Here is a 57,671-nt window from a genome sequence, read left to right on the forward strand (position 1 = left end):
CGCGGCGCACGGGATCGAAGGCGCTGAGGGTAACGGCGTCCGGGGTGTCATCTATGATGAGGTCCACCCCGGTGGCGCTCTCCAGGGCCCGGATATTGCGTCCCTCTCGACCGATGATGCGGCCCTTCATCTCGTCGTTCGGAAGCGCCACCGCCGAAACCGTAGTCTCGGCCGTCTGCTCGGCGGCGATCCTTTGAATGGCGAGAGCGATGATCTTTTTCGCCTCGCGGTCGGCGTTGCGGCGGGCGGTTTCACGAATGTCGCGAATGCGGTTGGCCGCATCGGCCTGCGCCTCGTCAACCAGCCGCTGCACGAGCTCGGCCTTGGCTTCCTGGGCGGAAAGCCCCGCCAGCTGCTCGAGGCGACGGCGCTCGTCGGCCAGCAGCCGATCCAGCTCCTGCTCGCGCGAGGAGAGAGCTTCCTGCCGGCGGCCGACGTCAGCGGTGCGCGCGGATGCCTCCTTTTCGCGTTGCTCGAGGAGGTCGTACTTGCGGTTCAGAACCGTCTCACGCTCCTGAACGCGATGCTCTTCGGCCTCTATCTCTTCGCGGCGCTTGCGGGCTTCGAGCTCCCAATCCTCGCGGAGACGGATGAGCTCTTCCTTTCCGCTGAGGACTGCGCTCTTGCGCAGCGATTCGGATTCGCGCGCCGCTTCGTCGAGAACGCGTTTCGCGGTCTCTTCAGCAGTTGATTTCGCCTGTAACTGCCGGGCCAGCTCGGATTTGGTGCCCGCCCGACGCCCAACAAAGAAAAAAACCGCGGAGGCTAGAGCAATGATTCCAGAGCCAACCGCGGCAATCCATGCCGTTTCAGTCATTTACCAGATCTATGCAGAGCCCGCGGCATGGCCACAGGCGGCCCCAAGCGCGCCGGAAAGTCGTCGCGTATCTGGGGGTAAACTAACTCTTACGCTTGGCCGGGGGGAGCCAGGGTCTGATTTCGTCGCTGAGAGCGTTCATATCCGCGGCGAGGGCCTCGCATTGCTCGCGCACCTCGAACAGCTCGCCAGCGATGCGGAGGGCGGCAAGAATAGTGGCCTTGTGGCTTTCGATCCGCGCACCGGACTCCATCGTCTCGGTAATGAGTTGATCAACGTACGCGGCGACGGCGCGGGTGTGTTCGGGGGAGGTCTCGGTGCGGAGCGTGTACTCGCCGCCCAGAATGGTGACCGTCACCACATTCTTGCGGGCGGTCACGTTGCGGCTCCCTCATGCTGCTGCCGGAGGAAGCGGACGCGATCGAGAACCTGGCGGGTTCGGGCGCGCGCCGATTCGAGGCGCTTTTTCAGCTCGGCGTTTTCCATCTCCAGTTTTTCCACGCGCTCGGGGCTGATGCGCATGCCGCCCGCGGACGGATCGATCGCCTTGACTCTCGCCTCCGCCTGAAGCGCGCGGCGACGGAAGCTCGCCAGCTCATCGCCAAGATGGCGAACGAGCTGCTGAAGCTCGTCGAAGGCAAGCGTGTCAGGACGTTCGCTGTCTGATGCCAAGTGTACTCTCGAGTGTTCCCAGGATTTTTGCCGTGCGGCCCTGAATCTCCCTGTCGCGTAGTGTGCGCTCCGGATGCCGGAAGGTCAATCGCCAGGCAAGACTGCGCGTCCCCGCCTCGACTCCGGCACCGCGGAATTCGTCGAATACATCGAGCGATTCGAGCAGATCGCCGGCCGAGCCCCGAATGGCCTCCGCCACCAGTGCCGAGGTGATTTCGTCCGGTACGAGCAGCGCGAGGTCAACCTCGATGGCCGGCATGTTGGCGATGGCGGTGTACCGCTTTTCCGAGGCGCCCGTTGCAGTAGCGGGGAGATCGATCTCCACGCCGAACACGGGAGTGGCCCAGACTGGTGCGTCGAGCACGAGGCGGGATACGGTGCCGACCGTGGTTCCATCGGCAGATACAGTCCACAACGCGTCTCCGACGGAGGGAGAACACTGAATGGCGGCGTCAGGATAGGCCACGCCGGCTATCGCTTCGGCAAGTCCTTTCGCGTCCCATTCATCGTAGTGAGGAGGACGTGGCTCGGTGAAATGCGCCGGCCGGCGGTCGCCCGTGACAACGGCTGCGGCGTGAGTTCGCTCTACCGGCGCGCCGGACGCTGCTTCACGCTCAGTCGTGAACACAGTCCCGATCTCGAACAGGCGAATGTTGCGCTGCATGTGGGCGAAGTTGTATTCGGCTCGTCGCGCAAGCGAATCGAGAACGCTCGCCCGCAGGTACGCCTCGTCCTCGGCGAGCGGGTTCCGGACGCGATGCGATTCGGGCCCTTCGCGGACGAACGGCATTGGCCGGGTCTCCAGCAGACCGGCGGCGATGAGCTCCGACCGGACGCGCCGCGAGACAAGCTCGAGCGGCGCATCGGGGACCGTGCCCGGGCGGAACGGCCTGATCTCCGACGAGAACGCGTCGTACCCGTGCAGACGCGCAATCTCCTCGATCAGCTCGATCTCCCCCGTGACGTCCGCGCGGAAGCTCGGAGGCGTCACGACCATCTCGTCGCGCTCGCGCGTCACCGCGAAGCCGACACTCTCGAGGAAACGCTCGATGCCGTCCGCCGGAATTTCCTCGCCGAGCACGCGGGCGACTCGCGATGGACGCAAGTGGATTGATTGTGGCGTCTCGCGCGGCTGAATCGAATCCGTCGGCGTTCCCTCCAGTACTCCGCCCGCCACGCGGGTTATCAGCTCGGCAGCATACTTCACGAGATCGGGAATCGCCTCCCTGTCCACGCCGCGCTCGAAACGGTAGCTGGCGTCGGTAGATACACCGAGCTTCCGTCGCGTCGCGCGGATGCGGCGGGGATCGAAGGCGGCGACCTCGAGCAGGATGTCTCTCGTGTCGGCGCTGACTTCACTTCCCTTCCCGCCGATGACGCCGGCGATTGCCTGTGCGTGTGCGGCATCTGCGATGACGGTCATGTTATCGTCGAGCTCGCGTTCGACGCCGTCGAGCGTCACGAGCCGCTCTCCTTTCGTCGCGCGGCGCACAACGACCTTGCCGCCACCGAGCTTCGCGAGATCGAACGCGTGCATCGGCTGGCCGAAGCCGTGGAGCATGTAGTTCGTCACGTCCACGACGTTGCTGATGGATCTTGCGCCGATCGCTTCGACGCGCGAGGCAAGCCATTCGGGGCTCGGTCCGACCTGCACTCCGCGAATGGTCGCAGTCATGTAGCGCGGCGCACCTTCGGTGTCTGCGACCGTGACAGTGACCGAGGGAGTCGTGGTCGGCGGAACCGCGTGAGTAAGCACGGCGGGCGGATAATGCGGGTGATGCAGTTCCGCGCCCGTAGCGGCCGCGATCTCGCGCGCGAGTCCGTGATGCGAGAGCAGATCGGGACGATTGGGCAGCACGTCCACGACGAGGCGTGTATCGCCGGCCGGCATGACGTCGAGGAACCGCGCACCGGGCTCGGCCTGCACATCGAGCGCGAGAATGCCCTCGTGGTCAGTGCCCAGCCCGAGCTCGCGCGCCGAGCAGAGCATTCCCTCCGACACCTCGCCGCGAATCTTCCGTTTCTCAATCCTGAGACCGCCGGGCAGTACCGCCCCCACCGGCGCGAATGGATAAAGAGTGCCCGCTTTCACGTTTGGTGCGCCGCACACAACGTCGTGCAGCACTCCGTCGCCCGCGTCCACTTTCGTCACCCAGAGATGTTCGGAGTTGGGGTGTCTTGCCGCCTCGACCACGCGTCCGACGACGATGCCGGCGAGGTCCTGACGCAAGGCGATGACATCCTCGACCGTGGCGCACCGCGCGGTAAGCAGATCGCGCAGCTCGATGGGTGAGAGATTGCAATCCACGAAGTCGCGGAGCCAGCGATACGAAACGTTCATTCCGCGAACTGCTCCAGGAAGCGCATGTCCGAATCGTAGAGCAGTCGGATGTCCGGCAGTCCGTACCGCTGCATCGCGATGCGTCCGGGACCCATGCCGAACGCCCACCCGATGTACTTCTCGGCGTCAACTCCGGCGGCAATGAGAACGTCGGGATGCACCATGCCGGAGCCAAGGATCTCCATCCAGCCCGTGTTCTTGCAGCCGGCGCATCCGCTGCCGTGACACAGCTGGCACTCGACGTCCATCTCCGCCGACGGCTCGGTGAACGGGAAGAAGCTCGGGCGGAAACGCGTGCGCGTCTTTCCGAAGAAGCGATTCGCGAAGTGAGTGAGCGTCGCCTTCAGATCCACGAAGCTGATGTCTTCGTCCACCGCCAGTCCTTCGAGCTGCGCGAACATTGGCGCGTGCGACGCGTCGAAGAAGTCGCGGCGATAGACGTTGCCTGGCGCGAGTATGCGAATGGGCGGCGGATAGTTCTGCAGCGTGCGGACCTGAACGGGCGACGTGTGCGTACGGAGAAGCACGTCGTCGCCGAGGTAGAGCGTGTCGTGCATGTCCATCGCCGGATGATCGCCCGGGAAGTTGAGCGCACCGAAGTTGTACCACTCCGTCTCGGCTTCGGGGCCGAGCGCGATGGTGAAGCCCAGCTCGCGGAAGATCTCTTCGATCTCCTCGATGACGACGGTGACCGGATGACGACCGCCCTTCCACCGGCGGCGGGCGGGCATCGTGAGATCGGTAGGCGAAGCGTCGCCCGTGCTGGTCGAGACGGCGGCGACTCGCGCCGCGAGGGCATCGTCGATCGTCACCTTGACGCGATTGACCGCGGCGCCGGCGGCCTTGCGATCCTCGGGAGCGAGCGCCGGAAGCTCCTTCATGAGCACGCCAAGCTCTCCGCTCTTTCTGCCAAGCAGATGATTGCGCGCGGCTTCCAGCTCCGCGGCGGAGGTCGCTCCGGAGATCAGCGCTGCAGCGCGGGCATCCAGCGCTTCAGCGGCTTGTACGAACTGGTCGAGCGTCACGTGGCGTGTGCGGCGTGTGCGGCCGTGATGTGATGAAATGACAAAGGGCGGCCCCGGAACGTCTTGCCAGGTTCCCGGACCGCCCTCGAAGCCGAATCAGGGATCAGGCTGCCGACGAGAGGGCAGCGCGTGCTTTCTCGGCGAGCGCGCCGAAAGCGGCCGCATCGTGGATCGCCAGATCCGAAAGGATCTTCCGGTCTATCTCGATGCCGGCCTGCTTGAGGCCGTTCATGAAAACACTGTAGCTCATGTCGTGCTGGCGCGCGCCGGCATTGATGCGGACGATCCAGAGCTTTCGGAAATCGCGCTTCTTGTTCTTGCGATCGCGGTACGCATACTTCCAGCCGCGCTCCACGTTCTCCTTTGCGGCCTTCCAAAGCTTGCTCCGGGCGCCGAATGCACCACGGGCAGCCTTCATCACCTGCTTCTTGCGCTTCAGGCGCACTACGTTCGATCTGACGCGAGGCATTGTGTGTCTCCCTTATGCCTGCAAGAGGCGCTTGAGTTTCTTCTCTTCGCCGCGCACCGAGATGGTGGTTGACTGACGGAGGCGGCGCTTCCGCTTCGAGGTTTTCTTCGTGAGGATGTGGCTCTTGAACGCCTTGAGGCGTTTCACCTTTCCCGAGCCCGTGATCGAGAAGCGCTTTCTCGCTCCCCGATGGCTTTTCATCTTCGGCATTTGCTTTCTCTATTGGTTGTAGTGACGGTGTCCGGGGCGCCTACTTCGGCGCGAGGATCATCGTCATGAACTTTCCTTCGAACTTCGGCTCCGTCTCGACCTTCGCGACGTCCGCGAGCTCCTGAGCGACCCGATTCACGACTACGCGTCCCAGCTCGGGATGCGCGATCTGACGTCCGCGAAACATCAGCGTCACCTTCACCTTGTTGCCTTCGCCCAGAAACTCGCGCGCGTGGCGCGTCTTGGTGGCAAAGTCGTGCTCCTCGATTCCAGGACGGAACTTCACTTCCTTGAGATGGATCACGTGCTGCTTTTTCTTCGCCTGCCTGGCCATCTTGGCCTGCTCGAACTTGAACTTCCCGTAGTCCATGATGCGTACGACGGGCGGACGGGCAAGCGGCGCTACTTCGACCAGATCCAACCCCTGTTCCACCGCGGCGGCTAGTGCGGTCTCGACGTCCATGATTCCGAGCTGCGCGCCGTCGGCTGCGATAACGCGGAGCGGGCTGATGCGAATCTGCCTGTTCACGCGCACGCGTTTTGTCGTGTCCTGAATACTCGCTACCTCAATGAAAGAATTAGGCTCGAGAAACGAAAAGCGCGGACCCTTGAAAGAGCCCGCGCGCAGACGGAGCCAAATGGACCTTCGGCGCCGAGTGGCTTGAACTCCTGCAGCACGCCTCGCTCGAAGACGAGGGCCAGAGGGTGAGGCAGCCCGCCCGGGCCGCCCGCTTGTCGTTTTGTAACTGGCTAAGGATAAACGAGTTGGCCCCTGCGTGCAAGCGCGGTCAGGCAGGTTCGGTCAGGCAGGTTCGGGCTTGAGCCGGTAACTCTTGCCATCGTGCTCGACCCGACCCCACGGGATCGTCGCGTCGTGCTCGAATATCAACAGCCAGTTCTCCTCCTCCGCCTGCCGGAGAATCCTCCTCTTGGTTTCCAGCGTCACGAGCGGCTCGACGTCGTAGCCCATGATCCACGGAAGCGGCAGGTGGGCATGGGTCGGAAGCATGTCCCCAAGATAGAACGCGCGCTCGCCTTCGGACTCGATCATGACACTCTGATGATATGGAGTGTGGCCGGGAGTCGGAACGACGCGGATCCCCTTCACTATCTCCTTTTCCCTGCTTACGAACTCGAACCGGTGCGCCTTGACCACGGGAATGAAATTGCGCTCGAAATAACTCGCCGCCGTGCGCTCGTTGGTATGAGTCGCGTAATCGTACTCGCCGCGCTTCACTATGTATCGCGCTCTCGGAAAGGACACGGCAACCTCGCCGTGCTCATCGAGATACGTGTTGCCGCCGGCGTGATCGAAATGCAGGTGCGTGTTGATCACGATCCCCACGTCCGCCGCAGCGACGCCCAGCTGCGCGAGCCCGTCTTCCAGCGACGTGCGGCCATTGCCCCCTTCGTTCTCGATTCCGTAGATGTCCTTGAATTTCTGGTCTTCCTTGTTGCCGGCGCCGGTATCCATGAGAACAAGACCCGACGCGTGCTCGACAAGCAGGCATCGCATCCCGAGCTGGATACGGTTGCGCTCGTCGGCGGAAACGCGTCTTTCCCAGAGCGGCTTGGGGACGACGCCGAACATTGCACCTCCGTCGAGGCGTTGACCTCCGGCTTGAATCGCGTGCACCGTCAGGCCGCCAATCTTTCGAGTCCGCACGAGCGGCAGTGGCTTCATGCGGTCGTGTCCCGGTTCACAGGCGACGGGAATGCACTTCTCCGCTTCTTCTTCGCCCGGGGGGAGCGCGCGCCGAGCAGAAGATCGAGGTCTTCCCACGTCGTGCATCCGCGCTGAGCGGCGTCGTCAAGCAGCCGGATCAGGCAGTGGGCCGTGGCGAGAGCATCACCGGCAGCGCGGTGCCGGCCGGCGATCTCGACGCCGTAGTAATTCGCCACGTAGTCGAGCGATCTCCGTGGAAGATGTGGCAAAAGGCGTCGCGCGAGGCGCACGGTGCATAGCCGGCGTCCGAACAGCTGCGTGCCCGATGCGCGGTTGATTTCGTGGGAGACGAACTTCCAGTCGAACGCGGCGTTGTGCGCGACGAAGACATTTCCCGCCAGCGCCTGCATGACTTCCGGCGCGATGACGGAAAACGTCGGCGCGTCCTTCACCATTTCCCAGCTGATATTCGTCAGCTGCGTGATGAACCGGGGAATGGATCGCTCCGGATTCACGAGCGTCTCGAACATTTCCTTCACTTCCCCGTCGCGGACGATGACCGCGGCAATCTCGGTGATGCGATCGGCGGGTGGGCGTCCGCCCGTCGTCTCGACATCCACGACGGCATACGACAGCCCGGCGAGCGGCTGAGCCGGGAGTCGCAGCGTCGTCAGCGTCCACCTGCCGAGCGGATCGCACACGAACTCCGGACGTCCCGCGAACATCGCCTGAGCCATGTGCTCGGCGACGATCCGCGGTGCCGCCGGAAGATTGCAGATGTGACCGATGAGATCCACGACGTCCGCCGGCCCCTTCTCGAGGTACTTCGCGGCGCGGTCCGTCAGCAGGGTCGGCTCGGGCCGGCTCCGAATGCCTCCATACGTCATGTCCACGGGTCGTCCCTTACGATCGGGCAGGTCATGCAGCGAGCACCGCCACCGCCACGCACGAGCTCGCCGCCGTCGAATGTGATAACGGCCCGCTCGTTGTCCGCGATCTGTTCGCTCCCGTCGAGAAACGCCCCGGCGGACACGATCGTGAATCCTGTTTTCTGCATCTCTCGAAGCGTCGCCTCGTTCCTCGAATACGACAGCACAAGTCCGGGACGCAAGGCGACGAAGTTGCAGCCCGATGACCACTGCTCGCGCTCCTGCGTTATCCGCCGGTCGCCACCGCAAAGTATGGGCTCCATGGGAATTCCGCACGCCTCGAGCGCGTGGAAGATGCCGGGCATTTCCTTCATTGACCCCGTCGTCTTCTTCCAGTGGAGAATTGACAGCCGCTCGGGCCCCATGAAATGTGGCGGATGAACGACGCAGAGGTCGCGGTCCACCTGCGTGAAGATCATGTCGAGATGGATCGCCGTCTGCTCCTTCGGCATGATCACGACGATCACGTCGGTGATCGCGGTGTGCTCGAACAGGACGCTGACGAGGTTATCAATCGCCGCCGGACTCGAGCGGTCGCTGAACCCGATCATGAGCGTGTCGCGCCGGAGCGGGTGGACGTCTCCGCCCTCCAGCGTGTGATTCATCCGGTGCTCCCGCGAGCCGTCGTAGAGAATGCCGGCGTTCGCCACGCGCGGGTTGAAGCGGAAGATCGCCTTCATGATGAGCTCTTCGGTCCACCGGACGCCGTAGCGCATGGAGCCGATCATCATGTGATCGTTGATTCCCATCGCCACGTCGCGCGTGAAGAACAGGTTCGGCAGCGGTGGCAGCATGTAGCCCGTCTCGTTGAGGGCGCGAGTGAGTTGTCCCGGCATCTCCTGCTTCCCTTCTATGAGAGTGCGCACCAGGTCCCGGGGCTCCATATCCTCCAGCTCGCGGGACAACGGTTCCGACGAAATAATGTCGAGCGTGTCCCTGATGAGCCGCTGCTTTGTGGTCTCGTCGCTCAGCACTTCCGCGAGCAGGTCCCGCACGTGGTGGACGCGACAGAACCTCTCGAGGATGGCGACGAACCGCCCGTGCTCGCGACGGGCCTGCGCCAGGTCCACGATGTCGTCGTAGAGGTAGTCGGCGCGGGTCGAGGGGGTTACGGCGAGCAACTCGTTTCCGGGCGAGTGCACCAGAACCTCCCGGAGCCAGCCGATCTCTGAGCTTACATGTACTGCCATCGCATCCAACTTAACGGTGAAGCGGACAGTCGGTCTTCCTGTTGCCGGTAAAGACATGGCTGCCTAACTTGTGAACTAATTCACAAGCATAGCCGCCAGTGAGACGGATCGCCGAATCAACTGTTCGCAGACTTTCAATTTACCTCAGCTTCCTCGAAGAGATCGAGGCGCGGGGTGTCCCGACGACCTCCAGCGGCGACCTGGCGAAACTGGGCGGCACAACCTCCGCACAGGTGCGGAAGGACCTCTCCTTCTTCGGGTCGTTCGGCAAGCGGGGACTCGGATATTCGGTGCCCGAGCTGTCTTCCCGCCTCCGCGAAATCCTCGGACTTGGCCGCCAGTGGCGGGTGTGCATCGTCGGAGCGGGAAAGATCGGTGCGGCCCTGGCGAGGTACGCAGGATTCGCCCAGCGCGGGTTCCTCGTTACCGGTCTGTATGACAGCGATCCGGCGAAGATAGGGCACAAATCACGCGGAATCACGGTCAGAAGCACCGCCGATCTGGAGCGCGACATCGAATCGGGGCGATACGACATCGCGGTCCTCACTGTCCCCGCCGAGAGCGCGCAGCCCATCGTGGATCGCGTGGTGAAGGCCGGTATCAAGGCGATCCTGAGCTTCGCGCCTGCGCAGATCACGGCTCCTCCCGACGTCGAGCTCCGGACGGTGAACATGGCGATGGAGCTCGAAGGCCTCACCTTCGCTCTGACCAACCGGCTCAACGAGCGTTGAACCTCTACGAGCGGGCCGCGTTGCTCGCCCGCATGAGTGCGGCCAACTGGTCGGGCGACAGAGTCTCGGGACGCGAGCGCGGATCTATGGCTAGATGATCCAGCACGGACGCGGACTGCTCGGCAGTGAGCTGGCCGGCCGAGCGTAACCCATTCACGATCTGTTTTCTGCGCATGCCGAACAGCGCCTGCACGAATGCGCGGAAAGGCGCCACCTCGTCTGAAGAGATGATCGGATCGGAGCGCGGTGTCACGCGAATGATCGCCGAACTGACCCGTGGAGGCGGCCTGAAGGCGCCGGGGGGAACGTCCCGCAGAATCTCGGCGTTGGACAACGCTTGCACGTTTACGGACAGTGCACCGTAGGATCGCGAGCCGGGCGGTGACACGATCCTGTCCGCGACCTCACGCTGGACGAGGAAAACAGCGTGGCGCGGAAAAGGCGGCTTGAGCACGTGGAAGAGGATCGGGGTCGTGATGTAATACGGGACGTTGCCCGCAACGACGAACGGTCCATCCACGAGCGACGCGATGTCCACTTCCAGAACATCATTCTCGATGATCGTCACTCGCGGATTGTCCGCGTAGCGCTCGCGCAGTGCCGCACTGAGAGCACGGTCTATCTCGATGGCGATGAGTGGATCGGGTCGCGCCGCAAGCAGGTCGGTGAGCGCTCCTCTGCCTGGCCCGATCTCCACCACGGTGTCGCCGGGCGCTGGCTGAATCGCGCTCGCGATTGCCTCGAGCGCGGACCGGTCAGCGAGAAAATGCTGTCCGAATTTCCTGAGAACCGGTGGACCGGCGCGCCGTTCGCGCACTGTCAGCTGCGCAGAACGAGAAGCGTCAGGTCGTCCGGGCTCGGAACATCTCCGCTGTGCCTGTGCAGCAGATCGAAGACGGCCGCGACTATTTCCCCCGGCGCCTTCGAACGATTGCCGAGAATGACGTCGAGCACCGCCGACTCCCCGAGACGCGCGCCGGCGGCGTTTCTCGAGTCCACGATTCCATCGGTGAAGAGAACAAGCAGGTCCTTCCCCTTCTGCCACGGCACCGATTGCGCGCCGGGCGCCTCATCGCTCAGTCCGAGCGGAGGGCCATCCGCCGCAAGCCGCCGCACCGCGCCCTCGGGACCGATTACGAATGCGTGAGGATGTCCGGTGTTGGCGTAATGCAGCGTACCCGATCCATGCTCCAGAACGCCGAAGAAAACCGAGATGTACATCTCCGTACTGGAGAGCTCCTCGCGTAACGTGCCGAGCAGCATCGCCAGCATCTCGCCGGGATCGCGGGCGCTCTGCGCATGAATCGCCGAGGCGCTCATGGCAAGAGCCATTATCAGCGCTGCGCGATAGCCGTGGCCCGAGACGTCACCGATCATCACTCCGGTACGGTTTTGCGGCATCCGGAAGAGATGATAGAAGTCTCCTCCCACGCTCTCGGCGGGAACGACGCGGGCCGCTACTTCGGCCTCGGGAGAAACGATACCGGGTTTCGGAAGCAGCTTCATCTGCAGGTCGTGCGCCAGATACATCTCCTGCTGGAGACGCTGCTGCTCGAGGGAGGCGCGGACGAGACGGGCGTTCTGAATCGCCGTGCCGATCTGCGTCGCGATCGCGGCGACGAGCTTCTGATCGCCGGCGCTGTATGGTTGGCGCGATCTACGGTCAGAAAGGTTTACCACACCGAGCGGCTCGCCTCCGGCCGGAGTCGTCCACATGATGGGAACCGAGAGCATCTCTCCGCGGCGATAGGGTCTCTCGGCCTCGCATTCCATGACGCCCGCTTCGACCGTGAGGGGATGGTGCGTGCGGAAAACGCGCGCCGACACGCAGTCGGGATCGTCCACGCGGATCGGAGGGGCGGTGTGCGCGTCGGTTCCGATGGCGGCGACGACGTGCAGCATTTCTGTCCCCGGCTCGTGCACGAGTATCGAGGCGTGTCGCGCGCCGACGGTCTCGGAAATCTCGGTGAGTATCGTCGAGGCCGCTTCCTCGAGTGTGACGGTGCGCCCGAGGATCTCACCGATTGTATAGAGGAGGTTGATCTCCTCGTACCGTTCGGTGAGCTCGAGGGCGGCGTGCTCCACTTCCTGCGCGCCGCGAAGAATCTGCGCGACTACCGGAAGCAGCAGACGGAGGTGGCTGTCTCCCGCGGGTGTCGCTGGATCGCAGTTGGTTATGCCGAGCCAGGTCCTCTTCACGCCCGGCACCGCGGCGACGACCATCGTGCCGTCTCCCACGGTCATCGGCACAGATGAGCCTGCACCGGGAAACGCATCGGGAGTCGGAAGCCGCGGGCTCGAGCGCGCCACGAGGGCGGGGCGCTCGGCGGCAGTGTCACGGGCGCTCCAGACGGCGGCATCACACCGCGTCGCTTCGCGGAACGCGATGAGCACCGCCTCGAGCTCTTTCATTCCCGGCGCAGTGTCAGTCTTACGACGTTGCCATCGGACTGGAATCGCTCGACGCGGTCCATGAGCGCATGCATCAGGAAGAGCCCCCGCCCGTCTTCGTGATAGATGTTCTCGGGCGCAGTGGGGTCAGGGCGCGGGGCGCCCAGATCGAACCCGGGCCCTTCGTCCATGATGTCGAACACGAGCGCGTCATCACTGACGACCGCGCGCACGCGGACGTGCTTGTTGGCGCCGTCTCCGTTTCCGCGAAGAATCGCGTTCGAGATCGCCTCGCCGAGTGCAATCCTCACGTTGAACGAGCACTTGTCGGCGGGCACGTGGAACTCGCGACACTTTCGTGTCGCGAGCTCGACGACCCCTTCTATGTACCTGACGTCGCTTGGAATCTCGATATCGAGCGCGACGTGGGTCTTGCCCATCAGAAAGTCTCGAGCGCGCGCTCCCGCGTGTCGGAAATCTGAAAGAGCGTGTCGAGCTTGGTCAGCTCGAAAAGGGTCTGGAGGTCATCGTTCAGATCGGCGAGGCGGAGCTCTCCGCCCTGTTCCCTGATCTTCTTCGAGAGCGAGACCAGTACGCCGAGTCCGGAGCTGTCTATGTAGCCGGTCTGGCTGAAATCAATGAGAAACTTTTTCTCGCCCTTCTCGAGCTCGTCGAGCACCTTCTGCTTGAGCTCCTGGCGATTGCCCACGATCAACTGGCCTTCGACGTCCACTACGACTATCTCACCCTGCTTACTGATTGCGAAACTCATGCTTGTCTCCGAATGTGGTCAGAAGCGGCCCGGCCACCGACTTGAGCGCCGTTATCGCGGCGACGTTAATAATGTCGTCCGGCTGTGCCCCGCGCGAGAGATCGGCGGCCGGCCTCGCGAGTCCCTGCAGCACCGGTCCGATCGCGCTCGCTCCGCCGAGACGCTGAACGAGCTTGTAGGCAATGTTGCCCGCGTCGAGTGATGGAAACACGAGCACGTTGGCATCGCCCCGGATGCGGCTCCCAGGTGCCTTCCGGGTCGCCACCGATGGGACCAGTGCGGCATCACCTTGCAATTCTCCGTCCACGGCGAGGCTGGGGTCACGCGACCGTATCAGCTCGAGGGCCTCGCGCATGAGATCCACGCTTGGACCCGACCCGCTACCGGCTGTACTGAACGAGAGCAGCGCCACACGCGGCTCGTCGCCGACGATGCGCCGCCGGTCGGCGGCGGCGGCCAGCGCGATGTCGGCGATCTGTTCGGCGGTAGGGTACGGGACGACAGCGCAATCGGTGAACGTCAGAACTTCGCTGGACGCCTCCCACTTGATGCCCGCTACCATGTAGAAGGAGCTGGAGACCGTCCGGAGGCCGGGCTGCACGCCGATGATGCGGAGAGCTGCGTGCAGCACTTCGGCGGTGGTATACGATGCGCCCGCGACACATCCGTCGAAGTCGCCCGAAGCCACGAGGCGGTCGGCGAACTCCAGCGGAGACGAGGAATCCGATTCGATCGTCGCCGCGCCCGTCTGTCGCGCCGCGGCATACGTATCGGGGCGCGCCGGGTCGAGAACGAGGACCGGCCGAACGACGCCGCTGCTCGCGAGTGACGCGACGGCAGCCAAGACCCGTTCGTCATGTGGTTCCGGAAATACGATCGCGCATTCGAGCGCGGACGCGCGCGCTCGAATGCTGTCGATGAACGCGCTCATCCTCCGGATTTCAATTCGGCGTATTTGTTTCTCAGCGCGGCGGCGACAGCAGGATGCACGAGGCCCTCCAGGTTCCCGCCGTACTGCGCAATTTCGCGGATGATGCTCGAGCTGATGTATGTGGTCTCGACCGACGGGACCATGAACACGGTCTCCAGGCCGGGCGAAAGGTTGCGGTTCATCAGCGCCATCTGGAATTCGTATTCGAAGTCGCTCACCGCGCGAAGGCCGCGGATGATCAGCGATGCGCCGACCTCCCGCGCGAAGTCCACGAGCAGCCCCTGGAACTGCCGCACGTCCACGCAAGGATCGCTTCCCGACGCCAGGCGGATCAGCGCCATGCGCTCGTCGGGACTGAACAACGGCTTCTTCGAGCTGTTGTTCGCAACCGCCACGACCAGCTTGTCCACGAACTCGCAGCTGCGGCGGATGAGATCCTCGTGACCGCGGGTGATCGGGTCGAAGCTTCCGGCATAGATGGCGATTGTGCCCACGCTACTCCTCGCTGCGATAGAATGTGATGGCGCTCGAACCGTACCGCCTCGTGTCGGTGGCTCCAGGGAGCTTTTCCCGCGAATCATGCTCGATACTGAGTATCCGCGCGAATGGCCGCGCGAGCCAGACCTCGGCGAGCCGGGCGGCGAACCCTCCCGTGTAAGGAGGATCAGCAACCGCGAGATCGTATTCGTATGAACCCAGACCTTCCGCGAAGCGAACCGCATCGGCGCGACGGATGACCGACGCATCTCCCGCGTCGAGAAGATCGAGATTCTTCTGGAGCACCCTGATGGTGCGTAAATCCTTCTCCACGAAGTCGGCGGACGCGGCGCCTCGCGACAGTGTCTCGAGCCCGAGCGCGCCTGACCCGGCGAAGAGATCCACCACCCGGCTTCCAGGAATGTCGCGCTCCAGAATGCTCATCCACGCTTCGCGAACGCGGTCGAGTGTCGGACGTACGGCGAGGCCCGGGGGCGCTTCTATTCTCCTGCCCCGCCAGCGACCCGCGACGATGCGCATCGTCAGCCGTCTGTCGCGGGACGAGGGCAGATGTCGGCAATCCGCGCCTGGAGCCGGCTCTCGCCTCTGTACTCGTCGCGCTCGAGGCGGAACGCGATGTCCACCGGCGTCGTCGTGTTGAACTCCGCGACCCGATGAGCGAATCCCCATCCGATTGCCTCGAGCTCGCCCGCGCCCGTATAGAGGCGAAGCTTGAGGCCGTCGCGGCCGACGAGCTTGGGCGGTGCGGCGAGGCTCACTCCGCGCGCCACCAGCACCGGTGTTGGATTGCCGACGCCAAACGGCTCAAAATGACGCAGCATGCGCTCGAGCTCGTCGTCGGCGCGATCGATCGCGACCTCGAGATCAATCTTTACTTCGGGCACCAGATCCTCCGGGCGGAGCATGCTCGCCGCGACGTCGTTGAACCGGCGCGCGAACTCCGCGACCCGGTCACGCGCGATCGTCACGCCAGCGGCAGCGCGGTGCCCGCCATATCGAATCAGGAGGTCACCGCACTTGCCGAGCGCGGCGTGGAGATCGATCGCGGGAATTCCGCGGCCCGACCCCTTCCCTGTCTCACCGTCGAGCGCGATGAGAATCACCGGACGACCGAACTCCTCGACGAGCCGCGATGCGACGATTCCGATGACACCGGGGTGCCACCCGTCACGAGCGAGCGCGATGCCGAACGTGGTCGCGGGATCGAGCTCCATCGCCATCTCACGCGCCTCCTCGAGCGTCGCGCGATCCAGCTCCTGCCGCCGCGCGTTGAGCTCCTCGAGCTCGCGCGCGATAGTGTTCGCCTCATGCACGTCGGACGTCAGCAGGAGCTCGACGCCGCGCATCGCGCTGCCGATTCGTCCGGCCGCGTTGAGACGCGGGGCGAGTATGAAGCCGACGCGTCCCGCGGTGATCGGCTTTCCATCGAGTCCCGATGCGCGAAGCATTGCCCCCAACCCGACGTTGCCGGTATCGGCAAGCATGCGCAGACCATACCGCACGAGAATCCTGTTCTCACCGCGAAGTGGCGCAACATCGGCGACCGTCGCGAGCGCGACGAGATCGAGCATGCGCCAGATGAAGGCGTCGTTGCGACCGAGATGCTTCGCCAGCCCAAGCGAGAGCTTGAATGCGACACCGACAGCCGCGAGATCCTTGTCGGGATACTCGCATCCCTCCTGCCGCGGATTGAGGACCGCGAGACACTCGGGAAGCGCCTTGCCGGGGAGATGGTGATCGGTGACGATGACGTCTATCCCGGCGGCGCACAGGTTGGCGACCGGCTCCGCGGCGCTCGTCCCGCAATCACACGTGAGGACGACATCGGCCTTCTCGTCGATCGCTGCGCGAACGCCCGCCGGTCCGAGGTCGTATCCGTCCTCGATGCGTCGCGGAATGAACGGAACGACGTTGGCGCCGAACTCCCGCAGCACGCGCGTCATGAGGGTGGTGGAGCAGATGCCGTCCACGTCGTAATCGCCGTGCACGAGAACCGTCTCTCCCGATGCCGCCGCTCGCGCGAGGCGCTCGATGGCCTTCTCCGCGCCCTTCATTGACAGCGTGTCATGGAGCTGATCCAGCCGCGGACGCAGAAAGCGCCGAGCCGATTCGTCGTCCGCGTGACCCCGGATGAGAAGGAGGTTGGCCACCTGCTCGGAGACCTGGAGACTCGACGAAAGCGCGGCAACGGCTTCCGGGTCGGGCTCCCGTGAGAGGACCCAGCGCGCACGCGCTCTTCGCGAAGGCACGGTACCGGCTGAGGGCACAGGCGTGGTCACGCTCGCATCCCCGTCATGTTGCCGCGGCTCAACCGGTCGCCGAGCGATAGAGAAGAACGCCGCACGCTTCACAGACGTCTATCGGTCCGTTCACGGCCATGTGGTTTCTGCGTTGCATCGGGATCGCCGTGTCGCAGTTGCCGCACGACTCGCCGCGAAGCGCGTAGAGCGCCTGGACGCGGCGCGTCCTGATACGGTCGTATTTCCCCAGAAGCGGGCGCGGAACGACGGCCGTCTTTCCTTCGCGAGCCGCGCGCACCGTCAATAATGATGCGTCAATCTCCGATTTCTCCTTCTCGATCTCTTCGCGCGCCATCGCCTGCTCGGCTTCGATCCCGGCGAGATCCGCGTCGCCGGCTTCGACGGTCGCGCGAAGCTCAGTCAGGCGTCGCGAGAGCGCCTGAAGCTCACTCTCGTCCTCGGCGATGATGCGCCGCGCCGATTCCACCTGCGCCATGGCCGCAGTGGCTTCCTTCAACCGCTTCACGGCGTCGAGCTGCGCCAGGTTCTTCTCCTGCATCTGCTTGTGCTGCGCGACCTTCCCCTGAAGCTCGCGCTGGCGTTTCTCTTCCGCCTCAACCGCCGCGCGCGATCGGCTCACCGCCGTCGCTGCCGCTTCACGCCTCTTGTCCAGCGCCGCCATGCGCGGCTCCAGGTTGCGTCTACGATTCTCCAGCTCGAGGATTCGTGCGTCATCCTCCTGCAGCGCCAGCAGTGCTTCAACTTCACTTTGCATGACGATCTCTCCGGTTCAGCGTGTCCTTCCGCGGCGGAATGCCTTGAATGTCATCTTTCCTGATGCCCTCATCTGTACAACAAGCTTTTGGCGCTCTCCCTGCAGAAGCTCCTTCTCTTCTTCATTCGCCAGCGGGAGCAGCCGGTCTATCTCCAGCAACCTGTCTTCCATGTCCCTCACATGCAGCCGTGTGATGGAATCGTCCATCGTCTTCTGCGCGTCCATCAGGCTCCCTCCGGCGCCGAGCAGCTCCTCGGCCTCCTCGAGCGCCTCGGGATCGAGAGACGCAGCGAGCTCCTCGAGTGCGGTGTCCTCACCTGCCTCGAGCAGCGCCACAAATACGGCGCGATAACGCGGATCGTGAAACGAGTCGGGACCGATCCGCTCGGCGATACTCTCCACTCTCGACCTCTGCTGCAGCATCGCTCGGACCAGTTCGCGCTCGGCCGAGCTTCCGGCATCGCGACGCGGATGGCGCTGGTCGCCGTTGCGACCGCGAATCGCGGGTCTCTGCACGGGCGCGGACTGGGGTCTCGAGGGCTCGCCGGATTCGTGGCTCTCCCCCGATGCCCCCCGTGGGCCGAGCTCGCGCAGAAGGATCTCGCGATCCACTCCGGTCACCTCGCTCGCTCGACCGATATACAGATCACGCATAATTTCGTCGGCAGTCGCGCGGATCGTTGGCAGCAGACGGTCGAGCGCGCGACGCTTCTTCTGCAGCTCTCCGAACCACCCGGCGCGATCGAGGATCTGGATTTTCCGCTCGAACACGTCGATCGCCGACGACAGCTGCGATTCCAGGCCCGCAGCGCCGTGCGCACGCGTGTACGTGTCAGGATCGTCACCGGGAGGCATGGTCACGACTCTCACCGAGAATCCCTGCCTCAGCAGCTCGTCCCCCGCGCGAAACGTCGCCTTGAGCCCCGCCGCATCGCTGTCATACAGAAGAAAGACATTGCGCGTGTATTTTCGCAGCAATCCAACCTGAGTCTCGGTAAGTGCCGTACCAAGGGGCGCCACGACCTCCTCGATTCCCGCGGACATGACGCGAAGAGCATCGAAGTAGCCTTCGACCACCAGTGCGCGATCGGCGCGCCGAATGGCGTTGCGCGATCGGTTGAGCCCGTACAGAAGCTTACCCTTCGTGAACACGGGTGATTCACGCGAGTTGAGATACTTTGGCTCACCCGGACCGAGAAGCCGGCCGCCGAAACCGACGTTCCGGCCCTGGACGTCGAGGATCGGAAACATGAGCCGGTTCCTGAATCGGGGACGCGGCTCGGCGTCCTGATCGGCGGTGACGAGCAACCCGCCGTCGAGCATGCGAGCGTCGTCGAAGCCGAGCGCGTTCATGTACGTCCGCATGAGGCCGATCTCCCGGGGCGCGAAGCCGAGGCCGAACTCTTCGCCAGCCGCGCGTGATACATCGCGCTCGGCGAGATACTCACGCGCCTGAGCACCGACACTTTCCTCCCATAGCACCTTCTGAAAGTAGGCGGCGGCGGTCGCCTGCAGCTCCCACAGCGGCTCGCGGGGATCCGGTCCTTCGCGGCGAGTCCTGGTGTCATGAACTTCTATTCCCGCCTTCTCGCCCACCATCTTCACGGCTTCCGGCCATTCCACGCCGAGCCGCTTGGTGAGGAACTTGAACACGTCGCCGCTCTCGCCGCAGACGAAACAGTGATAGAGCCGCTTGGCCGGGACTACGGAAAAATTGCGGCGCGTGCCCTGGTGGAAAGGACATGGACCGCGAAAATCGGAGCCCGTCCGCTTGAGCGGCACGTACTCGCCGATGATGGCGACGATGTCCGCCGCCTCTCTCACCTGCTCGATCACTTCGTCGGGAATCACGCCAGCTCGGCCACGGTCACGCCCGCGCCTCCCTCGTTCCAGGCGCCAAGACGAAAGCTGGCGACGCGCGATTCCTTCCGCAGCATCTCCGAAACGCGCTCGCGAAGGGCGCCAGTTCCCTTGCCATGAATGATGCGGATGGACTTGAGATCGGCGCGAACGGCGGAATCTACCGCCTGCATCAGCAGGTCCTCGATCTCACCCGCTCGTAACCCGCGGAGATCTATCTCGCTCTTCGCCTCGACCTCCGGAATGTCGCCGCGAATCGCCACCTGAACGCGCTCACCGCCTGGCGGCCTGTTCGCCGGCGCGAGTGCTCTGCTCGGGACTGTCATCTTTACCGAGCCGAACGCAACGACTGCCTCTCCCTCGCGCAGCTCGATGACCCGCGCGGTGCGTCCACCGAGCGTGGAGACGGATACGTAGTCGCCTTCGCGAATCGGACCTCCCGGGACGGCTCCATCCACCGTCTCCGACGCAGGCTCTTCTTCCAGCGCCGCGAGGGCGCGGCCTTCCGCCGCCGCGAGCTCTTCCATTCTACGGCGCGCTTCTCTCGCTGCTTCCTCAGCGGCTGCCGCCGAGGATTCCTTCAGCTCGCGAATCGTTCGATCCACTTCGGACCTCGCGTCGAGCAACAGCCGCCTCGCCTCGCGGCGCGCCTCGCGCTCCGCGTTCTTTTCCCGCTCACGAACCGCGGCCTCCCGTTCGGCCACCCGCTTCGCGCGCGATCTTGCATCCACCGACATCTCCGCGGCTTCCTTCTCCCGTTCAGCCAGCCTCTGTTCGCGCGATTCAAGCTCCGCGAGAAGAGCGTTGATGTCGCGTTCTCCGGTTGGCAGCCTCGATTCCGCATTCTGCAGTACATCTTCGGGCAGCGACAGGCGGCGCGCAATGCTGAGGCCGTAGGAGCGCCCGGGGATTCCCTTGATGAGGCGATAGGTCGGCGCCAGCGCGACGGAGTCGAACTGCAGCGACGCGTTGACGACGCCGTCCACCTCGGCCGCAAGCTCCTTGAGCGCGCCAAGGTGAGTTGTCGCGACGGAGAGACTGCCGCGACGCGTCAACGCCTCGAGGATCGCGCCGCCGAGCGCCGCACCTTCCACCGGGTCGGTCCCCGAACCCAGCTCGTCGATCAGGACGAGAGAATTCTGCGTTGCCGACCGCAGCACCTCGACGAGGTTCCTGAGATGCGCACTGAACGTCGAAAGGCTCGAGCTGATGGACTGTTCATCTCCAACGTCTGCGTACACGTCGTCGAAGATGGCGAGCCGCGATTCATTGCCCATGGGGACCGGAATCCCTGACTGCGCCATCGCCGCGAACAATCCGAGTGACTTGAGGAGCACGGTCTTGCCGCCGGTGTTCGGACCGGAGATGAGAAGCGTCCGCTCCCGCGGTTCCAGAGTGAGATCGAACGGCACCACCGTGATGCCCTGCGCGACGAGAAGCGGATGCCGTCCGCCGAGGATCGCGAAGCCCGCCCCCGGATCGTTGAACTCGATCATGCCGCACCCGAGCCTGTCGGCGAATCGCGCGCGGGCGTAGAGCGAGTCGAGCACGAGCATGGCGTCGAATGCGACGATCAGCGCATCACGAAGAGGGCGGATCAACTCGCTCAGCTCGGCGAGGATGCGGTCTATCTCGCGGCGCTCCCCGGCCTCCAGCTCTCTGATGCGGTTCCCGGCCTCGACGGCAGCGGGCGGCTCGACGAAGAGTGTGCCGCCGGTGCTCGAGGTGTCGTGGACGATTCCGCCTACGACTGAGCGCGCCTCGCGGCGGATGGGGATCACGAAGCGCCCGTTCCTGACGCTCACCGACATGTCGGGTACCTGGAACCGCGACTCGAGCTTCGCCACGACTCGTTCGAGCATTCGCACGATCTCGCCCTCTGCGCCGCGCAGCTCGCGGCGAATACGCCGAAGGGCAGGCGACGCATCATCCCGTATGACGCCGTCGTCGTCTATCGCGGTCTCGAGCGCCTTCTCCTCTGCCCGCGCGATGATGTGGGCATCTATCTCAGGGCTGAGCATCGCGAGGGAGACTGCGGCAATGCGGTCATCCCGGAAGCTCTCCGAGGAAAGCCGAGAGGCGCGCAGGAAATTGCGCACCGCCAGCAGATCCCCGATCGCCAGCGAAGCCCCTTCGACGCGCAGGCGCGACAGCGGGCGGCGAATGTCGTGGACCTGCTGGGGATGCCAGCCGGCGTCGCCTTCGGCGAGGCTTCGCATGGCGGAGACGCGCGCGTGCTCGCGCTCGATCCATGCCCGATCGGCGGTCGGGCGGGATTCGCGCACGCGCTCCGCGCCCAGCGACGAGCCGGCGAACCCTGCCACGAGATCGAGGGCGGGTCCGAATTCGAGAACTCCCAGTGCGTGCTGATTCATGAATGCAAAAACCCGAACTCGCGAATGTCGTCGCCAGTTCGGGTCGTGTACCACCGGTGCCGCTTTCTCACCCCTGCTTGCCGAGCTCCTCGCGTGCGATCGCGTTGATCGTTCCGCCTTCCGCCCGTCCCTTGAACTGAGGGAGGACCTTGCCCATCACGGCGCCGATGTTACCCGCGCCAGCCGCTATCGCCGCCTGAACCGCGGCCCTCAGCTCATCGTCGCTCACCGCGGGAGGAAGATACTTCTCGAGAGCCGAGGCTTCCGCTCTCTCTTTGTCAGCGAGGTCGCCGCGGCCGGCCTTATCATACATCTCGACCGACTCGCGACGCTTTTTTATTGCCTTCCGCAACACGTCCACCACGTCCGAGTCCGCGGGGTCCTTCCGCATCTCGATGCGGCGGTTCTTGACCTCCGACAGGACCGTCCCGAGGAGCAGCGTGGCCGGCTTGTCCTGCGCTTTTCGCGAGGCATTCAGGTCACCCTGCAACCGCGCGAAAAGCTCGGACATGTCAGACCCGCCGAGTCCGACGGTTCTTGCGCATCGCCGTATTCAGCTTGCGCTTACGGCGCTCGCTCGGCTTCTCGTAATGACGATGCTTGCGAAGATCGGAAAGAATGCCCGCCTTCTCGCACTTCTTCTTGAAGCGCTTAAGCGCGCGCTCAAAGTTCTCGTCGTCATGAATTATGACTTCCGACAAATTCTACTTCCCCCCTTCGTGGCGTTTGCGGCGCCTGTGTAGGTACAGACTATAAAAATTAGTCGGCTGGCAAAGAGCGAGCAAGTAAAGCGCCCTCGCGGAGAAAGTATCCCGGGCAGTCGTGCCCGTCGTTTCATCCCGGAGGCCAGGCCATACGGCGCCCGCCAATGACGTGAAGGTGGAGATGGTCCACTGACTGCCCGCCGTCGGCGTTCGTGTTCGCAACCGTACGATAGCCGCCCTCGGAGATGCCTTCCTGCCGCGCGATCAGCGCGGCGAACGCCATCAGCTTCCCGAGGAGCGCTTCGTCATCGGTCGCATCAAGCGAGTCCACATGGCGCCGCGGGACTACGATAACGTGAACCGGAGCGACAGGGTTGATGTCCCGGAAGGCGATCGCATCATCGGTCTCGGAGACAATGGCAGCCGGTATGTCACCGCTGACGATCCGGCAGAACAGACAGTTGTCCGACATTCAGGAAGCCTCCCCGGTGTGTTGAGCCATTGGATCGCGCGCTCCCGTTCCGTTGCCCAGCCGCGCGCGAACGATCGCCAGCGCGGCGATGCCCGCTGTCTCGAACCGCAGCGTCGCACCGACGAGGGATGCGGGCTGGAATCCGGCCGCCACCATCTCGTCGCGCTCGCGCGCATCGAGACCGCCTTCCGGGCCGATCGCGATGACGACCGGTCCGTCGAGCGGGATGCCGATAAGCGGCGTATCGGCCAATGCATCGAGCAGGATCCGGACGCCCTCGGGTGCCGCCGCGATGGCCCGCCCGACGGGAGCCGAGGGATGAATCTGCGGCAACCATCCTCCGCCCGATTGGGTAAGCGCCGCGACCATCCTGCCTCGCAGCCGCGACTGGAATGCGGGACCATCGCCAGCCGGACCGACACTGCGCGAGCGGCGCCACATCACAGGACGCCATGTCGTCGCGCAGAGCTCGGTGGATTTCTCGGCGAGATAGAGCATCCGGTCTCTGTCCGCGACTGGAACCATCAGATGAACCGGAGGCAGATCGGCAATCTGCCACACGTCCGTGACATCCACCGTGAGCGACCGCTTGGCGACGCGGGCCAGAACTCCGCTCGCCGCGTTGCCATGCCCGTCGCGCAGCGCCACCGGCTCGCCCGCTCCGATCCGGAGAACGCGCACATGCTGCGCCGCTTCGTCGTTGAGGGAGACCGTCGTCCCCACAACGAACGCGTCGTGCGAAAAAAATGTTACAGCGCTCGCTCGATCAGAACGCTCCACCATCCCTCCTCGGTGTCTTCGGCAACAATCTCGAATCCTTCGCTGGCGATCGCGTCCACCATCATCGGCCTCTCGTCCACGAGAATCCCGGAGAGGATCGCGTGTCCGCCCGCGACCAGAGAATCGCGTATCAGCGGCAGCAGCTCGAGAAGAATGGACGAGATAATGTTGGCCAGCACCAGCCCGACAGGGGAGACGAGCGGCAGAAGCACCGCCGCGTCGCCCTCCAGCACGCGCACGCTTTCGGCCGCACTGTTGGCTGCGACGTTCTCCTCGGCGTTGCCGATTGCATCCGGATCCAGCTCGATGGCCGCAATCCGCTTCGCTCCGAGCTTCGCCGCACAAATGGAGAGAACGGCGCTTCCCGCGCCGAGATCAGCGACGACGTCGGGCATTCGCGGCAGACGCTGCATCAGGCGCACTACTCCGCGAGTCGTAGCATGCTCTCCGGTGCCGAACGCCATCGCCGGATCGATCACTACCTCGAGTCCGCCGCGCGACTCGCCGGCGAGCCAAGGTGGCGCGATCGTAATGTCGCCGAGCTGATGCGCGCCAACCGACGCGCGCCATGCGCTCCAATCCATTGCCGGAGCGGGACCGGTCGTGACGCGAGCGGCGGGATCGCGCTCATGAACCACGGCCTCGATCGCCGACGCGGAAGTGCCGGGCGGAAAATGGGTGACGATCGCCGCGCCGTCTTCCTGTACCCCGAGCGACCCGGCCGCGAACAGCGCGTCCACCACCGCCTGCGGATCGGCCGACGGCTCCACACGAACGGCGAGCCAGGGTCTGTCCTCGCGCTCGGCCAGCGAGTCGCTCACGCGGCGCGCGACTCGCTGCTCAGCCGCATCACGCGCCGAGCGATTCCTTGACCTTCGACCAGAATCCCTTCGACCGGCGCTGCGCGGGCGCGACCTGGATCTCGCCCAACCGCTTGATGATGGATTCCTCTTCCGGCGTGAGCTCCTCGGGAGTGTAGAGCTGGAGACGGACATGCAGATCGCCGACGCCGGATGCATTAACACGCGGGAGACCGCGTCCACGCAGATGAAACGCCTGCCCGCTCTCGGTGCGCGGAGGCACGGTCAGCGTGATGCTCCCGCTGACCGTGGGGACTTCCACGTCCGCTCCATGCACGAGCTGCGGATACGTGACGAGTACCTCGGAGTACAGGTCCTCCCCGTCGCGCTCGAACCGGGGATCCTCCTCGACCTCGAAGACGACGAGGATGTCGCCGCGGCCACCACCTCTCGGCCCGACGTTGCCGACGCCCCGCATGGTCATGTACTGACCCGTGGCGACGCCCGGAGGAACCTTCACGACGATGCTCTCTTCCTGTCGCACACGGCCCTCGCCACGGCACTTCCGGCAGGGTGACGTGATGATCGTCCCCTCACCCGCGCATGTCGGGCAGGGCGTGACGCTGATCACCTGGCCAAAGAACGACTTCTGCGCGCGCCGAACTTCGCCGGCCCCTGCGCAGGTGGTGCAGCGATTGGCGCTCGTGCCGGGCTCAGCGCCCGTGCCTTCACACTTGTCGCAGGTGGCGAGCAGCTTGACCGTGACGGTTTTTTCGACTCCGGTCTCCACTTCCGACAGGTGAAGCGGCATGGTGATCCGTATGTCGGAGCCGGTGCGAGGACCCGTCCCGCCGCTTCTTGCGCCGCCGCCGAACAGGTCGCCAAACCCCGTCATGCCGCCGAGGTCGCGCATGAAGATGTTGAGCGCTTCGGCAAGATCCACGTGGTGGAAGCCGCCGGCGCCGCCGCGAAGCCCCGCCTCACCGTAGCGATCGTACGCCGAGCGCTTGGTCGAATCGCGCAGGACGTCGTACGCCTCGGTGATTTCCTTGAATTTTTCTTCCGCCTCCCGCGAGCCATTGTTGCGGTCGGGGTGAAACGTCATCGCGAGCTTGCGATACGCTTTCTTTATCTCGTCATCCGAAGCGGTCCGGGGAACACCAAGGGTGTTGTAGAAATCGGCCATCTTGTGTTGTGCTATTCCAGTAGGTCAGTGAGGAGTCGCGAGGTGTGCGTCACGAGCGAGATCACCTTGTCGTATGGCATTCGCGTCGGACCGATCACACCGATGACTCCGGCCACCGCGCCCGAGCGATACTGCGCGGTCACGATGGTGAAATTCTCGAGCTTCGGATCGCGGTGCTCGTTTCCGATACTTATGGTAATGCCGGGCATGTCGCTGCGCTGCCTCAGCAGATCCGCCAGATGCTCGTGCGTCTCGGTGAGCGCGACGAGCTTCCGCATGTTGTCCACGGTCGCGAACTCGGGCTGCCCAGCGAGCAGCGAAGGCTGGCCGAGCATCACCGTGTCATCCCGCTGGATCGCGGAATCGAACAGCTGCTCGCCCTCCTCGATGAACACGTTGAGCAGCTCGGCGGCATCGGGCGTCGGCCCGGAGTCGCGGAGCCGCTCGCTGACCGTCGTCCGGATCTCGCGAAGCGTGAGACCGCCGATCCGGTCGTTGAGAACACGCGTGACTTCAGCAATGGCGGAGTCGGCGATCTCGCCCCGTGCCTCGACGAAGATCGTCCGCATGGCCCCGCCGGTCAACGTCAGCGCCACGAGCAGGCGCTCCGTCGAGAGCCGTACGAGATCGAGACGCTCCAGCACGCTGTTGTCGAAGCGCGGTCCAAGCGCGACGCCAAGCTCCTGCGCGATAACGCCGAGACTCTGCGCGGCGCGGCGCAGGATCGCGTCGACGGCAGATCCGCCGGTGGATATCTGCGTGCTGAGCTGCTGTTGCTCCCGAAGAGGAATGGTCGGCACCGGGTGCAGCGAATCCACGTAGATGCGGTAGGCGACGTCGGTGGGAACACGTCCCGCGGAAGTATGAGGATGAAAGAGCAGACCCTTGTCCTCGAGGTGGCTCATCGTGTTCCGGATGGTCGCCGGCGAGACGCCAAGTCCGAACCGGCGCGCGATGGCGCTCGAGCCGGCGGGCTGGGCGGTCTCTACATACGACAGGATGACCGCCTCGAGTACCCGACGTTCTCTCTCGGTCAGCTCGGGGAACGGCATGACTCCAAACGTATCGAGATTTTCAAAGACCTGTCAACCCGGCGGCGAGCGAGTCGAGGCGAAGCCAGCCCTCGGGGGTGAGAACGACCGTGCCCTCATTGATTCTCGCCCAGCCGGCATCGCTCCAACGGCGCGCATGCTCGAGCTCGGCGGTGGAAGTGGCCAGTCCACCAGTCGTGCGCAACCCGAGATATACTCGTTCGGCGTCACGGCTCTCGGGACCCAGGTGCTCGGAGCCACCAACAGGGCTGCGTCCGTCGCGGAGCCGCGCGACCCATTCGGCGTAAGGCGCAACGTTCCAGCTTCGCGTCGCTCCATCGAATGAATGAGCGGACGGGCCGACACCCAGATAGTGCGCGCCTGACCAGTATGCCGAGTTGTGTCGCGACTCCTTTCCGGGTCGCGCGAAATTGGACACCTCGTAGTGCGTGAAGCCGGCCGCGGTCGCCATTTGGTCGGCGAGGAGGAACTCATCGGCGTACAGATCTTCCGACGCCTGGCGCACGGCTCCGCGCGCTTCCCAACGGGCGAGCGGAGTATGGCTCTCGACGGTCAACCCGTAGAGCGAGATATGGTCGGGCTCGAGCTCCAGCACCGATTCGAGGTCGGCGCGCCAGGACCGTCGGAGATGACCGGGGAGCGCGAAGATAAGGTCCACCGACACATTCCGGACTCCGCCCTCCCGAAGCGCACCGACCGCGGCGCGCCCCTGCTCTGCGTCGTGCGTCCGATGCATCCATTTGAGCGCCGTATCATCGAAGCTCTGGACGCCGAGTGATACGCGATTGATTCCCGCGGCGACCCAGGCGGCCGCGTCACCGGCAGCCACATCATCCGGATTGGCTTCGAGAGTCACCTCGGCATCAGCCTGGAGCGTGAATCGCTCACGGATCTGACTCAGCAGCCGCGCGACGCCCTCGGGCCCGAGGCGCGATGGCGTTCCGCCTCCCAGATATACCGTATCGAGCGTGGCCCCTTGAGACAGGGCGTGGTGCCGCCCCAGCTCCGCACGAATGCCATCGAGGAATTCATCAACCGGCACCGTGCGCCGAACGGCGATGGCGAAATCGCAGTACGAGCAGCGCCGGACGCAAAAAGGGACGTGGACGTAGAGGTGGCGGGGCGTCACGTCTCAATATACCCCCCAGAGGCCGACTATCTCCGCCTTACTTCGCCGCTCACGAGACATTCGACCATTCCGCGCAGCTCGAGCGAAGTCACCGCAGCGAGGCACTCGCGCGCGGGAAGTGCGGCACGCGCGGCCAACTCGTCCATCCCGACAACGCCGCCGCCGAGGGCAGACCATACGCGAGCATCGGCCTCGGGGAGCTGGATGGGCTCGGGCTGGGCGGCCGGCGCAGCGCCGACCAGCGCCAAGGCGTCGGCAACGGAGGCGATGACAATCGCTCCGTCGCGGATGAGCTGATTGGTGCCGTCGCTCTGGGGGGAATCGATCTGTCCCGGCACCGCGGCCACCGGCCGCCCGAGCTCGAGAGCATGGTTGGCGGTGTTGAGCGCCCCGCTCTTGTGGCCGGCCTCGATCACGATCGTGACTGTACCGAGGGCGGCGATGATTCGGTTGCGCCTGGGGAACGCGCCCTTGTGTGCCCGCGCTCCCGGCCCGTTTTCCGAAACGAGGAGACCCGATTCGCCGATCACGCGGTGCAGCTCCCGATGGCCAGCGGGATACGGTACGTCCACTCCCGTGCCAAGCACCGCGACCGTCTTTCCACGAGTCTCCAGAGCGGTTCGATGGACGACAGAATCGATCCCGCGGGCCATCCCGCTGACGACCGCGATGCCGGCGCGCACCATTGCGGCGGAGATTGCGCGGGCGGTTCGAACCCCGTATGGCGTGGGCTCGCGGGTGCCGACGATGGAGACCAGGGGGCGCTCCAGGATGGAGACGTCGCCGATCGTGAAAAGCTGCGCCGGCGGTTCCACGAGGTCCGACAACGAGACTGGATAGCCCGCCGATCCGCACCCATACATCACTTTAGGTACCAGCGGTTAAGGCAATGATAGTTCGTCTTTTGCAACTTCCGCCATAATGCTTTGCTTCATCCGAAGCAGCTCCCTCCACCACGCGGCGAGAAGGCCGTCCAGCCCGGTTCTGCCCGCCGCACTCACGGCGAACATCGCGAAGGCATTCTCAGTCTCGATCGGAGGAAGGTAGTCCTCGCCGAACAGATCCATCTTGGTGAACACGACGCAGTGAGGGCGTCGCGCCAGCTCCTGGGAATGCGCGGCGACCTCGTGCCGGAGCTGGTCGTATTCGGCCTGCCAGTCCATCGCATCGATCGGGATGAGGAAGGCGAGAATCCGGGTTCGCTCGATATGCCGCAGGAATTGCAGGCCCAGCCCTTTCCCTTCGTGGGCCCCTTCGATGATGCCGGGAATGTCCGCCACGACGAAGGTCCGGTGGTCGGTGAGCTGAACGACGCCGAGGTTCGGTGTCAGGGTCGTGAAGGGATAATTGGCGATTTTCGGTCGTGCCGCCGAGATGACCGACAGCAGCGTGGACTTGCCGGCATTCGGCTGGCCGACGAGGCCGACATCCGCGATGAGCTTCAGCTCGAGCTCGAGTGTGCGGGCCTCACCCTCCTCCCCCGGCTGCCATTCCCGGGGTGATTGATGCGTGGCGGTCGCGAAGAAGGTGTTGCCCTTCCCGCCGCGCCCGCCCTTGGCGATAATCGCTTCCTGCCCATCCTCGAGAATATCGACGAGAATCTCACCGGACTGAGCGTCGCGGATGATCGTGCCCGGAGGCACCGGAAGCACGACATCGGCGCCCGAGTGTCCGGTCTTGTTCGACCCCATCCCATGCTCGCCGCGCTCGGCCGCCCAGCGATCGCGATACGTGTAGTCGAGGAGAGTCGCAAGATTACTGTCTCCCCGGACGATGATGTCTCCGCCCCGGCCACCATCTCCACCGTCGGGCCCGCCCATGGGAACGCGATGCTCGCGCCGGAAGGACGTGCATCCCGATCCCCCGGTACCAGCTTCGACCTTCACGATCACGCTATCAACGAACATTCCCACTCTCCAGTTGCGGTGGAGGATGCCGCCTCGCCGCGACATGCGACAGGAGTGCGTGATATCTCTCCAACTGCTCTTTGCCCACAAGTGCCTCGAGCGCGTCCAGGGCCGCAGCCACCTCGCCCACAGTCGCGCCACTATTGAGCGCGCCATGAAGATGCGAGTGAAGCTGCCTTTGCTGCCCGCTGGCGGCGCAAGCGGCCACGATACAGAGCTCGCGCGTCCGCAGATCGAGCCCCGGCCTCGACAACACCTTGCCGTATCCGTCAGTGATCATCCAGCTGTCGAGAGCGGGATGGAGCCCGCGGATGTTCTCCCGTAACAGCTCGTACGATTCACCGTAGACAGTCCTGCATGTCTCCTCGCCGCGTCGCACCCAATCGGCTCCATTCCGCACGTCCGCGTCGGCGTCCACTTCGGGAGCGTCCTGACCCGATACAGCCCGCCACGTGCGGGCGGCGTTCAGAGTCCTTGGAAACCCCGCGAACAAATAGGACTGCAGGATCACCTCGTCCACCGATGCGGGGTCGGCCGATGCCACCCCGCTCTCCATCACCGAGCGCGTGGTCTCTTCGTCCGCACCGGCGATTGCCGCCGCAATCTGCACGAGTGCTTTCGTCGCATCATCCAAGGGCGACAATTTCGTCTGCATATAAGGGGATGGCGGCATCGGTGGCCCACCGCTCCAATCAGATCGTTGCGACTTCGACCGCGGCAAGCGGACGTTGCGCCGAATCGGTGCGCACGGTGGTCTCTCCCACTACCTCGCCACGCGAATTCTTCACCGGCCTGCGGAGGATCTCGGCGAGGCGCGGTGGGAGTGGATCAGGAAGGGCGTCGAGCTCCTGAAGCAGGCGAACGAGCGCCGGGTACTGCGCCCGCGGATTTCCGTCCTCGACTTTCACCGTGATCCCGATCGCCAAGTCGAGGATGACGGCCGAATGCACGCCCTCCGCTCCAACCTTTGCGATGACGCGTCCGTTCGTCTCTTCGATGATGACCGAATCGAAGCGGTCGGTGCCTCCGATCAGGAAGGGATAGCTGGCCATGGCGCTGACGATGCGTGCCGGAATCTCTTCACCCCGCTTCGCGGCCAATCCGAGCTGGGCGTAGGCGCGAGCCATCCGGTCGAGCGGCAGGCCGAACACCGCTGCACCACAACCGTCGACCGCGACTTCAAGCTGGGAGGGCCGGACACCGCTCCAGAGAGCGACCTGGTTCAACATTGCCTGCTGCACGGGGTGATCGGCGCGTTCGTAGTGATTGATCGGCCATCCCTGGTGCTGCGCGAGCGCGAGCATCGCAGTGTGCTTTCCCGAGCAGTTGTTGTGGATGCGTTTGACGCGCATTCCGGACTCGCGGACGATCTTGGCCCCTCGCGGCGACAAGGGCTCCTGCGGTCCACATGCCAGATCCCCTTCCTCGAGCCCGAGCGTGCCGAGCATTCCTTCGACGATCGCCACGTGCTCCGGCTCTCCGCCGTGGGAGGCGCAGGCGAGGGCCAGCTCCTCGTCTCCCCACCGATTCGCATCGAACCCGCCGCATTCGATAAGCGGCATGACCTGGAAGGGCTTGGCGCAGGAGCGCCAGTACGTGACGAGTCCCGGATCACCGGCCCGCCCCAGCATCCGGTCGCACCCATCCACTACCGCCGCGTGAACGCGGTGGCAGGATTCTACCGCGTTTCCACGGGTGACGATGACGTCGAGCTCATGTGATACCATTACCTCCTAAAATACCGAGATGAGCCCTTTTGTGTACCGTCTGGGGTCTCGACGCACATCCGTGAGAACGGCGTTGAGCGATGTAACCGCCTTCAATATCTGATCGTAGAGCTCGGCATCGGTGAACAGCTTTTTCGCCGTGCCATTACCGCGGGACATCGTTCCAACGAGCGTGTCCACGCCGGCGACGGCGGACACGAGCCGGTTATAGAGCTCGTCGTCGCGGAGAAGCTTGCCAACGGTCCCGTTGCCGTTGTTGACACTCGATCCAAGCTGGGCGACGAGCGTGTCAGCCGAGATCAGCACGCGGTTCAGGTTGTTGTACAGCGCCGGGTCGTTGAGCAGCTGGCCAACCGTTCCCTTCGGGTTCTGCAGCCGCGCCATGACGACGTTGGTGTTCGCGAGGGTCGCATTCAGGTTGTCGTACAGAGCGCGATTCGTGAGCATCTGCCCGACGGTTCCCTTTCCGGCGACAACGCCGTCGGCGACCTTCTGAAGCGATCCCGTAAGCGTCACCACGTGGTCAAGCGCTCCCGACGCCTGGACCAGAACGGCCTCATAGTCCAGCGCTTCACCCAGCTTCAGCGTGTCGCCGTCGCGAAGCGCCGGAAAGCGCGGCGTCCCGGGCGATATGTCGAAAACCTTGTCGCCGAGCAATCCCTGCGTCTTGAGGTTTGCCTGTGAATCGCGCCTTATCTGGTTCTGCACCGCGCGATCCACTTCGACGATGATCTTCAGGTTGCGCATCGTGTCGGTGTCCACCGGCAGGAACTCGATGGATTTGACGCTTCCCGCCAGCTGGCCTGCGACGTTGACCTGGCCCCCGACCCGCAGGCCCGCGGTGTTCGGCACGAAGCTCACGAGCGTATATCGCTTGGTGAAGAGGTGCGCCGCCTGCCCGAGCTTGAGGATCGCGATTCCGATGACGACGAGCGCCACCAGAATCACCGCCCCGACCTTGAGCTGATCCCAGGTGATCACGGTGGAACGTTTCATCCGTATGTCCGATCGATGACGTTCATGTCAGAATCCGCCGAGGAAATCACGCAAATACCTGTCGTCGCTGCCAGACATTTCTTCCGGGGTGCCGAAGAACACAATCTTCTTCTCCGCGAGTACCGCGATCTTGCTTGCCATCTTGAAGGCCGATCTAATATCGTGGGTCACGACGATGCTCGTCACTCCCAGCTCGCGCTGCAGCTTGATGATCAGGTGGGTGATCGTCGCGGTGGTAAGCGGATCGAGCCCGGAGGTGGGCTCGTCGTAGAGCATGATCTTGGGATTGTTGGCCATTCCGCGGGCGATGCCCACGCGCTTCCGCATACCGCCGCTGAGCTCGGAGGGAAGCTGCTCCATGACCTTGTCGGGATCGAGATCCACGAAGGACAGCTTCTCGCGGACGCGCGTCTCGATGTCCGCCTCGCTCATGTCGGTATGCTCGCGGAGCGGATAGGCGATGTTCTCGTACACGGTCATCGAGTCGAACAGAGCGGAACTCTGGAAAACCATCCCCATCTTCTGCCTCACCTTAAGAGCGTCGGTGAAGTTGAGCTGGGTGATCTCCTCTCCGTCAATGAAGACCTTGCCGCGGTCCGGCACGAGGAGCCGGAGAAGAAGCTTGAGCATGATGGACTTGCCTGAACCCGATTCTCCCGCGACGACGACTGTCTCGCCTTCGAGCGCCACGAAGGAGATGTCTTCGAGGACCGGCTCGTCGAAGGCGAGATATACATGCTCGAGCTCGATGACCTTGTTCGGGCTTTGCGCACGCCACTCCTTGGTCGGCATTGCTCCGGGCACCTTGTCGCTCTGGAGCTCGCTTCGTATCGCGGCGCGGACCCGCATGTCGTCGCCGGTGCGGCGGACGGGAGTATTCACCCCGTCCGGATGGTCCGGCGGAGGCGGAACCTGCTGCCGCCGGTCGTCGCCCGGCTCCCTGCGGTCGTCGCCCTTGTCCGTCATGTGGGGAGGAAGGCAAGAAGCAACTGCGTGATGAAGTAGTCCACCACGAGGATCAGGATGCTCGCCGTCACGACGGTGCGAGTGGTAGCGACTCCAACGCCTTCCGTTCCACCGGTCGTCTTGAGGCCGAAGTGGCAGCCGACGAGCGATATGATTCCGCCGAACACGAACGGCTTCACGAGCCCGTGCACGAAGTCGTTCGGCACGTACTTGAAGATGAACCCGCCGCCGGCGATCTGCTCCCACACGGTGCGCCAGTAGAGCGATGTCGGGATTCCGACATAGGCCGACGCAATCACGTTGCCGCCCAGAATTCCGGCGAAGTCGTTGATCACGGTGAGCGTGGGCACCATGATCAGCGCCGCCAGCACGCGGGGCGTGACGAGCTTGCGGATGGGATCGGTGCCGAGCGTGTTGAGCGCGTCAATCTGCTCGGTGACCCGCATGGATCCGATTTGCGCGGCGATGCCGGAGCCGACGCGGCCGGCAACCATGAGTCCGGCCAGTACCGGCCCGAGCTCGCGGATCATGGAGGCAGCGACGAGCCGCCCGATGTACATCGTCGCACCGAAGGTTTTCAGCTGCACCGACGACTGCAGTGCGAGAACCATTCCGGTGAAGAATCCAGTCAGCAGCACGATCGGCAGGGACTGCACGCCGATCGAATCCATCTGCTGAATCAGGTCGCTTCGATAGAAGGGCCGCGAGAACGCGAAGCCGATCGCCTTCCCGCCGAGGACGAAGAACTCCTGCAACGAGTGAATCTTTCGCTTCGCGGCGTTGTTGAAGCGTCCGAGCAAATTACGGTCTCGTGGTGTAAGCGTAGGCCCCGCGGGCGGCACTCCGGCCACCCTCCCTGATCTTGCGCGAGCCCTAATGTAAGGCGTCCGCGCGCGGCATGCCCGTTTGCTACACCAGTGGCCGCCACTTACCTTGCTCCGCGATGATAGAGCGCATTTCGCGGGATCGGCTGGAGACGCTGCTGTCGGCCGCCGGCGGCCGGCGCGTGGCCGTCGTCGGCGACGCAATGCTCGACGTGTATCTCCGCGGAGACGTGGACCGCATCTCGCCCGAGGCGCCGGTCCCTGTCGTCAGAGTGAAGGAGCGGAAGCTCGCTCTCGGCGGAGCGGCAAACGTCGCCAACAACATTGTGACCATCGGCGCGCGATGCGAGCTGGTCGCGGCGGTGGGCGTGGATCCGGCCGGCGCGACGCTGCGCGACATGCTCGACGCGGCGGGCACCGACACACGCTCTCTCGTGCCCGTCGGGCGCCCGACGACGACGAAGACCAGAGTCATCGCCCGCTCGCAGCAACTGGTGCGCTACGACGAGGAAGACGACACCGATCTCGAAGGCGACGAGACCGGCATGCTGCTCGACGCCGTGCGCGTCGCAATAGACGATGCGGATGCGCTGGTGCTCGAGGACTACAACAAGGGCGTGCTCGTTCCGGCAGTGATCAGGGCGGCGATCGATCACGCCAGGTCGCGGGCGATCCCGGTGATCGTGGACCCCAAGTACCGCAATTTCTTCGCGTATCGCGGGGCGACGATCTTCAAGCCCAACCGTCGCGAACTCGAGTCCGCTCTGGGCGCGGCAGTGGATCTGGATCATCCGGAAGCGCTGCCTGCGACGTTCGAGCGGCTCGGCGTGGAACATCTCCTGCTTACACTTGGCGAGCGCGGGATGGCGCTGATTTCAGCTGACGGCGAGATCGGGCGGGTTCCGACGACGGCGCGGGAGGTTTACGACGTCGTCGGGGCCGGTGACACCGTCACGGCATATCTGGCGACCATCATGGCGGCCGGGGGCACACCGGCGGAAGCGGCGATCGTCGCCAATTTCGCCGCCGGGGTCGAAGTCGGAAAGCTGGGAGCGGCGACGGTGACGACCGGCGAGGTGCTCGAGGCGTACGATGATTTCAGCGGTGACCGCGGCTCGAGCTGAAATACGCGACTGGAGATTTATTGAATTCATTTGGAAAGGCCGCCGCGGTGGCGGCCATCGTTTTTGTTGGGCTTGGCGCGGCGAGTGGCCGCGGGGCGGCCCAGCTGCAGCCCGACACGACGTTGTCAGTCGCGACCCGGCAGGACTGCGGGATGGACGGCGGAGAGGTCGCGCTCAGGCGCGCTGGCGTAGCCGCCGCGTTCGTTGGCGGCAACGCCGCGCTTTACAGCTATTTCAAGAGGGCGTGGTGGTCCGGCGAGCGTGCCGATCACTTCTTCTTCCGCTCCGACTGGGACGAGAATTTCCGCGACCAGGACAAATTCGGTCACATGGTCGGCGGGTATCACCTGGCGCGATTCGGCACCGCATTCCTGCGCAGCGCGTGCATGCCCAGACACAAGGCGATCGTGTGGAGCGCGGCGTACGCGGCTGCATTTCAACTGCAGATCGAGATCTGGGATGGCATGTACGAGAAGTACGGCTTCTCCTACGCCGACCTGATCGCGAACACCGCCGGTACCGCGCTCGCCGTGCTTCATGAGACGCATCCCGCTACACGCGCCATTCGACCCACGATGTCGTATTCGAAGTCGGCGGCAATGCGCAACGCAGACAACATTCCGGGCGAGCTGCGTCCTTCTCTCGACTACTCCGGTCAGACGTACTGGTTCTCGGCGGACGTCAACGCGATGCTGCCGAAGGAGGCGAAGCCATATTGGCCATCGTTCCTGCGCATTTCTGCGGGCCATTCCATTACCGACTGGATCGATCCTGTCACCGGCGCCAACATCGGCGCGCGCCGAAAGCTGCTGCTGTCGCTCGACTTCGACGCTGAGAAGCTCCCTGGAGACAACAGGTGGTGGAAGACGTTCAAGCGGCAGCTCGGCTACATCCATCTCCCCTCGCCGGCGCTCCAGCTCACTCCCGACTTCAAGGTCATCGGATGGTACAGGTGAGATCGCTGCGCGCCGCTCTCGTCGCCATGCTCGTGGCCGCTCCGGCGGCAAACGGACAGGCGTCGCCATACCTGCCGGTGGACGACATTTCGTACACCTACGTGGACGCGCTCATGGCGCGCGGTGTTCTCCGCAACCTGTCGTCCCTCGAACGGCCGTACGAGGTCGGACGCGTTCGAGCATCACTGGACAACGCGCGGATGCGGGAGAACGGACGCGTCATCACGAGTTATCTCGATGCGTTGTCGCACGCGATCTCCCGATACGAGCTGCGCAAGGACACCGACAGTGCGGGCACGCGGATTCCGTTTCGGGCGAAAGCGGACATCGACATCTATGGGACGGCTCAGTCGTCGGGCCGGCGCGAGCTGACGCTCGCCGACACCCGCCACGATTTCGAGCCGGGTGCGGCCGGGTACTTCGTGATGGGCGGAGGCCATCTCGCGGCATCGGTGCGGGCGATTCTCGACAACCGCCTCAACTCGGATCCTGAGTTTTCCGGACGGAAGGATCGCAAGATCGCCGGGCGCACGGAGGACGGATACGTGAGCGGTCAGTGGAAGTACGGGTCTGCTTCGTTCGGCAGGATCGCACGCTCCTGGGGACCCATCGGCTTCTCCGGACTCGAGCTTGGCGATGACGCTTACACGTACGACCATCTGTATGCACGCGCAGGCACCGACCGCATTCATGTTTCGACGGTGATCGCGCGTCTCGACAACTACGTGTTGTCTCCGGGGGTCGAATCCTCGCGCTACTTCTCGACGCACCGGTTGTCGTTCAATCGCGGCTCATTCGAGGCCGGAGCGAGCGAGTCGTACCTCTACACCGGCGTCGGCCGCGGGCTCGAGCCGGCGCTCCTGAATCCGCTGAACGTGTATGGGCTGAGCTGGCGCAACGAGCGGATGGATGGAAACCTCAGCTTCGGGGCGGACGCCGCGTGGCGCACGCGGCGCGCGGGAACGTTCAGCGGCCAGGTGCTGCTGGACGACATACAGATTGACCGCTGCGACACTATCTGCCACGAGCCATCCTCGTACGGGCTCACGCTGAGCGCGGAGGGCCTGCCGCTCGCCGGCGACCAGCGGTGGTTCGCGTCGTACACGCGCGTGTCGAACCTCGCGTATCACACGCCGAACATCTCGGAGCGATACGCGATCTACCTCGTCGGGCTTGGCCGCGGATACAGCGATTACGACGAGATGCGGCTCGGGCTGGATCTGGCGATACTGCCGAGGACTCCGGTGAGGCTTTACGTCGCCCGCCGCCGGCAGGGTGAGGGAGACTACAGGAAGCCGTATCCCCTTGTCGCCGAATACGCGACGACCCCCGGAATCCTCTTCGGCACAGTCTGGACGGTGAATCGTATCGGGCTCAGCGGCGCGACGATGATCGGACGCGATTTCAGAATCTCGGGCGACGGCGGCGTCAATCAGAGCACCAACAGATTCAACAGGCCGGGACTCGACAAGAGCGTGTTCGAAGGCCGGGTCCGGCTCACATGGTCGCCGCGGTGGGTGATCCGATTCGACTAGAGCCATGTCATCTGCGTCGCGGGCTTTCCCGGCCCTGCGGCGAGTGACTACATTCCATCGAGTCTCGGGGCCCTTAGCTCAGTTGGTTAGAGCAGTGGACTCATAATCCAACGGTCGCAGGTTCGAGTCCTGCAGGGCCCATCCCACCGCCATGGCACTCGCAGCGGCGACAAGTAAAACGCAGAGGTCGCGCTACTTCCTAGCCTCCGAGGCCGCCGTTACTTTTCGGATTGCCCTGACTTCGGGTGGAATGTCTCGTTCAGAGACATTCCGGACGAAGGCAGGGTGATTACACGAGGTCGCGTAGCTCAGCTGGTTAGAGCGCTGCTTTCACACAGCAGAGGTCCGGGGTTCGAGTCCCTGCGCGACCATTTTCCTCTGTCTCGCGGAAAGCCGGCGAGACGTCTACTTCAAAGCCCAGGTCACTCGATGAATTCAAACACGCTGCGCTTGCTGACTGTCGCCGCATTCCTTTTCATCGTACCGTCAATCGGCGCGGCCCAAAGCGCCTCGCAGGCTCAGCAGATGCTGGAATCGAATCCCGGCCTGCTTCGCGAGCTGCGGTCCCGCATCCTGTCGAGCGGATTGACTCCCGATCAGGTCCGAGCGCGTCTCCGCGCCGAAGGGTATCCGGAGAATCTTCTCGACGCGTATCTCCCCGGCGGAAGCGATTCCGGCGTCGAGAACATGGGAACCACGGGCTCCGCGGCCGCTCCATTGGATGACGTGTTCGGCGCGGTCACCGCGCTGGGAATCGCCGACACAGTGGACATCACGTCAATCCGCTGCAGCGTCGAAGCGCTCAGCGACACGACCGTTTCCGCCGCCGAGACGCGTCGCGTGGGGCGCGCACAGGCGCTGGCCAACAAGGCGGCGATGCGCCGCCGGTGCGATTCCATCCGCCGGCAGCTCACGGCGTCCGACAGCGCCGTGCTCAAGCTGCGCCAGGACAGCGGGTTCACGATCTTCGGCCTCAACACTTTTCGCGAGAGCACCACGCTCTTCGACGCGAATCTCAGCGGGCCGATTGACGCCAACTACAGACTCGGACCTGGCGACCGGCTGGCGCTGATTCTCACCGGTGACGTTTCGCAGGCATACAGCCTGGACGTGACGCGCGAAGGATTCATCGTCGTCCCGCAGGCGGGCCAGATCTACGTCAGCAACCTCACGCTCGGCCAGCTCGAAGACGTGCTCTACGCGAGACTCGGCCGCGTCTATTCCGGAGTGCGCCGCGGACCCGGTGCCACTACCCGCTTTTCAATCAGCCCGGTCCGCCTTCGCACCAATCAGGTGTTCGTGCTGGGTGACGTGCTGAGTCCCGGCAGCTACAGGATCTCCAGCGCTGGAACGGCGCTTACCGCTCTCTACGCCGCCAAGGGACCGACGGACAACGGCAGTCTCCGCGACGTGCAGATCAGGCGCGGCGGCAAGACCGTGGACGTGCTCGACGTGTACGACTATCTCATCAGCGGCGACGCGTCGCACGATGTGCGTCTCCAGAACGGCGACGTCGTCTTCGTCCCGGTGCATCAGCAGCATGTGCGCGTCGTCGGCGAAATAACGCGTCCCGCGACTTACGAGCTCAGACGCGGCGAGACTCTTTCGGACGCCATTCGCTTCGCCGGCGGATTCACTCCCAATGCCTCGCGCCGCCGTGTGCAGATCGAGCGCATCCTGTCGCCCGCCGAACGCGCTGCCGGCGGGCGTGATCGTGTCACGCTCGACATCTCTCCCGTGACCCTCACCGACGGCGGGCCTGGCGACGTCGCGCTTCTCGCCGGCGACGTGGTGCGTGTCTTTCCGATCTCGGAGCGAATCCGCAATCGCGTCACCATCGAAGGCAACGTCTGGCAGCCGGGAACGCTCGGGCTTACCGCCGGCATGACCGTCAGCGAGGCGCTGCGCGCTGCCGGAGGAGTGAAGCCGGACACGTATCTCGGACAGATCCTTATCTCGCGCCTCAACTCGGACTCGACGCGCGTTCAGCTTCACGCAAGTCTCGCCGATACGACCGGCCGCGTCATCGGCGACTTCCCGCTCAGGGAAGACGATCAGCTCCGCGTGTTCTCGGTTACGGAGTTCCGTCCGATGCGGTATGTCGCGATCACCGGCGCTGTCCGCAACAGCGGCCAGGTTCCGTTCCGCGACGGCATGACGGTACGCGATGTCGTGCTGCTCGCCGGTGGACTCGAGCAGAGCGCTGATTTGCGTGAAGCGGAGATAGCGCGCCTGCCCCTCGACCGCAGGACCGGGACGACGGCGGTAACGTTCCGCGCGGCTCTGGATTCGAGCTACATCTTCGAGCGCGGGCCCGACGGCAAGTACTACGGCCCCCCCGGCCTCCCCGCTCCGTCGGGATCCATGACGGAAGTCCGTCTCCAGCCGTACGACAACGTTCTCATCCTGCGTCAGCCCAACTGGGAGCTTCAGCGGCAGGCCATGATCACTGGAGAAGTGCTGTATCCGGGTACGTACTCGCTCCGGACGAAGACGGAGAAGGTCTCCGACCTGATATCGCGCGCCGGCGGGCTCACCCCCGAAGCGTACGCCGACGGCGTGACGTTCTTCCGTCCGAAGGACAATGTCGGACGCATCGGCATTGCCCTGCCTGAAGTGCTCCGCAACGCGAACTCGCGCGACAATATCCAGCTCCAGAACGGCGACTCGATCTTCATTCCGCGATTCAACGCGGTGGTGAATGTGAAGGGCGCGGTGAACTCGCCGGTGGCCGTCACTTATGTGCCAGGCGCGAATCTCGAGTATTACGTCCGCGCAGCTGGCGGCATCACGCGCAAGGGTGACCTCCGCTACGCCTATGTAACGCAGCCGAACGGCAAGGTCGAGGCGACGGGCGGGAAGTTCATTTTCCGCAACAATCCCCGTCCGCGTCCCGGCAGCTCGGTGTTCGTTCCGGAGAAGGATTCGAGTGAGCGCAGACTGGATTACATCGCGACCATCGGTTCGATCGCCCAGGTTGCGGCGAGCTTCGTAGCCATCGCCATCGCCCTCCGCCGATAGAAACAATGCAACCAGCCGAGCAGGCACCCGCCAGCGACCACCTCACGTTCACGAGGTGGCTCGCTGGCGTTTTGCTCAGGTGGCGCCTTGTCGCGGTCGTCACGGCGGTGACGCTCGTCGTCGCGGTCGCGGCGACGTTCGTGATCCCGCCTGTATACAGGGCGAGGGCATCGTTCGTCGCCAACAGCTCGAGCGGCTCGAAGCTTCAGGGCGCGGCGGGCGGCTCGTCGCAGCTTGGCGGAATCATCTCCCAGCTTGGCGGATCTGTCGGCGGAGATCCGTCGGAGTCGCCCAACTTCTACATCCAGCTTTTTCAGAGCCGCGAGCTTCTCACGCGGCTGGCGCAGTCGCGCTTCCCGAATCCACGAACGGACAATCCGTCCGATAGCGCGACACTGCTCGAGATCATGCGGATCAAGAAGGACGATCCGCGGCTCAGAATGGAGATTGCGCTCAAGAAGCTCGCCAAGGCGATCAGTGCGGGGTTCGACGTCAAGACGAACCTCGTATTTCTCTCGGTGGACATGCAGTGGCCGGAGCTGAGCGCCCAGGTTGCGAACCGCCTGGTCGAAATGGTCAGCAAGTTCAACCGCGAGACGCGCGTGTCGCGAGCCAGGTCGAAGAGGGTGTTCCTCGAGTCGCGTCAAGACAGCGCGCAGCTCCTCCTTCGTGCCGCCGAAGAGCGCCAGCGATTCTTCTATGAGCAGAACCGTGGTCTGATCACTTCGCCGAGCCTGCGCGCCGAAGAGGCGCGCTTCCGCCGCGAGGTGGATGTGGCGTCCGACCTGTATCTCAACATGCAGCAGCAGCTCGAGATCGCACGGCTCGACGAGATAAACGACGCCGCCTTGATCACTGTCATAGATTCGTCGGTCGCACCGCGAAAGGCGCAGTGGCCGCGGTACGGGTCGCTTCTCGTCACCGCCCTGGCACTCGGGCTGATGCTCGGGCTGATGCTCGTGGGGAGCATCGTCGTCCTGATGGACTGGCGCGAGCGCAATCCCGAATCGTGGTCCGACTTCGAGCATTCGCTGGGACGCGCGCGTTCGGACGTCCGCTCCGCGATCGGCGTACGCCGCGCGGGATAGCGCTCGAGGGGGCGCCGTGAGCTCTGCTCCTGAATTCGGCGTCGTCATCCTGAACTGGAACAACGCCGAAGACACGCTGGCGTGCCTTTCGTCGCTGCGAAGCGCCGATCCACTTCCCCGATATGCCGTCGTGGTGGACAACGGGTCGGTGGACTCTTCGCTCGCTGACATTCGGCGCTGGGGACGGGAGCAGAATGTCACCGGAGAAGATGGAGCCAGACCCTGGCTCACCGTGATCGCCGCCGGCGACAATTGCGGCTTCGCTGGCGGCACGAATCTCGGCATCCGTTATCTCGAGAGCAGAAGCGAGGTGACCCACATTCTGCTGCTCAACAATGACGCTACCATCACGCCGCGCTTTTTCACCGACATCGCGAATGCGATCGGCCGCTGTCCGAACGCGGGGCTGATCGGGCCAACAATTCTCGAGTCGGGCGACGGCGGGGACGTGTGGTACGCCGGAGGTGTCGAGCATCCGCTGCGGGCCTTGTACACTCACTCGTACGAAGTCCCGGGATCGGACGAGCCGGTCCCCACGGATTTCGTCACCGGTTGCGCGATGGTCATCTCCCGCGCGTTGCTCGAGCGCATCGGGCCACTCGCGGAATGCTACTTCCCCGCCTACTGGGAGGACGGCGAGTATTCGTTCCGCGCCCGCCACGCCGGCTTTCCCGTCGTGTACGCTCCCGCGGCGCGAGTGTATCACAAGGTCGGAGCGACCGTTCGCGCGGCCGGACTGGACCTCGTGCTGGCGCGCGCCAAGAATCGCCTTCGCGTGTTCTACGTTCGCCGGAATTATCGCGGATGGACCAAGGTCATGGCGTGCGGCTATCTGGCCGTGACGAAGCCCGGCCGCGCCGCAATAGAGGCGATCAAGGGCCGTCCTCGGCTCGGATTGGCGATTCTCCAGGGAACATTCACCGGGTTCATCAGCCGCGAGGCGAACCGGTAGATTCAGCCGCCAATGAGCAGGCTATTCCCGCGAGTGCAGGCAGAAGCGTTCCGCCGGCGCCGGAATCTCTGGATCGCATACGGATCCGAGGCGGCAGCCCCACTGCTGCGCGGCATCGCGTCGGTCGCCTCGCGCGGATCCACGTCGGCACCGGCCGAATGGCGTCGCGGCCTGATCATCGGTCACAATCACATCGGCGACGTACTCTACCGCACTGCGTCGCTCGAACAACTGGCGACCGCGCTGCCGGACTGTCGCTGGTCATATCTGACGTCCGAAGGATCCGCCGGGCTGCTGCGCGACAATCCATACGTCGCCGAAGTGCTGCCCTGGATGCAACGCGAGAACAGCTGGTCCCTGTCGAAGGACAAATTCGCCGCGATGCGCTCGCGCAAATTCGACGTTGCGCTCTGCAGCAACACTCTTCGCCACCTCCCCGATCTTGGACTGGCCGTCGCACTCGGAATTCCGAATCGTGTCGCGTTCGCGAACAAGGGACTCACCGGACTCATCACCCACCAGGTGAGTCCCGGGTTTCCTCAGCCGTACCCCGCCTACTTTCGCGCCATGGTCGCGAGTGTCACGGGATCCCATCCCGACTGGGAACTACGGCCGCGGCTGTTCCTTTCCGACGCCGACAGGGCGCAGGCGGCGGCAGCGTGGAATCGCCTTGGGCTCTCGGCCGATGGTCCCGTTCTCGCATGCGTCCTTGCAACGCGTCAGAGCTCGGGCAACTGGCCGGCCGATATTCTTCTGACAATTGCCGAGCGCGCCAGACGCAAGCTCGACTTCGAGGTCGTCATCTGCGGCGCGGCCAGCGATCGGCATCGCCTTGAAGCACTCGCGAAGACCGCCGGCTTCCCGGCACGGGTTCTCGCGGGAGAGACGAGCATCACGGGCCTCGCCGCGTTCTTCGAACGGTGCAGCGCGCTGCTCACGCTCGACTCGGGCCCGCGCCACATCGGTAACGCGGTTCACATCCCCGTCGTCTTCGCGCGCAATCTCTGTCACTCGCGAATCGAGGCGGGAGCCTACTGCGATACCGAGACCGACCTCGCGCCCGACGTCGAGTATCTCTCCGACGATGAAGTCGAGACGGCGACACGCCAACTCGACGTGGACCGGATGGCCGACGTCGTCGTCAATCGGCTCAGAGCTTCAGGTAGCCGAGCGTAGTCCCGGCGATCCAGCGGAGTCCGGCGAACGAGGGGTGAATGCGCCGCAGGTCGTTCAACGCGCGCGTCACTCCGTCCCAACGCGAGTAATCGTGCCAGAGAATCGTGCCGCGCCCTCCGCGCAGCATCTCAAGCGCGCGAAGCGAGTCGTTGATCACGTACTCGTAGGTGTGCGATGCATCCACGAACACGAAATCAATTCCGCCACGGAAAGGGGAGAAATCGAACGTGCCCGAGTCGCCGTAATGCTGCGTGATCCGGGCTGCCATGTCACTGTCGGCGAACCGCATGCCCGACGCGCTCTTGTCGGCGTATCTCACTTCGTGAGCGTGGATCGGTCCGACGGATGTGCCCAGACCTTCGCGCGGCAGGTCCAGCGTGTGAACGTTCGCGCCAGGCGGTGAGTTGGCGGCGAGATTGAAAGTCGTCCGCCCGTCGAATGTGCCGAACTCGAACACATCGCGTGGCGCCGCTTCCCTCGCCAGCCGGCAGATCGTGATGAGCTCGCGCTCGCTGACGTTTCCATCTACCGCATCAATCTCGCGTACGTCGAGCAGCCCTTGCGACGGCGCAATCCCGGAAGCTCCAATAGATGGCAGCTCAGTCGGCTCACGGGATGCGTAGTCGTAGCCGAAGTGCCGGCAGAGCTCCACTATTGCGGCGCGATTGCTCCACTTCCACCATCCCGCGCCGAAGAGCCAGGCCGCGCTGGCCGCGCCGAACAGATACGGCCGGACGAATCCCAGCGCCCGCATGCCCCGCCCGCGCCGCGGCGGGGCGGTTGCGCCATCAAGTGTCAGCATGCGTGGGCAGCTGCGCCCTGGCGGAGATTGCGGACGCAGGCGACAGCAGGTGCCACACGGAGCTGTCCAGCAGGCGCCCGGCCGCAAGGAACAGCAACGTCGCGTCTATCGCCACCCGTATGGTCCATGCGGCCGCCGCGCCGGGTACTCCATACATCGTGATAAGCCACCATGCGAGGGGAACGTGCATCACCAGCTCTGCAGCGTGGAACTTGGCGTTGATGTCGGGCCTGCCGAGCGCGACGATGAAGCTCGACGGAACGTGCGACAGCGAATTCAGGAACACGCCGAGCGCCAGAATTCGCACCGCAAGGCCACCCTGCTGCGCGAATGTCTCGCCGAGCCAGAAGTGGAGCAGAGTCGGACCAAACAGCATCAGCACGAGCGCCGGCGCGGCCAGAATCAGCGACATGTTGCGCACGGCCTTGGAGAAGATGCGCTTCAGACCGACGCGATCGCCCATCGCCTGCATCCCGCTGATTGACGGAAAGAGCGCGTTCACCAGGCTGCCGGGAACGATCAGCATGCGAATCACGCCATCGAACGGCGCGGTGTAGTATCCGACGGCCGACAATCCGACGAATGCGCCAAGCATGAACCGATCGAGATAGATGAGCAGCGGGCTCACCACATTCGACACCGACATCCATCCGCCGAATGCAAGCAGGGGTCGCAGCATGGACCAGTCGTCGGGCAGCCGCCATCGCATCGACGGAATTGCGCGCTGCACGGCGAAGATCATCATCGTGCAGAAGACAATTCGCGAGACGAACAGCGCCCCGACGATCACCGGCAGCGCGTAGCCATGCGACGAAGCGATCGCCGGAATGAGGAACGACACCAGGCTGCTCGGCACCCTGATGGCATTGCTCAGATCGAAGCGGTGTGCCGCCTCGAGCACGCCGCGGAGGCTCACCAGCAGGAGGGTTGCCGGGATGAGCGCGCCAAGGATCCGAAATACGGAGACCGCTTCCGCCTGCATCGAGGCGGGAATGACGAACACGTTGTGCGCGAGGAACGGGGCAGCGAGAGCGAAGAGGATTCCGCCGAGCACCCCGAAAGCGGCCTGGCTGACCACCGACCCGACGACGAGGTGCGACACCTCGCTGTCGCCCGTCGCGAGTCGCTCGGCGACATGCTTCGTCGTCGCGCGGCCAAGCCCGAGATCGAACAGCCCGGAGTACTCGAGCAGCGCCAGCGTCAGTCCAAGAAGACCGAATCTCGTCGCGCCAAGATTCCGCGTGATGATCGGCATCACCGCGACGCCAACGAGCAGCGGGAAGCTCAGCCCGCCGAAATTCAGAAGCGTATTGCGGGCGATGGACTGCCGGCCGCCGAACGATGGCAAGGTCAAGCGCCCGTCTCCGCGCGGGCGCGCATGCCTGCTCTCATTGTCCGCAGACGGGAATCAGCCGCGGTGAGCACGTCCTCGACCGCCACGTCCGAAGTGCTGCCCCACACGGCCCCCTGCCCAACGACCGTGTGATTGACTCCGCGCGGACCGTACGCCGACGGATTCCCCGTCCTGAATACCGCCACCACGGGAACGCCAAGCGCAGCGGCAATGTGCATCGGCCCACTGTCGTTGCAGAGCAGTAGATCGCAATGCGTGAGCAGGGCCATCATCTCTCTTATGGATGTGCGAAGGAACAACGCGCTCCCTTCGAGCTGCAGGTCGCTGCCGCAACCGTCGGGGTCCACGAAGACGAGCAGCCTGGCGCCGTGAGCGCCGGCCAGCGCATGTCCAACTACCGCAAAGTTATCAGCCGACCACCGCTTCGCGTCATGACTTCCGCCGGGATGGATCCCCACGAGGGGCTCGCCCGGCTCGATCCCGTGCGCGGCCAGAAGTCTACCCGCTTCCTCGCGCTCCTCACTCGCGACCGTGAGCCGCGGCTCGGGTATGTGAGGCGACACGTGCATTCCCTTATCAACGAGTGCCTCGAGAAGCGCCATCCAGTCGTCCACCTTGTGGCGATCGGCAGGCGGAGCCGGGAGAGCGTCAGTGAGGAGAAATCCGCCGCCGCCGAAGTCGTATCCAACGCGCCGTAGCGCTCTCGCGGCGCGGGTCAGGAGATTGCTCCGCAGATCCATCCGGCAGTCGAGGGAGATGTCGAAATGCCCGGCGCGGAGTCGCTTCACGAGGGATGAAATCGCGGCGCGGTCGTATCGTGCCAGATCGTATTTCCCCGACATCGCCGTCCACGGAAACTCGAACGTGATGATCTCGTCCACCAGACCGCTGCCGCGAAGCAGCTCTTCGGCGTGCGGCTTGGCGAGAAGAGTGACGTGCGCGCCGGGATACATTTCGCGCAGCCGCTGGAGCGCCGGCGTAGCGAGGACGACGTCGCCCATGTGCCACAACTCGAGCACGAGGATTTTCTCAGGGCGCCTGCCCGTGCGAGGCGAATCCCGGAGCAGGACCGACGCGATCGGGCGCGCAATGGTGTCGAACGCGCCCAGCATCAGCCGCTTCCGCGTGGTTACCGGCCACGTGCGCGCCATCGCTAGAACGCGCTCATCGGCTGGCGACTTCGCGAAAGAGCTCGTCGTACTGGTTCGCGATCTTCTCCCACGTGTAGTTGGCTCGGATGCGCTCGGGCCCCATGCGCCGCAGCGCTTCGACACGCGCAGGATCCGATTCGATATCGCGAATCATGCCCGCCAGAACCTCGGCGTCCCGCGGAAAGAAAATCCCGCCATCGGCAAGCGCTTCCCGGTTGAAAACCGTGTCGAGAGCGAGGATGCAGTTACCGTATCCCATCGCCTTGAGTAGCGACGGATTGGTGCCGCCCACCGAGTGTCCGTGCAGGTAGGCGAAGCAGTTGCAGTGGAGCTCGCGGATCACGGCCTGGTCATCTATGTGGCCCGCCAGAATCACCCGGTCGCCGGCGAGAGTGCGCAGCTTGCGGTGAAACGGGCTGTCGTAGTTCGCCCCCCCGGCGATCAGCAGCTTTTTCGGCGATCCGGATGCGAGAAACGCCTCCGCGATAAAGTCGGCGTGGTTCTCGGGAATAAGGCGGCTGGCGATGAGGTAGTAATCGTCCGGCTCAACGCCGAACTGCCGGACGACTTCCGGATTCACTGACGATTCCACGTACGCCCCGTAGGCGATCATCGTCGTCTCTTTCGAGAACCTCTCGCGGTAGAATTCGCGCATCGCGTCGGCGTCGGTCACAAGCTCGTTGCAGAAGCGAACGGCCGAGTGCGCTGCGGACAGAAAATACCACCTCGCGACGGGGCCCCATTTGGCGCGGGTCCAGTCGAGGCCGTTCACGTTCATCACGACCTTGCGCCCGAAGAGGCGGCAAAGCGCGGCGTGATGCCCCATGCCGACGTTCACGAAGAAATAGATCTGGTAGCGTCCCGTAGCCAGTGCGTGGGCCGTGGCGAAGAATGTCGCGATCAGCCCCGAGAAATTCTTGCCTCCCGGCGACGGAACGTAGACTAGGCGCACTCCCTTGTATTCGGGCACTCGCATGTCGGGCGGAAACGAGCCGCGCCGGCAGTACATCACGACGTCGTGCCCCATCGCCGCGAGGCGCGGGGCGATCTCGCCGAACCCGGTCTCAAATCCGGTAAAGTGAAGCTTCGGCATCGTCATGCCGTAGAGCCCGAGCATTCCGATGCGGAGCGGACGCCGGGTTCGCGTTGTTCCGCTCATGCGATCATCACCGCCGCTTGCGATATCTCCGTCGCGATCCTCAGATGAGGCGAGAGGTCCACGTCTTCGGCACGAGCGGAGATTCGATCTCGATGGGCAGGTGATAGTCGAACGGTTTGGTGCCGTGCGCGGAGATCCATTCGATGATGCTCTGAAGCCCGTCGCGAAGACTCACCGTCGTGCTGTAGCCGAGGAGCGCGCGCGCCTTGTCGGCCGAGCATGTGGCATAGCGCACTTCGCGCGGCCGGTCGGGCACCATGATCGGATCCAGCCTGAAATCGAGCAGCTCGGCGATCGTCCCGGCGAGCTCCATGATGGACACGTATTCCTCGTCGGGGCCGATGTTGATCACTTCGCCGGACATCCCCGGAAGAGTCCCCATCTTGATGAGCGGGTTGACGCAGTCCTGGACGAAAGAGAAGCACCGCTTCTGGCCTCCGTCGCCGTAGATGACGGGCTGCTTTCCCTGAAGCATCCGGTTGATCATGATGCTGGCGACATTGCGATAGGGATCGTCGTACTTCTGCCTGGGTCCGATGATGTTGTGCGGAACCGCGATGACGTATTCCATCCCGTGCGTTTCGCCGACGTTCCTGACGAGCAGCTCGCTGGCGTACTTGGCGATGCCATACGGGTCAACCGGCTGCAGCGGCTGATCCTCGACGAACGGAACCGGCCCGTTGCCGTAGCGCGCCATGCTCGAGCAATGGACGAAGCGCTTCACCTCGTTGGTCGCGGCCGCAGCGAGGATTCCGGCCGTATTGACATAGACGTGCTGGCCGATGAGCGCCGGGGAAAAAACGCTCAATCCCTCGGTGGCGATAGCCGCGCAATGGAAGATGACGTCCACGTTCTTCGTCAGCCGCTTCATCGCCGCAACGTCGGCGCAGTCCGCCTGCTCGAACTCTGTCCCCTCAGGGACATTCTGCAGATCTCCGCCGATCATGTTGTCGCAGCCGACGACCTGGTGATTGCTCGCGATGAACGCATCGGCGAGATGACTTCCCAGGAAACCCGCGGCCCCGCTCACAAAAACTTTCAAGACTGCCTCCACGCGACTTGTTCGGCCGCGCAAATGCGGCCGCCCGTGCCCAATAAAGTGACTGCCCGCGCCAGGCGCAGGCAGATTTCAAATTTCGCCATTCGGGAACCAGAAGCCGCGGATCAGTATGCGCCAGTGCGGCGGACGACGGCGGGAAGAGTGCGGAACATGATGCTGACGTCGAGCCAGGGCGTCCATTGCTCGATATACTGCCGGTCGAGGTAAACCACGTCCTCGAAGTCCACGACCGAGCTGCGTCCGCTGACCTGCCATAGGCCGGTAATTCCCGGCTTGGCGTCGAGTCGCCGGAAATGGTGGTCCTGGTAGGTCGCGAAATCCGCCTCGAAGAATGGCCGCGGGCCGACCAGCGACATGTTGCCGCGGAGAACGTTCCAGAACTGCGGCAGCTCATCCAGGCTCCATCGCCTGAGCAACGCCCCGAGCCGTGTCACGCGCGGATCCTCGGGGATCTTGAACAGCCGCGAGTCGCCGGAGTGATTGAGGTGCGAAAGCGAGTACTTCTCGGCGTCAGCTCCGACGCGCATCGTGCGGAACTTGAGCATGCGGAATCGGCGACCGCCGAGTCCGGCGCGATCCTGCGCAAAGAACACCGGGCCGGGCGAATCCAGCTTGACGGCTATCGCGATGAGAGCCAGAACGGGCGTGAGCAGGACGAGCCCGACCGCCGCACCCACAAGGTCCACCACACGCTTGGTGATCACGGCGGACGCCTTGAGCACCGGGGCGCCAAGCTCGAAGAACGGCTGGTCCTGATGCCAGACGAGCGCGGGACGCACGCCGGCGATCTTCACCGCCCTCGCCGGATAGAGGAGCTGGCAGCCCGTGGCGAGGCTCGCCTCGCGAACGTTCATGATCTGCTGGTCGGTGAGATGCTGGCAGACCACGACCGCCTCGACGCGATGCGCCTCAATTATCTCGGGCAGATCGCGGATCGCACCGAGCACACCATCAAAAGTCATGCGGCCAACAGGAACATACCCGGCAAGCGAATAGTCCCCCCCGGCGCCGATGACGGCGTGCTCGAGATGCAGGCTGTCCGCTCTTCGATCCGTGATGAGGACAGCGGGTGCGGCACCGCGTGCGCCCGGCCATATGCGGCTCAGGAATCTTTCCGTGAACAGCCGCTCACCGAGCAGCACGACCCACGTGAGCGTGGCGGTCACCATGTAGATGACGAGTGCGCCAATCAGATCGCCTGACGCCAGCATTCCCCACAGAACCACGGCCGACGCGAGGGACGATGCGGCGAGAAGCCGAAGGCGCCCGTTGAGCCGGCGATGCCTGCTGTAATTGCCCGTGATCACGAGGCTCGTTATGACCGCGAGCCCGAAATTCACTCCCGCGCCATAGCCGGCGTCGAGAGCCCGGGCGAACTGCGAGGCCATTCCCTCACCGAGCAGCCCGCTCGACGCAACAAGGGACGAGAAAAGCTCACATACGAGAATCGCCGCGACGTCGCCGAGCAGGAGAACGCCGAGTCGGGTGGCTATACGCGCGGTGTGACGCTTGACGGAAACGGGGCGCCGCTCACGCAGCCGCGTCCGCACATTGAGCGGAGACGCGCCGTACGCGGATGGGAACGAGTCCCCCGGCGCTGGCGTGAGCCGGAGGTGATGGTGATCCGCGAGCGACGACCGTTTTGCCATCAGGCAGGTATTGACAGAGAAAAAGCCCCCGGGGCGAACCGTCGCCGCCCCCGGTCCCGCGAGCACAAGTTGCTGGCCAGCATCAATTTAGGGCCCGAAGTCACCACGCGCGACCCGAAGTGAACGTCCCGACCGTGACACTGATCGTCCGGTTGCGGATGTCCAACGTCGAATTGCCCTTCGGACATCCCGACTGCTCCTGGAAAAAAGCATTCAGCCGGTTCCCGAAGGAGACGTCGGCAGAAATATATCCGAAGCGGCTTGCGGCGGACGCGCGTGCCCCGGGAAAGACGCTGACGTCATGGATACAGTAACCCTGGTACTGCGCGAACCCATAGGTGCTGTGGATATCCTCGTTCCACCGGATACGGCCAGCAAAGATTCCGAAGCTCCACGAAGGCTCGATGAAATCGGCGGCCAACCACTGACCGGAGGCGCCCGGGCCGATTCCGGCCGCGATGGGCTGACCCATTTGCGTGTATCCCTGAATCACCCGCCGGCTCGTGTAGAAGCTCCCCTGGGGTCGGTCCCTGAACGTCGCGCTCTGCTCCACCGACGTTGCCTCCGCCTGGAGGCGGAACCGGCCGTGTGTGGTCATCGCCGGACGTGCGTACTGAAGACCAAGCGTGAACCCCTGGGTGTGATTCGGCGCAACGAGAAGGTCGCGGAACGAAACCGGGAATTCGAGGCGGGCCCACTCCGTGTAGGCCTCGAAACCGTCGTTGGGAAACACCCATCGCGCGAACAACGAATAGATCTGGTCGCGTCCCCCCGGCGCAAGCGCGGAATCAGCAAGAGCGCGATTGTTGGGTCGCCCCGTCGCCGCGAAAGCGTCGAGGAGCCGGCCGGCGATTCTGTCCCATCCCTTCGACGTGGCGTAAACCGCTCGCGAGCCCCCCATCACGAGGTTCTTCTCGAAGTTCGGGCGGAACGTGAACGCGAATGCGCTGAGGGAGCGCAGGTTATTGGTGGACGTGGTGTCGAAGTACCGCGACTCGGTAAGACCGCCCACGAGCAGTCGGGCTTCGATCTCGCCGTACCGGTTTCGCCACGGCCGCCCGGTTCTTACGAACAGATGCGGGAATCCGGCGGCGTTGTTGCTCAGGACCAGCGCGTTGCGAATGCCGGGCCCCCACCACTGATTCTCGTTCGACACTCCGGTAGCGAATCCACGGTACTCGATCATTGCCGTGGATTGTCCGGCGTCGAGGCGCCGTATCGGCTTGTTCCCGAAGCGTGTCGGCAGGTCTATCGAGTACGGTCCCAGCGCATACCACGGGAACACGTAGCCACCGCCGCGTCGCTCCCTGGGAACCGGCGGCGCGTAGAAGCGCAGCGTATCGCGAAGCAGGAAGTAGTCGTTGTCCTCGCGCACCAGTTCCGGCGCGAGAATCAGCCGCAACGGTCCGGCAGCGAGCTGCACTCCGCCCAGAATTCGCGAGCTTGTTCCCACTCCCGCCCAGACCGGGCCGTCGTTGATCGAGAACGGCAGCGCGGTGTTGTTCACGGCGTAGAATTCCGGCGCTATCACGGCAGCGCTCCACCAGCGCGAGCTCGGTGGCCTCGGTGTGATGGAGGACGCGGAGCGGATGAGATATCCGCTCACGTCCGGGCGGCCGTGGAGCTGATCGAGCCGGATGCGATCCGCGGTCTGTCCGCCGACGAGTGTGAGCGGCGTGACCCATTGCGTGACGACGCTCGACACCGAGTCCGTCGCGCGCTGCGCGACGGCGACGCCGGGCGAGGCGATCAATGCGAGGCAGAACGAAGGAAAAACTGCGGCGGTTGCGCGCCCGGCGCTCACGAGCGCCCGCGCATGCCATGTCTTAGATTGTGGGACGCGTGCGGGCAACTATTTCCAGGCCGTGGTTGGACGGGACAGCACTCTCATAACAGGGACTGAAACTTACCATTTTGACGTAGTGCATGAATAGGACAGAACCACCACTGTTCCGCACACTCGTCGCGGCCGCGGCGGCGGCGACTTTTGTTGCGTGGTCGCCGGCTCGCGCGCAGGAAGCGGCAACCGGCGGAAGCATCAGGTGGGAGCTTTTCGCCGCGTCTCCCGGCGAGAGCTACCTCCGATATCTGCAGACGACCGGAAAGGTGCCGCTATATCCGTGGTCGTCGCGCGCCTTCTCGCAGCGCGAGCTTCGCCGGCTCGTTCCGCGCGACAGCGCGCATCCGTGGCATGCCAGGCTTCGCGACGACAGCCGTGAATTCGCCGGCATCCGATATGGGCTGATCCAACCGACGACGACACTTCGCTTCAACAGCGCGTTCGCGTATGGATCGAACGACGGGCCGGTGTGGCAGGGCCGCGGCCTCACGTCGGCGGTTCAGCTCGGCTTTCACGCAGCGTGGGGTCCGGTGGCGCTCACGGTCGCGCCGCTCGCCTTTCGCGCGGGGAACAGTGACTTCGACATTCTGCCGATGGGCAGGACAGGAAACGCCGCGTTCGGAAACCCGCAGTTCGGCGGGATAGACAGGCCGCAACGCTTCGGTGCCTCGGCGTATTCGCAGGTGGATCCCGGGCAGAGCACTCTGCGGGTGGATCTGCCGATCGTTTCGTTCGGCGCGTCCACGGCCAACGAGGAATGGGGGCCCGGCCAGGAGCTGCCGGTAATCCTCGGAACCAATGCCGCCGGATTTCCGCATATCTTCGCCGGATCGAGCGAGCCCATAGACATCCTCATCGGCAAGCTTCACGGCAAGGTGATCTGGGGCGAGCTGCTCCAATCGGAGTATTCGCCGGTGACGGGCGCCGTGCGCTACATCAGTCGCGCCGAGCCGGGCAAAAGGCGGTTCGCGACAGGATTCGTCGTGTCAGTTCAGCCGCGGGGACTTCCCGGCCTCGAGATCGGCGGCGCGCGATTCTTTCATTCCATCTGGCCGCGATCGGGAATCCCCGGCAGCTACTATACGAAGTTCCTGCAGGGCTTTCTCAAGAAGAACATCGCCCCCGACCGCATCAGGGATCCGCGCTTCCCGGGCGGCGTGGACGATAGCGGCATCTCCGACAACCAGCTCGTGGCCGCGTTCGCGCGGTGGGCATTTCCGCACAGCGGCTTCGAGGTTCACGCCGAATACGGCCGGGACGATCACAGCATTGATCTGCGCGATCTGATCCAGGAGCCCGATCATTCGCGCGTGTACAGTCTGGGAGCGAGGAAAGTGTTCACGACGCGCGCCGACGTCCTGACGGCTGGCAGAGTGGAGATCATGAATTTTCAGCTGCCGCAGCTCACGCGTTACCGCGGTGAAGGTGAGATCTACGTGCACGGCCTCATCCGGCAGGGACACACGTTCAAGGGTCAACTGCTCGGGGCCGACGCCGGCGTCGGCGCTGGCGCGGGCTCGGTGATGGCGGTGGATCATTTCACGCCGATCGGGCGTTGGACCGCGAGCTGGACGCGCATCGTTCAGCAGGAGAACGGCAACTACCTGCTGCTCGGAGTCCGCTCGCCGCGCTCGATTGACGTCAGCCACGCACTCGGCTTCGAGATGTCGCGGTTCATGGGCGGCTTCGACCTCACCGGCGGCCTGATATTCGTGCGCGAATTCAATCGCGACTTCCGAAGAGACGCGTCGAACCTCAACGCGCTGCTCGGCGTGCGCTACATCGTTCGCTGATGCGCGTGCAGCTCGCGTGGACAGCGCTCACCGAGCTGCTGGTGACCATCTCCGGAATCCTGCTGCTCAAGCTTGCGATTTCGCTGCTCGGGCCCGCCGGATTCGGGGAGTACGCGCTCAGCCGGAGAGCGATCGGGCTTCTGTACCTGCCGCTCGTCATGGGATTGGGCGTCGCAGCGCCACGCTACATCGCCATCGCGCGCGCGGGTGCGATGCGCGAATACTCCGAGAGCTCGTTCGCCACCGCGACTCTCACTGTCGGACTCCTCCCCGCCCTGCTTGTGGTGCTGCTTCTGAACCTCGCGCCCGGCTGGGGCGCCATGGTGCTGTTCGGGACCGACTCATTGTCGCGGCTGGTTCCCCCCGCTACAATCGCGCTCGCGGGAATCGCATTGCACAGCGTGGTGTACGCGGTGTATCGCGGCCGGTCGGAGATGCATTTCGCAAACGCCATGCAGCTCGTCAATCTCGGCGTCGTTCCCGTCTCCGTCTTCGCGCTGTCAGCGCACAATGCGCCCGCGGTGCTCACCGCGACGGGCACGGCGTGGCTCGTCGCGAGCGGCGTCGCTCTCGTTCACGTGCTGTATCGCGAGCGAAACGACTGGCGGGGCGTCGCCAGCATGAAGGAGCATCTGCGGGTGCTGCTCAGGTTCGGGCTGCCGAGGGTTCCCGGCGAGTTCGCGCTCGTCGGATTGTTCGCCATTCCGGCGCTCATCGCGGTGCGGCAGCATGGGATCGTCGTGGCGGGACAGTTCTCCGCGGCGATGTCGCTTCTCACGATGGCATCGGGAGCGTTCGCACCCGTCGGGCTGGTGATACTGCCGCGGGCGAGCGCGCAGGCCGCCGTCGGCGACATGGCAGGTCTCCGCCGCCTCGTGTTGAAGATTCTCGGAGGCGGTATATTGCTGGCCACTGCGGGGGTGGTGCTGGGAGAGATCCTGATTCCTCCCTTCATTCACTGGTACTTCGGGCCGGCGTTCGCTCCCGCCATTCCGATCTTTCGCGCTTGTCTCACAGGCGCGATTCCGTATGTCATCTACATCCTGATGCGCAGCATTCTCGACGCACTCGACGTCAAGGCGGTCAACAGCAGAAACCTGATCATCACGCTCGTCGTGCTGATCGCGCTCTGCCTGCCCAACTCCGGGATCATGTGGATGTCGTGGAGCCTCGTCGGATCGCTCGTGCTGCTGGGCGCACTGACGCTGAGGGACACCTACGCGCGACTCCGTGCGCGTACTCCCGCCGCGCCGTCTCCAATTTCCGCCTGATCACTCCGAATGAATAGAAAGGGAATCATTCTCGCCGGCGGCTCGGGCTCGCGCCTGTGGCCGTCAACGCGCGTCGTGTGCAAGCAGCTCGTGCCGGTGTACGACAAGCCGATGATCTACTATCCACTCACGACGCTGATGCTGGCGGGCATCCGTGAGATCCTGGTCATCAGCACGCCGGCGGACACGCCGCGATTCCGCGAGCTGCTTGGAGACGGGTCGCAGCTCGGGATTCAGCTCTCCTACGCCGTGCAGGAGCGTCCGGAAGGGCTTGCCCAGGCATTCATCATCGGCGCGGACTTTCTTGGCGACAGCCCTGCGGCGCTCGTGCTCGGAGACAATCTGTTCTTCGGACACGGTCTGTCCGAACAACTGCAACGTGTTGCGGCTACAACAGATGGGGCCACTATCTTCGCGTATCACGTGAAGGACCCGGAGCGGTACGGCGTGGTGGATTTCGACGAGAGCGGCCGCGCCAGAAGCATCGAGGAAAAGCCGGCGGCGCCGAAATCTCCGTATGCCGTCGTCGGCCTCTATTTCTACGACAATGACGTCGTGCAGATCGCGCGCTCACTTGCGCCGTCGCCGCGCGGAGAGCTCGAGATCACCGACGTCAACAGGCACTATCTCACCCGCGGCGACCTGCGAGTCGAGACCCTCGGCCGCGGGATGGCGTGGCTCGACACAGGAACACACGAGGCGTTGCTCGCGGCGTCGAATTTCGTGGCGGTGGTGGAAGCGCGTCAGGGTCTCAAGATCGGATCGCCCGAAGAGACTGCGTTCCGCATGGGATACATAGACGCCGCGGCGCTGGGCGACCTGGCGCGGCGGATGGGCTCGAGCAGTTACGGCGAATACCTGCTGTCGCTTCTCGATCCGGCGAACCCCGGGCGATGATCGCGAGGCCCACTCCGCTGCCTGGCGTTCTCGTGATCGAGCCCAGGGTATTCCGTGACGACAGGGGATTCTTCACCGAAACCTTCAGCACGCGCGCGCTGGATGGAACAGGAATCTCCGCGACTTTCGTTCAGGACAACCACAGCCGCTCGACGCGTGGCGTCCTGCGGGGACTGCACTATCAGCTCGACACGCCTCAGGGGAAGCTGGTGCACGTCGCGCGTGGGCGGATCTTCGACGTCGCAGTGGACATCCGCGTCGGCTCGCCGACGTTCGGCAAATGGTTCGGACACGAGCTGAACGACGAGAACCTGTTTTCGCTCTGGGTTCCACCGGGGTTCGCCCACGGCTTCTGTGTGATGTCGGATGTCGCGGACGTGATCTACAAGTGCACCGCGCTGTTCGATG

General features: G+C 64.3%; 56 protein-coding genes and 2 tRNA genes (1 of these 58 running past the window's edge). 14 read left to right on the forward strand and 44 right to left on the reverse strand.

Annotation, left to right across the window (positions count from 1 at the left end):
• The 11 genes from Q7S20_10380 to Q7S20_10430 form a co-directional block, all read right to left on the reverse strand.
• The coding region (locus Q7S20_10380; protein MDO8502238.1) for an Rnase Y domain-containing protein at window positions 1–817 on the reverse strand (817 nt) is incomplete at its 3' end.
• Window positions 818–899: 82 nt separating this feature from the next.
• On the reverse strand, window positions 900–1,196 hold the full coding sequence (locus Q7S20_10385; GenBank protein ID MDO8502239.1) for a cell division protein ZapA: 297 nt from the start codon (window positions 1,194–1,196) through the stop codon (window positions 900–902).
• Window positions 1,193–1,489 (reverse strand): hypothetical protein, encoded by a 297-nt coding sequence (locus Q7S20_10390; protein ID MDO8502240.1) that lies wholly within the window; start codon window positions 1,487–1,489, stop codon window positions 1,193–1,195. The genes Q7S20_10385 and Q7S20_10390 overlap by 4 nt, the downstream gene beginning before the upstream one ends.
• Window positions 1,464–3,830 carry a phenylalanine--tRNA ligase subunit beta gene (gene pheT / locus Q7S20_10395; GenBank protein ID MDO8502241.1) on the reverse strand — a complete coding sequence of 789 codons (2,367 nt, stop codon included), beginning with the start codon at window positions 3,828–3,830 and terminating at the stop codon, window positions 1,464–1,466. Before pheT ends, Q7S20_10390 begins: the two co-directional genes overlap by 26 nt.
• Complete coding sequence (gene pheS / locus Q7S20_10400) at window positions 3,827–4,855, reverse strand: phenylalanine--tRNA ligase subunit alpha (protein ID MDO8502242.1); 1,029 nt, start codon at window positions 4,853–4,855, stop codon at window positions 3,827–3,829. Before pheS ends, pheT begins: the two co-directional genes overlap by 4 nt.
• Before the next feature lie 103 nt (window positions 4,856–4,958).
• Window positions 4,959–5,324 carry a 50S ribosomal protein L20 gene (gene rplT, locus Q7S20_10405; GenBank protein MDO8502243.1) on the reverse strand — a complete coding sequence of 122 codons (366 nt, stop codon included), beginning with the start codon at window positions 5,322–5,324 and terminating at the stop codon, window positions 4,959–4,961.
• A 12-nt stretch (window positions 5,325–5,336) separates the two neighbouring features.
• Window positions 5,337–5,534, reverse strand: coding sequence for a 50S ribosomal protein L35 (gene rpmI, locus Q7S20_10410; protein ID MDO8502244.1), 198 nt, complete (start codon window positions 5,532–5,534; stop codon window positions 5,337–5,339).
• Between the two features lie 40 nt (window positions 5,535–5,574).
• Entirely contained in the window at window positions 5,575–6,069 is a 495-nt protein-coding gene (gene infC / locus Q7S20_10415; protein ID MDO8502245.1) for a translation initiation factor IF-3, read from the reverse strand.
• Window positions 6,070–6,336: 267 nt separating this feature from the next.
• Window positions 6,337–7,218: an MBL fold metallo-hydrolase gene (locus tag Q7S20_10420; protein ID MDO8502246.1), complete on the reverse strand. Its 882-nt coding sequence runs from the start codon at window positions 7,216–7,218 to the stop codon at window positions 6,337–6,339.
• Window positions 7,215–8,087, reverse strand: coding sequence for a 3'-5' exonuclease (locus Q7S20_10425; GenBank protein ID MDO8502247.1), 873 nt, complete (start codon window positions 8,085–8,087; stop codon window positions 7,215–7,217). Before Q7S20_10425 ends, Q7S20_10420 begins: the two co-directional genes overlap by 4 nt.
• Window positions 8,084–9,271 (reverse strand): arginine deiminase family protein, encoded by a 1,188-nt coding sequence (locus Q7S20_10430; GenBank protein MDO8502248.1) that lies wholly within the window; start codon window positions 9,269–9,271, stop codon window positions 8,084–8,086. The genes Q7S20_10425 and Q7S20_10430 overlap by 4 nt, the downstream gene beginning before the upstream one ends.
• A 146-nt stretch (window positions 9,272–9,417) precedes the next feature.
• On the opposite strand from Q7S20_10430, the gene Q7S20_10435 reads away from it, so the two are divergent.
• Window positions 9,418–10,050 carry a redox-sensing transcriptional repressor Rex gene (locus tag Q7S20_10435; protein ID MDO8502249.1) on the forward strand — a complete coding sequence of 211 codons (633 nt, stop codon included), beginning with the start codon at window positions 9,418–9,420 and terminating at the stop codon, window positions 10,048–10,050.
• 4 nt (window positions 10,051–10,054) lie between these two features.
• Here Q7S20_10435 and rsmA read toward each other — a convergent pair whose 3' ends face one another.
• The 26 genes from rsmA to Q7S20_10565 all read right to left on the reverse strand — a co-directional run bounded on the left by rsmA (window position 10,055) and on the right by Q7S20_10565 (window position 34,411).
• Window positions 10,055–10,867, reverse strand: a complete 813-nt coding sequence (gene rsmA / locus Q7S20_10440; GenBank protein ID MDO8502250.1) for a 16S rRNA (adenine(1518)-N(6)/adenine(1519)-N(6))-dimethyltransferase RsmA — start codon at window positions 10,865–10,867, stop codon at window positions 10,055–10,057.
• A 2-nt stretch (window positions 10,868–10,869) separates the two neighbouring features.
• Complete coding sequence (locus Q7S20_10445; protein ID MDO8502251.1) at window positions 10,870–12,462, reverse strand: SpoIIE family protein phosphatase; 1,593 nt, start codon at window positions 12,460–12,462, stop codon at window positions 10,870–10,872.
• On the reverse strand, window positions 12,459–12,881 hold the full coding sequence (locus Q7S20_10450; protein ID MDO8502252.1) for an ATP-binding protein: 423 nt from the start codon (window positions 12,879–12,881) through the stop codon (window positions 12,459–12,461). Before Q7S20_10450 ends, Q7S20_10445 begins: the two co-directional genes overlap by 4 nt.
• A complete protein-coding gene (locus Q7S20_10455; protein MDO8502253.1) occupies window positions 12,881–13,213 on the reverse strand; it encodes an STAS domain-containing protein in 333 nt (110 codons plus the stop codon). The genes Q7S20_10450 and Q7S20_10455 overlap by 1 nt, the downstream gene beginning before the upstream one ends.
• Window positions 13,194–14,144 (reverse strand): phosphate acyltransferase, encoded by a 951-nt coding sequence (locus tag Q7S20_10460; protein MDO8502254.1) that lies wholly within the window; start codon window positions 14,142–14,144, stop codon window positions 13,194–13,196. The genes Q7S20_10455 and Q7S20_10460 overlap by 20 nt, the downstream gene beginning before the upstream one ends.
• Entirely contained in the window at window positions 14,141–14,638 is a 498-nt protein-coding gene (gene coaD, locus Q7S20_10465) for a pantetheine-phosphate adenylyltransferase (GenBank protein ID MDO8502255.1), read from the reverse strand. Before coaD ends, Q7S20_10460 begins: the two co-directional genes overlap by 4 nt.
• A gap of 1 nt (window position 14,639) precedes the next feature.
• Window positions 14,640–15,161, reverse strand: coding sequence for a 16S rRNA (guanine(966)-N(2))-methyltransferase RsmD (rsmD, locus tag Q7S20_10470; GenBank protein ID MDO8502256.1), 522 nt, complete (start codon window positions 15,159–15,161; stop codon window positions 14,640–14,642).
• 2 nt (window positions 15,162–15,163) lie between these two features.
• Entirely contained in the window at window positions 15,164–16,921 is a 1,758-nt protein-coding gene (gene recJ / locus Q7S20_10475; protein ID MDO8502257.1) for a single-stranded-DNA-specific exonuclease RecJ, read from the reverse strand.
• A gap of 28 nt (window positions 16,922–16,949) precedes the next feature.
• On the reverse strand, window positions 16,950–17,657 hold the full coding sequence (locus Q7S20_10480; protein ID MDO8502258.1) for a hypothetical protein: 708 nt from the start codon (window positions 17,655–17,657) through the stop codon (window positions 16,950–16,952).
• Window positions 17,658–17,672: 15 nt separating this feature from the next.
• Window positions 17,673–19,508 (reverse strand): DNA primase, encoded by a 1,836-nt coding sequence (gene dnaG, locus Q7S20_10485; GenBank protein MDO8502259.1) that lies wholly within the window; start codon window positions 19,506–19,508, stop codon window positions 17,673–17,675.
• Window positions 19,505–21,892, reverse strand: a complete 2,388-nt coding sequence (locus Q7S20_10490) for an endonuclease MutS2 (GenBank protein MDO8502260.1) — start codon at window positions 21,890–21,892, stop codon at window positions 19,505–19,507. The genes dnaG and Q7S20_10490 overlap by 4 nt, the downstream gene beginning before the upstream one ends.
• A 67-nt stretch (window positions 21,893–21,959) precedes the next feature.
• Window positions 21,960–22,403, reverse strand: coding sequence for a GatB/YqeY domain-containing protein (locus Q7S20_10495; GenBank protein ID MDO8502261.1), 444 nt, complete (start codon window positions 22,401–22,403; stop codon window positions 21,960–21,962).
• A gap of 1 nt (window position 22,404) precedes the next feature.
• Window positions 22,405–22,593 (reverse strand): 30S ribosomal protein S21, encoded by a 189-nt coding sequence (gene rpsU, locus Q7S20_10500; GenBank protein ID MDO8502262.1) that lies wholly within the window; start codon window positions 22,591–22,593, stop codon window positions 22,405–22,407.
• Window positions 22,594–22,726: 133 nt separating this feature from the next.
• Window positions 22,727–23,068 carry a histidine triad nucleotide-binding protein gene (locus Q7S20_10505; GenBank protein ID MDO8502263.1) on the reverse strand — a complete coding sequence of 114 codons (342 nt, stop codon included), beginning with the start codon at window positions 23,066–23,068 and terminating at the stop codon, window positions 22,727–22,729.
• Complete coding sequence (locus Q7S20_10510) at window positions 23,069–23,851, reverse strand: RsmE family RNA methyltransferase (protein ID MDO8502264.1); 783 nt, start codon at window positions 23,849–23,851, stop codon at window positions 23,069–23,071.
• Window positions 23,818–24,669, reverse strand: coding sequence for a 50S ribosomal protein L11 methyltransferase (locus tag Q7S20_10515; GenBank protein MDO8502265.1), 852 nt, complete (start codon window positions 24,667–24,669; stop codon window positions 23,818–23,820). Before Q7S20_10515 ends, Q7S20_10510 begins: the two co-directional genes overlap by 34 nt.
• A 28-nt stretch (window positions 24,670–24,697) precedes the next feature.
• The gene (dnaJ, locus tag Q7S20_10520) at window positions 24,698–25,834 is read right to left on the reverse strand and encodes a molecular chaperone DnaJ (GenBank protein ID MDO8502266.1); all 1,137 of its coding nucleotides are present in this window, start codon (window positions 25,832–25,834) and stop codon (window positions 24,698–24,700) included.
• An 11-nt stretch (window positions 25,835–25,845) separates the two neighbouring features.
• Window positions 25,846–26,886, reverse strand: coding sequence for a heat-inducible transcriptional repressor HrcA (gene hrcA, locus Q7S20_10525; protein ID MDO8502267.1), 1,041 nt, complete (start codon window positions 26,884–26,886; stop codon window positions 25,846–25,848).
• Window positions 26,887–26,908: 22 nt separating this feature from the next.
• The gene (hemW, locus tag Q7S20_10530; GenBank protein MDO8502268.1) at window positions 26,909–28,015 is read right to left on the reverse strand and encodes a radical SAM family heme chaperone HemW; all 1,107 of its coding nucleotides are present in this window, start codon (window positions 28,013–28,015) and stop codon (window positions 26,909–26,911) included.
• Window positions 28,016–28,041: 26 nt separating this feature from the next.
• Window positions 28,042–28,878, reverse strand: a complete 837-nt coding sequence (dprA, locus tag Q7S20_10535) for a DNA-processing protein DprA (GenBank protein ID MDO8502269.1) — start codon at window positions 28,876–28,878, stop codon at window positions 28,042–28,044.
• A gap of 18 nt (window positions 28,879–28,896) precedes the next feature.
• A complete protein-coding gene (gene obgE / locus Q7S20_10540; protein MDO8502270.1) occupies window positions 28,897–29,922 on the reverse strand; it encodes a GTPase ObgE in 1,026 nt (341 codons plus the stop codon).
• A complete protein-coding gene (locus Q7S20_10545; GenBank protein ID MDO8502271.1) occupies window positions 29,912–30,565 on the reverse strand; it encodes a carboxymuconolactone decarboxylase family protein in 654 nt (217 codons plus the stop codon). Before Q7S20_10545 ends, obgE begins: the two co-directional genes overlap by 11 nt.
• Before the next feature lie 49 nt (window positions 30,566–30,614).
• Window positions 30,615–31,649, reverse strand: a complete 1,035-nt coding sequence (locus Q7S20_10550; protein ID MDO8502272.1) for an asparaginase — start codon at window positions 31,647–31,649, stop codon at window positions 30,615–30,617.
• A 6-nt stretch (window positions 31,650–31,655) separates the two neighbouring features.
• A complete protein-coding gene (locus Q7S20_10555) occupies window positions 31,656–32,645 on the reverse strand; it encodes an MlaD family protein (GenBank protein ID MDO8502273.1) in 990 nt (329 codons plus the stop codon).
• A 27-nt stretch (window positions 32,646–32,672) separates the two neighbouring features.
• The gene (locus Q7S20_10560) at window positions 32,673–33,611 is read right to left on the reverse strand and encodes an ATP-binding cassette domain-containing protein (GenBank protein ID MDO8502274.1); all 939 of its coding nucleotides are present in this window, start codon (window positions 33,609–33,611) and stop codon (window positions 32,673–32,675) included.
• On the reverse strand, window positions 33,608–34,411 hold the full coding sequence (locus Q7S20_10565; protein ID MDO8502275.1) for an ABC transporter permease: 804 nt from the start codon (window positions 34,409–34,411) through the stop codon (window positions 33,608–33,610). The genes Q7S20_10560 and Q7S20_10565 overlap by 4 nt, the downstream gene beginning before the upstream one ends.
• Window positions 34,412–34,554: 143 nt before the next feature.
• On the opposite strand from Q7S20_10565, the gene Q7S20_10570 reads away from it, so the two are divergent.
• The 9 genes from Q7S20_10570 to Q7S20_10610 all read left to right on the forward strand — a co-directional run bounded on the left by Q7S20_10570 (window position 34,555) and on the right by Q7S20_10610 (window position 44,287).
• Complete coding sequence (locus Q7S20_10570; protein MDO8502276.1) at window positions 34,555–35,559, forward strand: PfkB family carbohydrate kinase; 1,005 nt, start codon at window positions 34,555–34,557, stop codon at window positions 35,557–35,559.
• 20 nt (window positions 35,560–35,579) lie between these two features.
• Window positions 35,580–36,515: a DUF2279 domain-containing protein gene (locus tag Q7S20_10575; protein ID MDO8502277.1), complete on the forward strand. Its 936-nt coding sequence runs from the start codon at window positions 35,580–35,582 to the stop codon at window positions 36,513–36,515.
• Complete coding sequence (locus tag Q7S20_10580) at window positions 36,503–38,050, forward strand: hypothetical protein (GenBank protein MDO8502278.1); 1,548 nt, start codon at window positions 36,503–36,505, stop codon at window positions 38,048–38,050. The genes Q7S20_10575 and Q7S20_10580 overlap by 13 nt, the downstream gene beginning before the upstream one ends.
• Before the next feature lie 67 nt (window positions 38,051–38,117).
• Window positions 38,118–38,191, forward strand: a tRNA-Ile gene (locus tag Q7S20_10585).
• Between the two features lie 156 nt (window positions 38,192–38,347).
• Window positions 38,348–38,421: transfer RNA gene (locus tag Q7S20_10590), tRNA-Val, on the forward strand.
• A gap of 58 nt (window positions 38,422–38,479) precedes the next feature.
• The gene (locus tag Q7S20_10595) at window positions 38,480–41,071 is read left to right on the forward strand and encodes an SLBB domain-containing protein (protein ID MDO8502279.1); all 2,592 of its coding nucleotides are present in this window, start codon (window positions 38,480–38,482) and stop codon (window positions 41,069–41,071) included.
• Between the two features lie 5 nt (window positions 41,072–41,076).
• Window positions 41,077–42,159, forward strand: coding sequence for a GNVR domain-containing protein (locus Q7S20_10600; protein MDO8502280.1), 1,083 nt, complete (start codon window positions 41,077–41,079; stop codon window positions 42,157–42,159).
• A gap of 16 nt (window positions 42,160–42,175) precedes the next feature.
• Window positions 42,176–43,111 (forward strand): glycosyltransferase family 2 protein, encoded by a 936-nt coding sequence (locus Q7S20_10605; protein ID MDO8502281.1) that lies wholly within the window; start codon window positions 42,176–42,178, stop codon window positions 43,109–43,111.
• A 12-nt stretch (window positions 43,112–43,123) separates the two neighbouring features.
• Entirely contained in the window at window positions 43,124–44,287 is a 1,164-nt protein-coding gene (locus tag Q7S20_10610; protein ID MDO8502282.1) for a glycosyltransferase family 9 protein, read from the forward strand.
• On the opposite strand, the gene Q7S20_10615 is transcribed toward Q7S20_10610, so the two are convergent.
• The 7 genes from Q7S20_10615 to Q7S20_10645 form a co-directional block, all read right to left on the reverse strand.
• Window positions 44,262–45,089, reverse strand: a complete 828-nt coding sequence (locus Q7S20_10615) for a class I SAM-dependent methyltransferase (GenBank protein ID MDO8502283.1) — start codon at window positions 45,087–45,089, stop codon at window positions 44,262–44,264. The two genes, Q7S20_10610 and Q7S20_10615, sit on opposite strands and share 26 nt — an antisense overlap.
• A complete protein-coding gene (locus Q7S20_10620) occupies window positions 45,076–46,443 on the reverse strand; it encodes a flippase (GenBank protein MDO8502284.1) in 1,368 nt (455 codons plus the stop codon). The genes Q7S20_10615 and Q7S20_10620 overlap by 14 nt, the downstream gene beginning before the upstream one ends.
• Window positions 46,440–47,594 carry a glycosyltransferase family 9 protein gene (locus tag Q7S20_10625; GenBank protein ID MDO8502285.1) on the reverse strand — a complete coding sequence of 385 codons (1,155 nt, stop codon included), beginning with the start codon at window positions 47,592–47,594 and terminating at the stop codon, window positions 46,440–46,442. The genes Q7S20_10620 and Q7S20_10625 overlap by 4 nt, the downstream gene beginning before the upstream one ends.
• Before the next feature lie 13 nt (window positions 47,595–47,607).
• The gene (locus Q7S20_10630) at window positions 47,608–48,753 is read right to left on the reverse strand and encodes a glycosyltransferase (protein MDO8502286.1); all 1,146 of its coding nucleotides are present in this window, start codon (window positions 48,751–48,753) and stop codon (window positions 47,608–47,610) included.
• A 40-nt stretch (window positions 48,754–48,793) separates the two neighbouring features.
• Window positions 48,794–49,795 (reverse strand): NAD-dependent epimerase/dehydratase family protein, encoded by a 1,002-nt coding sequence (locus Q7S20_10635; GenBank protein MDO8502287.1) that lies wholly within the window; start codon window positions 49,793–49,795, stop codon window positions 48,794–48,796.
• A 122-nt stretch (window positions 49,796–49,917) separates the two neighbouring features.
• Window positions 49,918–51,462, reverse strand: coding sequence for an exopolysaccharide biosynthesis polyprenyl glycosylphosphotransferase (locus tag Q7S20_10640; GenBank protein ID MDO8502288.1), 1,545 nt, complete (start codon window positions 51,460–51,462; stop codon window positions 49,918–49,920).
• A 100-nt stretch (window positions 51,463–51,562) separates the two neighbouring features.
• On the reverse strand, window positions 51,563–53,314 hold the full coding sequence (locus Q7S20_10645; GenBank protein MDO8502289.1) for a capsule assembly Wzi family protein: 1,752 nt from the start codon (window positions 53,312–53,314) through the stop codon (window positions 51,563–51,565).
• Between the two features lie 74 nt (window positions 53,315–53,388).
• Here Q7S20_10645 and Q7S20_10650 point away from each other — a divergent pair, with 74 nt between their 5' ends.
• The 4 genes in view from Q7S20_10650 to rfbC are tightly spaced (at most 9 nt apart) and all read left to right on the forward strand, a layout consistent with a single transcriptional unit that may run on beyond the window.
• Window positions 53,389–55,095 (forward strand): hypothetical protein, encoded by a 1,707-nt coding sequence (locus Q7S20_10650; GenBank protein MDO8502290.1) that lies wholly within the window; start codon window positions 53,389–53,391, stop codon window positions 55,093–55,095.
• Window positions 55,095–56,366, forward strand: coding sequence for a lipopolysaccharide biosynthesis protein (locus Q7S20_10655; GenBank protein ID MDO8502291.1), 1,272 nt, complete (start codon window positions 55,095–55,097; stop codon window positions 56,364–56,366). The genes Q7S20_10650 and Q7S20_10655 overlap by 1 nt, the downstream gene beginning before the upstream one ends.
• A gap of 9 nt (window positions 56,367–56,375) precedes the next feature.
• Window positions 56,376–57,263 carry a glucose-1-phosphate thymidylyltransferase RfbA gene (gene rfbA / locus Q7S20_10660; protein MDO8502292.1) on the forward strand — a complete coding sequence of 296 codons (888 nt, stop codon included), beginning with the start codon at window positions 56,376–56,378 and terminating at the stop codon, window positions 57,261–57,263.
• Window positions 57,260–57,671, forward strand: the 5' portion of a protein-coding gene (gene rfbC / locus Q7S20_10665) for a dTDP-4-dehydrorhamnose 3,5-epimerase (protein MDO8502293.1). It continues 140 nt past the right edge of the window; only the first 412 of its 552 coding nucleotides appear in the window; the start codon lies at window positions 57,260–57,262; its stop codon lies beyond the right edge, outside the window. Before rfbA ends, rfbC begins: the two co-directional genes overlap by 4 nt.

The organism is Gemmatimonadaceae bacterium (genome assembly GCA_030647905.1).
GTDB lineage: Bacteria > Gemmatimonadota > Gemmatimonadetes > Gemmatimonadales > Gemmatimonadaceae > UBA4720.

Excerpts from the sequence above, each read along its gene's own strand:
- hrcA (MDO8502267.1), bottom strand. The coding sequence starts at position 26,886 with ATGCCGTTCCCCGAGCTGACCGAGAGAGAACGTCGGGTACTCGAGGCG.
- Q7S20_10505 (MDO8502263.1), bottom strand. The coding sequence starts at position 23,068 with ATGTCGGACAACTGTCTGTTCTGCCGGATCGTCAGCGGTGACATACCG.
- Q7S20_10650 (MDO8502290.1), top strand. The coding sequence starts at position 53,389 with ATGAATAGGACAGAACCACCACTGTTCCGCACACTCGTCGCGGCCGCG.
- rplT (MDO8502243.1), bottom strand. The coding sequence starts at position 5,324 with ATGCCTCGCGTCAGATCGAACGTAGTGCGCCTGAAGCGCAAGAAGCAG.
- Q7S20_10480 (MDO8502258.1), bottom strand. The coding sequence starts at position 17,657 with ATGCAAAGTGAAGTTGAAGCACTGCTGGCGCTGCAGGAGGATGACGCA.
- Q7S20_10460 (MDO8502254.1), bottom strand. The coding sequence starts at position 14,144 with ATGAGCGCGTTCATCGACAGCATTCGAGCGCGCGCGTCCGCGCTCGAA.
- Q7S20_10615 (MDO8502283.1), bottom strand. The coding sequence starts at position 45,089 with ATGCTGACACTTGATGGCGCAACCGCCCCGCCGCGGCGCGGGCGGGGC.
- Q7S20_10580 (MDO8502278.1), top strand. The coding sequence starts at position 36,503 with ATGGTACAGGTGAGATCGCTGCGCGCCGCTCTCGTCGCCATGCTCGTG.
- rpmI (MDO8502244.1), bottom strand. The coding sequence starts at position 5,534 with ATGCCGAAGATGAAAAGCCATCGGGGAGCGAGAAAGCGCTTCTCGATC.
- Q7S20_10490 (MDO8502260.1), bottom strand. The coding sequence starts at position 21,892 with ATGAATCAGCACGCACTGGGAGTTCTCGAATTCGGACCCGCCCTCGAT.
- dnaJ (MDO8502266.1), bottom strand. The coding sequence starts at position 25,834 with ATGGCCGATTTCTACAACACCCTTGGTGTTCCCCGGACCGCTTCGGAT.
- obgE (MDO8502270.1), bottom strand. The coding sequence starts at position 29,922 with ATGTTCGTTGATAGCGTGATCGTGAAGGTCGAAGCTGGTACCGGGGGA.
- Q7S20_10610 (MDO8502282.1), top strand. The coding sequence starts at position 43,124 with ATGAGCAGGCTATTCCCGCGAGTGCAGGCAGAAGCGTTCCGCCGGCGC.
- Q7S20_10640 (MDO8502288.1), bottom strand. The coding sequence starts at position 51,462 with ATGGCAAAACGGTCGTCGCTCGCGGATCACCATCACCTCCGGCTCACG.
- Q7S20_10450 (MDO8502252.1), bottom strand. The coding sequence starts at position 12,881 with ATGGGCAAGACCCACGTCGCGCTCGATATCGAGATTCCAAGCGACGTC.
- pheT (MDO8502241.1), bottom strand. The coding sequence starts at position 3,830 with ATGAACGTTTCGTATCGCTGGCTCCGCGACTTCGTGGATTGCAATCTC.
- rfbA (MDO8502292.1), top strand. The coding sequence starts at position 56,376 with ATGAATAGAAAGGGAATCATTCTCGCCGGCGGCTCGGGCTCGCGCCTG.
- Q7S20_10600 (MDO8502280.1), top strand. The coding sequence starts at position 41,077 with ATGCAACCAGCCGAGCAGGCACCCGCCAGCGACCACCTCACGTTCACG.
- Q7S20_10455 (MDO8502253.1), bottom strand. The coding sequence starts at position 13,213 with ATGAGTTTCGCAATCAGTAAGCAGGGTGAGATAGTCGTAGTGGACGTC.
- Q7S20_10495 (MDO8502261.1), bottom strand. The coding sequence starts at position 22,403 with ATGTCCGAGCTTTTCGCGCGGTTGCAGGGTGACCTGAATGCCTCGCGA.
- Q7S20_10560 (MDO8502274.1), bottom strand. The coding sequence starts at position 33,611 with ATGACGGACAAGGGCGACGACCGCAGGGAGCCGGGCGACGACCGGCGG.
- Q7S20_10655 (MDO8502291.1), top strand. The coding sequence starts at position 55,095 with ATGCGCGTGCAGCTCGCGTGGACAGCGCTCACCGAGCTGCTGGTGACC.
- Q7S20_10445 (MDO8502251.1), bottom strand. The coding sequence starts at position 12,462 with ATGAAAGAGCTCGAGGCGGTGCTCATCGCGTTCCGCGAAGCGACGCGG.
- rsmD (MDO8502256.1), bottom strand. The coding sequence starts at position 15,161 with ATGCGCATCGTCGCGGGTCGCTGGCGGGGCAGGAGAATAGAAGCGCCC.
- dprA (MDO8502269.1), bottom strand. The coding sequence starts at position 28,878 with ATGTATGGGTGCGGATCGGCGGGCTATCCAGTCTCGTTGTCGGACCTC.
- Q7S20_10510 (MDO8502264.1), bottom strand. The coding sequence starts at position 23,851 with ATGGTGGAGCGTTCTGATCGAGCGAGCGCTGTAACATTTTTTTCGCAC.
- Q7S20_10550 (MDO8502272.1), bottom strand. The coding sequence starts at position 31,649 with ATGGTATCACATGAGCTCGACGTCATCGTCACCCGTGGAAACGCGGTA.
- Q7S20_10555 (MDO8502273.1), bottom strand. The coding sequence starts at position 32,645 with ATGAAACGTTCCACCGTGATCACCTGGGATCAGCTCAAGGTCGGGGCG.
- Q7S20_10570 (MDO8502276.1), top strand. The coding sequence starts at position 34,555 with ATGATAGAGCGCATTTCGCGGGATCGGCTGGAGACGCTGCTGTCGGCC.
- Q7S20_10625 (MDO8502285.1), bottom strand. The coding sequence starts at position 47,594 with ATGGCGCGCACGTGGCCGGTAACCACGCGGAAGCGGCTGATGCTGGGC.
- Q7S20_10425 (MDO8502247.1), bottom strand. The coding sequence starts at position 8,087 with ATGACGTATGGAGGCATTCGGAGCCGGCCCGAGCCGACCCTGCTGACG.
- Q7S20_10595 (MDO8502279.1), top strand. The coding sequence starts at position 38,480 with ATGAATTCAAACACGCTGCGCTTGCTGACTGTCGCCGCATTCCTTTTC.
- Q7S20_10630 (MDO8502286.1), bottom strand. The coding sequence starts at position 48,753 with ATGAGCGGAACAACGCGAACCCGGCGTCCGCTCCGCATCGGAATGCTC.
- Q7S20_10420 (MDO8502246.1), bottom strand. The coding sequence starts at position 7,218 with ATGAAGCCACTGCCGCTCGTGCGGACTCGAAAGATTGGCGGCCTGACG.